This is a genomic window from Halomonas smyrnensis AAD6 (assembly GCF_000265245.1).
GTDB classification, from domain to species: Bacteria; Pseudomonadota; Gammaproteobacteria; order Pseudomonadales; family Halomonadaceae; genus Halomonas; species Halomonas smyrnensis.
On the sequence record NZ_AJKS02000001.1, the window covers coordinates 170,617 to 226,756 of the forward strand.

48 protein-coding genes and 3 tRNA genes (2 of these 51 running past the window's edge) are annotated in these 56,140 nt (G+C 69.4%); 33 read left to right on the forward strand and 18 right to left on the reverse strand.

Going from position 1 to position 56,140, the window contains the following annotated elements; translation table 11 throughout:
• Both UYS_RS0200755 and UYS_RS0200760 read left to right on the forward strand, forming a co-directional pair.
• A protein-coding gene (locus UYS_RS0200755; RefSeq protein ID WP_016853579.1) for a zinc-dependent alcohol dehydrogenase family protein crosses the window boundary here: on the forward strand, window positions 1–84 show its end. 924 nt of this gene lie to the left of the window's left edge; 84 of the gene's 1,008 nt are visible here — the last part of the coding sequence; the start codon falls outside the window, past its left edge; the stop codon is at window positions 82–84.
• A gap of 105 nt (window positions 85–189) precedes the next feature.
• Complete coding sequence (locus UYS_RS0200760; RefSeq protein ID WP_016853580.1) at window positions 190–2,070, forward strand: ABC transporter ATP-binding protein; 1,881 nt, start codon at window positions 190–192, stop codon at window positions 2,068–2,070.
• Window positions 2,071–2,074: 4 nt separating this feature from the next.
• On the opposite strand, the gene UYS_RS0200765 is transcribed toward UYS_RS0200760, so the two are convergent.
• Complete coding sequence (locus tag UYS_RS0200765) at window positions 2,075–2,707, reverse strand: FMN-binding negative transcriptional regulator (RefSeq protein ID WP_237738410.1); 633 nt, start codon at window positions 2,705–2,707, stop codon at window positions 2,075–2,077.
• Between the two features lie 39 nt (window positions 2,708–2,746).
• On the reverse strand, window positions 2,747–3,193 hold the full coding sequence (locus UYS_RS0200770; protein ID WP_016853582.1) for a GNAT family N-acetyltransferase: 447 nt from the start codon (window positions 3,191–3,193) through the stop codon (window positions 2,747–2,749).
• 88 nt (window positions 3,194–3,281) lie between these two features.
• Here UYS_RS0200770 and pdxR point away from each other — a divergent pair, with 88 nt between their 5' ends.
• Window positions 3,282–4,793 carry a MocR-like pyridoxine biosynthesis transcription factor PdxR gene (gene pdxR, locus UYS_RS0200775; protein ID WP_016853583.1) on the forward strand — a complete coding sequence of 504 codons (1,512 nt, stop codon included), beginning with the start codon at window positions 3,282–3,284 and terminating at the stop codon, window positions 4,791–4,793.
• A 77-nt stretch (window positions 4,794–4,870) separates the two neighbouring features.
• Here the strand turns inward: pdxR and UYS_RS0200780 are convergent, their stop codons facing one another.
• A complete protein-coding gene (locus tag UYS_RS0200780; protein WP_016853584.1) occupies window positions 4,871–6,151 on the reverse strand; it encodes an MgtC/SapB family protein in 1,281 nt (426 codons plus the stop codon).
• A gap of 222 nt (window positions 6,152–6,373) precedes the next feature.
• On the opposite strand from UYS_RS0200780, the gene UYS_RS0200785 reads away from it, so the two are divergent.
• The gene (locus UYS_RS0200785; protein ID WP_016853585.1) at window positions 6,374–6,829 is read left to right on the forward strand and encodes an aminoacyl-tRNA deacylase; all 456 of its coding nucleotides are present in this window, start codon (window positions 6,374–6,376) and stop codon (window positions 6,827–6,829) included.
• A 60-nt stretch (window positions 6,830–6,889) separates the two neighbouring features.
• Here UYS_RS0200785 and betA read toward each other — a convergent pair whose 3' ends face one another.
• Entirely contained in the window at window positions 6,890–8,587 is a 1,698-nt protein-coding gene (gene betA, locus UYS_RS0200790) for a choline dehydrogenase (RefSeq protein WP_016853586.1), read from the reverse strand.
• 22 nt (window positions 8,588–8,609) lie between these two features.
• Window positions 8,610–10,676 (reverse strand): choline BCCT transporter BetT, encoded by a 2,067-nt coding sequence (gene betT / locus UYS_RS0200795; protein ID WP_016853587.1) that lies wholly within the window; start codon window positions 10,674–10,676, stop codon window positions 8,610–8,612.
• 235 nt (window positions 10,677–10,911) lie between these two features.
• Between betT and UYS_RS0200800 the strand changes: the two genes are divergently transcribed.
• From UYS_RS0200800 to UYS_RS0200825, 7 genes are all read left to right on the forward strand, one after another.
• Window positions 10,912–11,355: a LexA family protein gene (locus tag UYS_RS0200800; protein WP_026068260.1), complete on the forward strand. Its 444-nt coding sequence runs from the start codon at window positions 10,912–10,914 to the stop codon at window positions 11,353–11,355.
• A complete protein-coding gene (locus UYS_RS0200805; RefSeq protein ID WP_016853589.1) occupies window positions 11,352–12,626 on the forward strand; it encodes a Y-family DNA polymerase in 1,275 nt (424 codons plus the stop codon). The genes UYS_RS0200800 and UYS_RS0200805 overlap by 4 nt, the downstream gene beginning before the upstream one ends.
• Before the next feature lie 58 nt (window positions 12,627–12,684).
• Entirely contained in the window at window positions 12,685–12,834 is a 150-nt protein-coding gene (locus UYS_RS18310) for a hypothetical protein (RefSeq protein ID WP_016853590.1), read from the forward strand.
• Between the two features lie 77 nt (window positions 12,835–12,911).
• The gene (locus tag UYS_RS0200815; protein ID WP_272943080.1) at window positions 12,912–14,162 is read left to right on the forward strand and encodes a benzoate/H(+) symporter BenE family transporter; all 1,251 of its coding nucleotides are present in this window, start codon (window positions 12,912–12,914) and stop codon (window positions 14,160–14,162) included.
• A 119-nt stretch (window positions 14,163–14,281) separates the two neighbouring features.
• Window positions 14,282–14,410: a hypothetical protein gene (locus tag UYS_RS18955; RefSeq protein ID WP_016853592.1), complete on the forward strand. Its 129-nt coding sequence runs from the start codon at window positions 14,282–14,284 to the stop codon at window positions 14,408–14,410.
• Between the two features lie 234 nt (window positions 14,411–14,644).
• Window positions 14,645–14,800 (forward strand): hypothetical protein, encoded by a 156-nt coding sequence (locus UYS_RS18315; protein WP_156821515.1) that lies wholly within the window; start codon window positions 14,645–14,647, stop codon window positions 14,798–14,800.
• Between the two features lie 45 nt (window positions 14,801–14,845).
• Window positions 14,846–14,921, forward strand: a tRNA-Thr gene (locus UYS_RS0200825).
• 96 nt (window positions 14,922–15,017) lie between these two features.
• Here UYS_RS0200825 and UYS_RS0200830 read toward each other — a convergent pair.
• The 4 genes from UYS_RS0200830 to UYS_RS0200845 are packed head-to-tail and all read right to left on the reverse strand — an operon-like array spanning window position 15,018 to window position 20,451.
• Complete coding sequence (locus UYS_RS0200830; protein WP_016853593.1) at window positions 15,018–16,802, reverse strand: acetyl/propionyl/methylcrotonyl-CoA carboxylase subunit alpha; 1,785 nt, start codon at window positions 16,800–16,802, stop codon at window positions 15,018–15,020.
• A complete protein-coding gene (locus UYS_RS0200835) occupies window positions 16,799–18,409 on the reverse strand; it encodes a 5-oxoprolinase subunit B/C family protein (RefSeq protein ID WP_016853594.1) in 1,611 nt (536 codons plus the stop codon). The genes UYS_RS0200830 and UYS_RS0200835 overlap by 4 nt, the downstream gene beginning before the upstream one ends.
• A complete protein-coding gene (locus tag UYS_RS0200840) occupies window positions 18,406–19,197 on the reverse strand; it encodes a LamB/YcsF family protein (protein WP_016853595.1) in 792 nt (263 codons plus the stop codon). Before UYS_RS0200840 ends, UYS_RS0200835 begins: the two co-directional genes overlap by 4 nt.
• Before the next feature lie 15 nt (window positions 19,198–19,212).
• Window positions 19,213–20,451 carry an NRAMP family divalent metal transporter gene (locus tag UYS_RS0200845; RefSeq protein ID WP_016853596.1) on the reverse strand — a complete coding sequence of 413 codons (1,239 nt, stop codon included), beginning with the start codon at window positions 20,449–20,451 and terminating at the stop codon, window positions 19,213–19,215.
• 264 nt (window positions 20,452–20,715) lie between these two features.
• Between UYS_RS0200845 and UYS_RS0200850 the strand changes: the two genes are divergently transcribed.
• Window positions 20,716–21,387: a GntR family transcriptional regulator gene (locus UYS_RS0200850; RefSeq protein ID WP_016853597.1), complete on the forward strand. Its 672-nt coding sequence runs from the start codon at window positions 20,716–20,718 to the stop codon at window positions 21,385–21,387.
• A 15-nt stretch (window positions 21,388–21,402) separates the two neighbouring features.
• Here UYS_RS0200850 and UYS_RS0200855 read toward each other — a convergent pair whose 3' ends face one another.
• Entirely contained in the window at window positions 21,403–22,212 is an 810-nt protein-coding gene (locus UYS_RS0200855; protein WP_016853598.1) for an acyl-CoA thioesterase, read from the reverse strand.
• A gap of 90 nt (window positions 22,213–22,302) precedes the next feature.
• Between UYS_RS0200855 and tadA the strand changes: the two genes are divergently transcribed.
• On the forward strand, window positions 22,303–22,776 hold the full coding sequence (tadA, locus tag UYS_RS0200860) for a tRNA adenosine(34) deaminase TadA (RefSeq protein ID WP_016853599.1): 474 nt from the start codon (window positions 22,303–22,305) through the stop codon (window positions 22,774–22,776).
• Window positions 22,777–22,788: 12 nt separating this feature from the next.
• Here tadA and UYS_RS17680 read toward each other — a convergent pair whose 3' ends face one another.
• The gene (locus UYS_RS17680) at window positions 22,789–24,753 is read right to left on the reverse strand and encodes a GGDEF domain-containing protein (protein WP_016853600.1); all 1,965 of its coding nucleotides are present in this window, start codon (window positions 24,751–24,753) and stop codon (window positions 22,789–22,791) included.
• Window positions 24,754–24,762: 9 nt separating this feature from the next.
• Window positions 24,763–26,226 (reverse strand): membrane-bound lytic murein transglycosylase MltF, encoded by a 1,464-nt coding sequence (gene mltF / locus UYS_RS0200870; RefSeq protein ID WP_016853601.1) that lies wholly within the window; start codon window positions 26,224–26,226, stop codon window positions 24,763–24,765.
• A gap of 165 nt (window positions 26,227–26,391) precedes the next feature.
• Between mltF and purL the strand changes: the two genes are divergently transcribed.
• Entirely contained in the window at window positions 26,392–30,315 is a 3,924-nt protein-coding gene (gene purL / locus UYS_RS0200875; RefSeq protein WP_016853602.1) for a phosphoribosylformylglycinamidine synthase, read from the forward strand.
• Window positions 30,316–30,386: 71 nt separating this feature from the next.
• Here purL and UYS_RS0200880 read toward each other — a convergent pair whose 3' ends face one another.
• Window positions 30,387–30,599, reverse strand: a complete 213-nt coding sequence (locus UYS_RS0200880; RefSeq protein WP_016853603.1) for a hypothetical protein — start codon at window positions 30,597–30,599, stop codon at window positions 30,387–30,389.
• A gap of 155 nt (window positions 30,600–30,754) precedes the next feature.
• On the opposite strand from UYS_RS0200880, the gene radD reads away from it, so the two are divergent.
• The 7 genes from radD (at window position 30,755) to nadA (ending at window position 37,032) form a co-directional block, all read left to right on the forward strand.
• Entirely contained in the window at window positions 30,755–32,548 is a 1,794-nt protein-coding gene (gene radD / locus UYS_RS0200885; RefSeq protein ID WP_016853604.1) for a DNA repair helicase RadD, read from the forward strand.
• An 86-nt stretch (window positions 32,549–32,634) separates the two neighbouring features.
• Window positions 32,635–33,630 (forward strand): segregation and condensation protein A, encoded by a 996-nt coding sequence (locus UYS_RS0200890; RefSeq protein WP_016853605.1) that lies wholly within the window; start codon window positions 32,635–32,637, stop codon window positions 33,628–33,630.
• Entirely contained in the window at window positions 33,627–34,538 is a 912-nt protein-coding gene (scpB, locus tag UYS_RS0200895) for an SMC-Scp complex subunit ScpB (protein ID WP_016853606.1), read from the forward strand. The genes UYS_RS0200890 and scpB overlap by 4 nt, the downstream gene beginning before the upstream one ends.
• A complete protein-coding gene (gene rluB / locus UYS_RS0200900) occupies window positions 34,538–35,392 on the forward strand; it encodes a 23S rRNA pseudouridine(2605) synthase RluB (protein WP_016853607.1) in 855 nt (284 codons plus the stop codon). Before scpB ends, rluB begins: the two co-directional genes overlap by 1 nt.
• A gap of 138 nt (window positions 35,393–35,530) precedes the next feature.
• Window positions 35,531–35,606: transfer RNA gene (locus UYS_RS0200905), tRNA-Lys, on the forward strand.
• Between the two features lie 42 nt (window positions 35,607–35,648).
• Window positions 35,649–35,724 (forward strand) — tRNA-Lys (locus tag UYS_RS0200910).
• Window positions 35,725–36,003: 279 nt separating this feature from the next.
• Window positions 36,004–37,032, forward strand: coding sequence for a quinolinate synthase NadA (gene nadA, locus UYS_RS0200915; RefSeq protein WP_026068263.1), 1,029 nt, complete (start codon window positions 36,004–36,006; stop codon window positions 37,030–37,032).
• 72 nt (window positions 37,033–37,104) lie between these two features.
• Here the strand turns inward: nadA and UYS_RS0200920 are convergent, their stop codons facing one another.
• The gene (locus tag UYS_RS0200920) at window positions 37,105–38,016 is read right to left on the reverse strand and encodes a LysR substrate-binding domain-containing protein (protein WP_016853609.1); all 912 of its coding nucleotides are present in this window, start codon (window positions 38,014–38,016) and stop codon (window positions 37,105–37,107) included.
• Window positions 38,017–38,125: 109 nt separating this feature from the next.
• Here UYS_RS0200920 and UYS_RS0200925 point away from each other — a divergent pair, with 109 nt between their 5' ends.
• Window positions 38,126–39,385 (forward strand): M24 family metallopeptidase, encoded by a 1,260-nt coding sequence (locus UYS_RS0200925; protein WP_016853610.1) that lies wholly within the window; start codon window positions 38,126–38,128, stop codon window positions 39,383–39,385.
• A 76-nt stretch (window positions 39,386–39,461) separates the two neighbouring features.
• Complete coding sequence (locus UYS_RS0200930) at window positions 39,462–41,057, forward strand: BCCT family transporter (protein WP_040477778.1); 1,596 nt, start codon at window positions 39,462–39,464, stop codon at window positions 41,055–41,057.
• A gap of 89 nt (window positions 41,058–41,146) precedes the next feature.
• Here UYS_RS0200930 and UYS_RS0200935 read toward each other — a convergent pair whose 3' ends face one another.
• On the reverse strand, window positions 41,147–42,658 hold the full coding sequence (locus UYS_RS0200935) for a M48 family metalloprotease (RefSeq protein WP_016853612.1): 1,512 nt from the start codon (window positions 42,656–42,658) through the stop codon (window positions 41,147–41,149).
• Between the two features lie 144 nt (window positions 42,659–42,802).
• Here UYS_RS0200935 and UYS_RS0200940 point away from each other — a divergent pair, with 144 nt between their 5' ends.
• On the forward strand, window positions 42,803–43,051 hold the full coding sequence (locus UYS_RS0200940) for a sulfurtransferase TusA family protein (RefSeq protein WP_026068265.1): 249 nt from the start codon (window positions 42,803–42,805) through the stop codon (window positions 43,049–43,051).
• Window positions 43,048–44,160, forward strand: coding sequence for an AI-2E family transporter (locus tag UYS_RS0200945; RefSeq protein ID WP_016853614.1), 1,113 nt, complete (start codon window positions 43,048–43,050; stop codon window positions 44,158–44,160). Before UYS_RS0200940 ends, UYS_RS0200945 begins: the two co-directional genes overlap by 4 nt.
• Before the next feature lie 41 nt (window positions 44,161–44,201).
• Here UYS_RS0200945 and UYS_RS0200950 read toward each other — a convergent pair whose 3' ends face one another.
• Complete coding sequence (locus tag UYS_RS0200950; RefSeq protein WP_016853615.1) at window positions 44,202–44,693, reverse strand: peroxiredoxin; 492 nt, start codon at window positions 44,691–44,693, stop codon at window positions 44,202–44,204.
• 192 nt (window positions 44,694–44,885) lie between these two features.
• Here UYS_RS0200950 and dapA point away from each other — a divergent pair, with 192 nt between their 5' ends.
• The 4 genes from dapA (at window position 44,886) to purC (ending at window position 48,344) form a co-directional block, all read left to right on the forward strand.
• Entirely contained in the window at window positions 44,886–45,770 is an 885-nt protein-coding gene (gene dapA / locus UYS_RS0200955) for a 4-hydroxy-tetrahydrodipicolinate synthase (RefSeq protein ID WP_016853616.1), read from the forward strand.
• Between the two features lie 74 nt (window positions 45,771–45,844).
• Window positions 45,845–46,804 (forward strand): outer membrane protein assembly factor BamC, encoded by a 960-nt coding sequence (locus UYS_RS0200960; protein ID WP_026068266.1) that lies wholly within the window; start codon window positions 45,845–45,847, stop codon window positions 46,802–46,804.
• Window positions 46,804–47,589 (forward strand): MBL fold metallo-hydrolase, encoded by a 786-nt coding sequence (locus UYS_RS0200965; protein ID WP_016853618.1) that lies wholly within the window; start codon window positions 46,804–46,806, stop codon window positions 47,587–47,589. The genes UYS_RS0200960 and UYS_RS0200965 overlap by 1 nt, the downstream gene beginning before the upstream one ends.
• A gap of 41 nt (window positions 47,590–47,630) precedes the next feature.
• A complete protein-coding gene (purC, locus tag UYS_RS0200970) occupies window positions 47,631–48,344 on the forward strand; it encodes a phosphoribosylaminoimidazolesuccinocarboxamide synthase (RefSeq protein WP_016853619.1) in 714 nt (237 codons plus the stop codon).
• Window positions 48,345–48,541: 197 nt separating this feature from the next.
• Here purC and tsaA read toward each other — a convergent pair whose 3' ends face one another.
• Window positions 48,542–49,261, reverse strand: a complete 720-nt coding sequence (tsaA, locus tag UYS_RS0200975; RefSeq protein ID WP_016853620.1) for a tRNA (N6-threonylcarbamoyladenosine(37)-N6)-methyltransferase TrmO — start codon at window positions 49,259–49,261, stop codon at window positions 48,542–48,544.
• A 113-nt stretch (window positions 49,262–49,374) separates the two neighbouring features.
• Between tsaA and UYS_RS0200980 the strand changes: the two genes are divergently transcribed.
• Window positions 49,375–49,896: a GNAT family N-acetyltransferase gene (locus UYS_RS0200980; RefSeq protein ID WP_016853621.1), complete on the forward strand. Its 522-nt coding sequence runs from the start codon at window positions 49,375–49,377 to the stop codon at window positions 49,894–49,896.
• A gap of 3 nt (window positions 49,897–49,899) precedes the next feature.
• Here the strand turns inward: UYS_RS0200980 and nadC are convergent, their stop codons facing one another.
• Window positions 49,900–50,748, reverse strand: a complete 849-nt coding sequence (gene nadC, locus UYS_RS0200985; RefSeq protein WP_016853622.1) for a carboxylating nicotinate-nucleotide diphosphorylase — start codon at window positions 50,746–50,748, stop codon at window positions 49,900–49,902.
• A 77-nt stretch (window positions 50,749–50,825) separates the two neighbouring features.
• Between nadC and ampD the strand changes: the two genes are divergently transcribed.
• From ampD to aceF, 3 genes are all read left to right on the forward strand, one after another.
• On the forward strand, window positions 50,826–51,395 hold the full coding sequence (gene ampD / locus UYS_RS0200990; protein ID WP_016853623.1) for a 1,6-anhydro-N-acetylmuramyl-L-alanine amidase AmpD: 570 nt from the start codon (window positions 50,826–50,828) through the stop codon (window positions 51,393–51,395).
• 334 nt (window positions 51,396–51,729) lie between these two features.
• Entirely contained in the window at window positions 51,730–54,405 is a 2,676-nt protein-coding gene (gene aceE / locus UYS_RS0200995; RefSeq protein ID WP_026068268.1) for a pyruvate dehydrogenase (acetyl-transferring), homodimeric type, read from the forward strand.
• 73 nt (window positions 54,406–54,478) lie between these two features.
• A protein-coding gene (gene aceF / locus UYS_RS0201000; RefSeq protein WP_016853625.1) for a pyruvate dehydrogenase complex dihydrolipoyllysine-residue acetyltransferase crosses the window boundary here: on the forward strand, window positions 54,479–56,140 show its 5' portion. Its footprint extends 306 nt past the window's final position; the window shows 1,662 of its 1,968 coding nt (coding positions 1–1,662); its start codon is at window positions 54,479–54,481; its stop codon lies beyond the right edge, outside the window.

The window sequence follows — 56,140 nt, forward strand, 5'->3', positions numbered from 1 at the left end:
GAGTTCCCGCTCGGCGAGATCGCCGACGCCTTCCGCCACCAGGAAACCGGCCGCCACTTCGGTAAGATCTGCCTGACCTGGTGATCCCCCCGCCTGAACCCCGCGGGTAGCCCCATCGCGCCGCCGCGCCCTTGCCGGGTGTCGGCGGCGCGCGCATTCTGGAGGCATGCCCGCTGCCCGGAGGCGCCGATGTTCCGCTTCTTCGAGACCCTGGTCGATCCCTATCCCGAGCGCGAGATGGGCGTGCCGCCGCGCGGGCTGTTCGCCTTCATCCGCTTCTATTCGCGCCCGGTGGCGGGGCTGCTGGTGGCCATGTCGGTGGTCGCGGGGCTGGTCTCGGCGGTGGAGCTGGTGTTCTTCCACAGCATGGGCCAGCTGGTCGACTGGCTCTCCAATGCCGAGCGCGAGGGCTTCTTCGCCGCCCACGGCTGGCGCCTGGCGGGGCTGGCGGCGCTGGTGCTGGTGGGCCTGCCGCTGCTGGTGCTGCTGCGCTCGCTGCTCACCCACCAGGGCATCTTCGGCAACTACCCGATGCTCGGCCGCTGGCTCTCGCACCGCCAGATGCTGGCCCAGAGCATGGCCTTCTTCCAGGACGAGTTCGCCGGCCGTGTCTCGCAGAAGGTGATGCAGACGGCGCTGGCGATCCGCGAGACGGTCATGAAGCTGATGGACCTGCTGGTCTACGTGGCCGTCTACTTCGTCGGCGCCATGTGGCTGCTGGGCAGCGCCGAGCCCTGGCTGGTGGCGCCGCTGGTGCTGTGGCTGGCCGGCTATATCGGCCTGATGCGGATCTTCGTGCCGCGGCTGCGCGCGGTGTCCATGGCCCAGGCCGACGCCCGGGCGCGCATGACCGGGCGCATCGTCGACAGCTACAGCAACATCCAGACCATCAAGCTGTTCGCCGACCGTCGCCGCGAGGAGGCCTACGCCCGCGACGCCATGGAGGGCTTCATGACCACGGTGCACGGCCAGATGCGCCTGGCCACCTGGCTGTCGGTGTCGCTGACCGCGCTCAACTCGCTGCTGCTGGCCTCGGTGGCGACGCTGGCCATCGGCGCCTGGTACCTGGAGATGGTGTCGCTGGGGGTGATCGCGGTGGCCATCGCCCTGGTGATGCGCATCCGCTTCATGTCCGACTGGATCCTGTGGGAGGTGGCGAGCCTGTTCGAGAACATCGGCACCGTGCAGGACGGCATCAACACCATCGCCCGCACGCCGGCGGTGCAGGACGCGCCGGACGCGCGTGAGCTTTCCGTGAGCCGCGGCGAGATCCGCTTCGAGGCGCTGCGCTTCGGCTACGAGCGCCCCGGGGCGGCGCTGGAGCGGCCGGTGTTCGACGGCTTCGACCTGACCATCGCCCCGGGCGAGAAGGTCGGGCTGATCGGCCGCTCCGGCGCCGGCAAGTCGACCCTCGCCCACCTGCTGCTGCGCTTCTACGACCTGCAGGGCGGGCGCATCCTGATCGACGATCAGGACATCGCCGGCGTCACCCAGGAATCGCTGCGCCGGCACATCGGCATGGTCACCCAGGACACCTCGCTGCTGCACCGCTCGGTGCGCGACAACATCCGCTACGGCTGCCCGGAGGCCGACGACGAGGCGATCATGCGCGCGGTGCGCCAGGCCCACGCCGACAGCTTCCTCGACGAGCTGGTCGATCCCAGGGGGCGGCGAGGCCTGGACGCCCACGTCGGCGAACGCGGCGTGAAGCTCTCCGGCGGCCAGCGTCAGCGCATCGCCATCGCCCGGGTGCTGCTCAAGAACGCGCCGCTGCTGGTGCTCGACGAGGCCACCTCGGCGCTGGATTCCGAGGTCGAGGCCGCGATCCAGGAGCAGCTCTACGCGCTGATGGCGGGCAAGACGGTGATCGCCATCGCCCACCGGCTGTCGACCATCGCCATGCTCGACCGGCTGGTGGTGGTCGACGAGGGGCGCATCGTCGAGGTCGGCAGCCACCGCGAACTGCTGGCCCGCGATGGCCTCTATGCGGCGCTGTGGCGGCGCCAGTCCGGCGGCTTCCTGGGGCTCGAATGCGAGGAGGCCCGCGCCGAATCCGCCGCGGAGCGCTGAGCCTTCAGCGAGGCGGGGCCTCGTCGTCCATCCCGACCACCTGCGCCAGATAGTCTCGGGCGTAGCGCCCCAGCTGCCGGGCCAGCGGATCGTCGCTGGCGCCCAGACCGGCCAGCACGCCGGCCCGATCTTCCCGCGAGCGGTGCTGGCCCAGCTTGGCGGTTCCCTCGAGCGTGTCCAGCCGAATCCTGACACCGACCACGCCGGCGAGCAGTCGCTCCCGATAGGCCTCGCTCATCAGCGTGGCGTCGTCCAGCAGTTCGGGCTCGTATCGGGCCACCAGCGCATCCAGGGAGGCCAGGGTGGCGGCCTCGTCGAGGCATTCGACGCGGCCGCGGGCGTGCACAGCCGCGTAGTGCCAGGTCGGCACCGCCGGCCCGGCGGCGTACCAGCGTGGCGACACGTAGCCGTGGGGCCCGTGGAAGACCGCCAGCACCCGCCGGCCGTCCAGCTCATTACCGTTTGGATTGGCGCGGGCGAGGTGGCCGTAGAGGCTGCCCAGCTCGCCCTCGTCGCGCTCGAGCACCAGTGGCAGATGGCTGACCCGAAGGCGGTCGTCGGTGAGTGTGGCGAAGCCGTGGGCGTCGATCAGCGCCTGGGCCTGCGCCAGGGGCATGTGCGTATCGCTAAGGGGCATGGACAGGGCTCCGTGAGGGCTCTCTAGTCGGGTCGGGGGCTAGCCGAGGGTCAGGGCGTAGTGATGGAAGGCCTCGTCGCGCCGCCAACCCTCGGATTCGTAGAGGGCCTGGGCGGTCCGGTTGTCGATGCCGGTGGCAAGCGTCAGATGATGGACGCCCTCGGCCCGGGCCAGCTCGGCGGCGGCCCGCATCAGGGCGCGGCCGACGCCCCGGCCACGGGCATCGGGCGCCACGAACAGGTCGTTGAGTCGCCACTGGCGGGCCAGGCGCACGGTGCTGAACAGCGGGTAGCACTGCACGAAGCCGGCCAGGTTGGCGTCGTCTTCCTCGTGCACCAGCAGGTGGGAATCGCCCTGTTCCAGGCGCCGGCCGATGAAGTGCCGGGCGGCGTCCGGGTCGCTGGCCTGGCCGTAGAAGACGCGATAGCCATCGAGCAGCGAGGCCAGGGGCTCGAGGTCGTGGCAGCGGGCGTGACGGATGGACATGGAAGACTCCTCGGATCGGTGGGCGATGACAGCCTCGGAGTCTGTGGGCATAGTGGTTCCCTGATAAGAACCACTATTGGAGAAAACGATGGAACCGGTTGTCGCCGCGCGGGCCGACTGGCTCGGCGAGGCGCTGGGCATGGTGTTGGGCGAGACGTCCTCGCTGCCGCTGACGCGCCGCCTGTATCGGGCGCTGCGCGACTGGGTGCAGTCGGGGCGCCTGGCCAGCGGTGCCCGGCTGCCGTCTTCCCGCCGCCTGGCGCGGGAGCTGGGCGTGGGGCGCAACACCGTGCTGGACGCCCTCGACCAGCTGGTCGCCGAGGGCTTCCTGGAGGCCCGGCCCGGCGCCGGCACCTATGTGGCCGATCTGCCGTTTTCTCACGTCGAGGCGCCGTCGTCGGAAGCGTCGGCCGACCCATCGCCGACGGCGGCGCTGTCGGCCCGGGGCGAGCGGCTGCTGCGTCTCAGCGGCGCCTCGGCCGGGCACCACGAGGCCTTCCCGCCGGGGGTGCCGGCCCTCGACCGCTTCCCCGACGAGCTCTGGCAGCGCCTGCTCCGGCGCCACCGGCGTCGCGCCCCCGAGGCCTGGCGGGATTATCGCGCCGAGGGCGGCGTGCCGGCGCTGCGCGAGGCGCTGTGCGACTACCTGCGACTGTCGCGCTCGGTGCGCTGCCGCCCGGAGCAAGTGCTGGTGGTGCAGGGGGCCCAGCAGGGCTTCGAGCTGATCGCGCGGATGCTGGCCGATCCCGGCGAGGCGGTGTGGATGGAGGAGCCCGGCTACGGCGGCGCCCGGGCCTGCTTCGAGGCCTCCGGCCTTTCGCTGGTGCCGGCTCCGGTGGACGACGAGGGCCTGAATCCGGCGCGCGTGCCGGCGGGCCACGGCGACCCGCGGCTGATCTACCTCACGCCCTCCCACCAGTATCCCTGTGGCGTGACCATGAGCCTTGCGCGGCGACTGGCGCTGCTCGAGGCGGCCGAGCGGCACGGCGCCTGGATCGTGGAGGATGACTACGACAGCGAGTTCCGCTACGGCCAGCGGCCCGTCGCCGCCCTCCAGGGGCTCACCGAGGCGGCGCGGGTGATCTACGTCGGCACCCTCAGCAAGGTGCTCTATCCGGGGCTTCGGCTCGGCTACCTGGTGTTGCCGGCGCCGCTGGTGGAGCCCTTCCGGCGCGCCAACGCGAGGCTGCATCGCGAGGCGCAGTATCCGGTGCAGGCGGCGCTGGGCGAGTTCATCGCCGCCGGGCACTTCTCGCGGCACGTGCGCCGCATGCGCGAGTGCTACCGCCAGCGCCAGGCGCTGCTGCGTCACGCGCTGGCGCCGGCCGTGGCGCGGGGCCTGGTGCTGTCGGAGGGGCAGGCCGGCATGCATCTGGTGGCCTGGCTCGACGATCCCGCCCTCGAGGCGGCCCTGGTCGAGCGCGGCGAGGCGGCCGGCATCACCCTGTCGCCGCTGTCTGGTTTCTATCAGCAGGCGCCGGGGCGTCCTGGACTGGTGCTGGGCTACGCCGGCACCCGCGACGAGGAGATCCTGCGCGCCGGATGCTGGCTGGCCGAGGCCTGGCTGGCGCTGGTCGAGGGCGCCGATCGACGGAACTGATCGACGGGCACGGCCGAGCCCCCGGCGCCGGGCTCCATTCTTCTCCGACGGGAGGTGGCCGGCTCCGAGGGACGCCGTCACTGCCACCAGGCCACGCCTAACCCGACCAGCAGCGACAGCAGCATCGGCGGTGCGACCCGCTTGCCCAGCGCCGCGCTGCCGAGCCCGGCGGCCATGCCGGCCTTGATCAGGTTGTTGATCGAGGCGGCCAGGATGATGCCGAGCACCGCGGTCGATGGCGGGATGGCGTCCCGCGAGAGGCGGGTCAGCGACAGGGTGATGGCGTCCACGTCGGCCACGCCGGAGGCCGCCGCCAGCAGGTAGATGCCGGCATCGCCGAGCCAGGCCTGGAGCCACTGGCCGAGCAGCATGATCGCCGCCAGCAGCACGCCGAACAGCAGCGCCATGCGCAGTTCCAGCGGGTTCTGGTGGCGCTCGGGGCGCTCGATGCGTGCCTCCTGGCGATGGCGGCGCCACAGCACCAGGGCCGGCAGATAGAGCAGCAGGGTCATCAGCGCCACCGGCAGGATCAGGCGCGGCAGCAGCGCCGGATGGATCACCAGGCAGTAGAGCAGGATGCGCGGGAACATGGTGCCGCAGGCGATCAGCACGCCGGCCGCCAGCAGCGGCGCGAGGGTCGCCTGCTGGCGCGACAGGCGGCTGAAGTGCAGGGTCAGGGCGGTAGAAGAGCTGAGCCCAGCGAACAGGCTGGTGAACAGGATGCCCTTGGCGGCGCCGCCGAGGCGCATGGCGAAGTAGCCGATGAAGGAGATGCCGGCGATCATCACCACCATCCACCACAGTTCGCGCGGATTGAGCGCCTCGCCGGGGCCCAGGCCGCGGGCGGGGAGCAGCGGCAGCATCACCACCGTGATCAGCAACAGCTTCAGGCCCGCGTCCAGCTCGTGGGCCTGCAGGCGATTCAGCAGGCCGTGGATCTCGCGCTTGTTGTCGAGGATCAGGGCGGTCACCACCGCGCAGGCCGCGGCCAGCGCCAGGTCCACGGCCACCGCCACGGCGCCGAAGCAGAAGGTCAGCAGCAGGCCGACCAGGCCGGTGATGCTGTAGTCCCGACTCTGCGGCAGCCGCGCGCGATAGGCGCTGCCGGCCAGCGCGGCGACGACGACCAGCAGCAGTGGAAAGGCCCATTCGGTGACGGCCTCGGCGAGCAGGGCGGCGAGGCCGCCGAGCAGGCCGACCAGGGCATGGGTGCGCACCCCGGCGATGCGTTCGCCGGCCTTTTGTTCGCGCGCCACCCAGCCGCGCTCGATGCCGATCAGGGCGCCGAGCAGCAGGGCCACGGCCAGCCGGATGGCGGCGTCGTGCCCGGCGAGAAACTGCTGGGTGACCTCTTCCATGCGGCACTCCTGCATGCGATCGAGCCTGTTTCCAGCATAGGCGGTGGCGCCGGTCCGCTCGCGTTGGCCCGGTGCCTTGGCCGTCGATGCTCAGGCCTTGACGGGCACCGGGTGACGAGCTCGCCGAGCGCAAGAGGATGGGCTATACCGCAAATGAGGTGACCCTCGAGCCGTCCGGTGGCGGCGCAGCGGCTCTTTCATGCCATAGCGGAGGGAATTGTCATGCCCATGGAGCGCGTCAAACGCTTTCTCGACGAGAACGGCGTCAAATATGTCATCCAGCAGCACTCGCCGGCCTACACCGCCCAGGAAGTCGCCGAGGTGGCCCACGTGCCCGGCCGCCACTTCGCCAAGAGCGTGATGGTCGAGATCGACGGCCGATTGGCGCTGGCGGTGCTGCCGGCCACCGACCGGGTCGACCTGCAGCGCTTCGCTGGGGCCGTCGGCGTCCGCCGCGTCGAGCTGGCCAGGGAAGCGGACTTCCAGGACCGCTTTCCCGACTGCGAGCCGGGGGCGATGCCGCCCTTCGGCAACCTGTTCGAGATGGAGGTGTTCGTCTCGCCGCACCTGGCCGAGGCCGATCTGATCGCCTTCAGCGCCGGCAGCCACCACGAGGTGATGCAGCTGGCCTTCGGCGTGTTCGAGGACCTGGTGAAGCCGGCCGAAGTGGCGATGTAGGCGGATCGCGGTATCGCGATACGGGGCGTGGCGGCTGCGATGACCGGCGTGCCCGGCGGCTCAGTCCGCCGGGCGCTGCGGTGGGGCCTCGCGCTGCTTGACCTGCCAGGCCTCCAGCGAGAAGGCCGGCGCCGTTGATGGCGGCAGCGGCTCGCGGCCGAGGACGTGGTCGGCGCCCTTCTCGCCGATCATGATGGTCGGTGCATTGATGTTGCCGTTGGTGACGCTGGGCATGATCGAGGAGTCGATCACCCTGAGGGCCTCGATGCCATGGACGCGGCACTCGGGGTCGACCACCGCCATGGCGTCGGTGCCCATGCGACAGGAGCCGCAGGGGTGATAGGCGGTCTCGGCGGTCTCGGCGACCCAGGTGTCGATCTCGGCATCGCTCTGCACCCCGGGGCCGGGGGAGAGTTCCTCGCCGCGATAGGGGTCGAAGGCGGGCTGGGCGAAGATCTCGCGAGTCAGCCGCAGGGCGCGGCGGTAGTCGGCCCGGTCTTCCTCGTCGTTCAGGTAGTTGAAGAACATCGAGGGCGGGGCCTCGGGGTCGGCACAGGCCAGCCGTACGCGCCCGCGGCTGCGAGGCTTGTTGGCGCCCAGGTGGACCTGGAAACCGTGGCCCTCGGCGGCGCTGGAGCCGTCGTAGGCGATGGCGCCGGCCAGGAAGTGGTACTGGATGTCCGGGTAGCGCAGCCCCTCGCGGCTGCGGATGTAGCCGTTGGACTCGAACTGGTTGCTGGCGCCGAGCCCGGTCTTGAAGAAGAACCAGCGGGCGCCGATCAAGGCCCGGGCCAGCGGGTTGAGCCAGCCGTTGAGGGTGATCTTCCGGGTACAGCTCTGCTGCACCCAGACCTCGAGGTGGTCGTGGAGGTTCTCGCCCACCCCGGGCAGATTGTGGACCACCTCGATGCCGTGCTCGCGGAGGTGATCGGCGGGGCCGATGCCGGACAGCATCAGCAGCTTGGGCGAATTGAGGGCGCTGGCCGAGAGGATCACCTCGCGCCGCGCCCGCACGCGAAGCGTCTTGCCGCGCTGGCGGTATTCGACGCCCACGGCGCGCTTGCCGTCCATCAGTACCCGGGTGGTCAGGGCGTGCATCTCGAGCGACAGGTTATCGCGTGACAGCGCCGGCTTGAGGTAGGCGTTGGCGGTGGAGCAGCGCACGCCGTCACGCACCGTCATGTCCATGCGGCAGAAGCCTTCCTGGCGATAGCCGTTGTAGTCTTCCGTCTCGCCATAGCCGGCCTGGCGGCCGGCCTCGATGAAGGCGCGGTAGAGCGGGTTGGCCATGTTGTTGCCGTTGCAGACGCCGAGCGGGCCGCCGCTGGCGCGATAGGGATCGGCGCCGTAGAGGCAGTCCTCGGCGCGCTTGAAGTAGGGCAGCACCTCGGCATAGCTCCAGCCCACGGCGCCGCGCTCCACCCACTCGTCGAAGTCGCCGGCGCAGCCGCGCACGTAGGCCATGCCGTTGATCGAGGACGAGCCGCCGATCACCTTGCCTCGCGCCTGGTGAATGCGCCGCCCGCCGAGGCCGGGTTCCGGCTCGGTGTGGAACTCCCAGTCGAAGCGGGGCTTGTTGAGCGGGATCGAGAAGGCGATGGGCATCTGGATGTAGATGGAGTCGTCCTTGCCGCCGAATTCCAGTACCAGCACCTGGTGCTGGCCATCGGCGCTCAGCCGGTCGGCCAGCACCGAACCGGCCGAGCCCGAGCCGACGATCACGTAGTCCACGATCCGGTCGAAGGTCTCATCGTTCATGGCGTCGTTCCTCGTCGCGTCATCAGTCGCCGCTGGCGGAGGGGGCGTCGGGCATGGGGGCCTCCCCGCCGGGAAGCTCCCGCTGGGTGTGCAGGAAGAACAGGTGGCGTTCGTACTGGTCGAGGATGTCGGCGATCACCTGCTCCTTGGTGTAGCCGTAGATGTCGTAGCCCTGGCCGCCCTCGCCGATGTGCACCTGCATCCGGTAGTAGTGGGTCCCGGCATGGGTGGCGCGGATCGAGAAGGCGGGCATGGCGCAGCGATGCGGCCAGACCTGGTAGGTGAAGCTCGGCTCATCGCCGAGGTCGACGTTGAACTCGAGGTGTTCCTCCGCTCCCTCGCCTGCGACCAGGGCCGCGCTGACGCCCTGATCGCCGAGCACCTCGCGAATCTCCTCCATGGCCGGCCGGACCGCCTCGCCGAGGAAGCGCCGGGCCTGCTCGTGATTGGGGAAGTTCATGGCCCGCGAGAGGCGCCGGCGCCAGGAGTGTCCCGCGGCTTCGCCGGGCAGGCGGCTCGACAGGTGGCCGGCCATGCTGCCGCGCAGGCTGTCCTCCTTGAGGCCCTCGACCTTCAGCGCCTTGAACAGGCCGATCATCATCAGGAACAGCACGAAGGCGAAGGGCAGGCCGGTGATCACCACGGCGCTCTGCAGGGCGCCCAGGCCGCCGGCCATCAGCAGCGCCAGGGTCAGGATGCCGATGATCGCCGCCCACAGGATGCGCATCCAGGAGGGCGCGTCGTGGTTGGGGTCGGTGAGCACCGAGGTCAGGTTGGAGAGCACCAGCGAGCCGGAATCCCCGGAGGTGACGAAGAACACGATGGCCAGCACCGTGGTGACGCCGGTGGTCAGCCAGATCCAGGGGTAGTTCTGCAGGAACAGATAGATCGACGAGCCGGGATTGTTCATGGCCTGCTCGCCGAAGTCGGCGATGCTGGCGCTGCCGGCCATCACCAGATCGATGGCGCTGTTACCCATGATCGACATCCACGCCATCATGAAGGTCAGCGGCAGGATCAGGGTGCCGGTGACGAACTGGCGGATGGTGCGGCCCCGGGAGATGCGGGCCAGGAACAGCCCGACGAAGGGGCCCCAGGCGATCCACCAGGCCCAGAAGAACACCGTCCAGGCATTGAGCCAGTCGGCGGGCGGGTCGAAGGCGTAAGTGTCGAACGACAGCCGGACGAAGTGGGCCAGGTAGTCGCCGACGTTCATCACCAGGGCATTGAGCAGGAACAGCGTCTTGCCGGTGAACAGCACGAACAGCAGCAGCGCCACGGCCAGCGCCATGTTGAACTCGGACAGCCGGCGGATGCCCTTCTCGACCCCGGTCACCGCCGAGATCGCCGAGAAGACCACGATCAGCACCGCCAGCGCCGCCTGGGTGACGGTGTTCTCCGGCAGGCCGAACATGTAGTGCAGGCCAAAGTTGAGCTGGATGATGCCGATGCCGAGGCTGGTGGCGATGCCGAACACGGTGCCCAGCACCGCGGCGATGTCCACGGTGTGGCCGATGGGGCCGTGAATGCGGCGCCCGAAGAGCGGGTAGAGCGCCGAGCGGATGGTCAGCGGCAGGCCGTGGCGATAGCTGAAGAAGGCCAGCGACATGCCGACCAGGGTGTAGATGCCCCAGCCCGATAGCCCCCAGTGCAGGAAGGTCAGCTCCATGGCGTGGCGGGCGGCCTGTTGGGTGCCGCCCTCGCCGACCGGCGGGGCGAGGAACTGGGTCACCGGCTCGGCGATGCAGAAGAACAGCAGGTCGATGCCGATGCCGGCGGAGAACAGCATCGCGGCCCAGGTGATGACGTTGAAGTCCGGCGTCGAGTGCGCCGGGCCCAGGCGCAGCTTGCCGTAGCGAGAGAGTCCGATGCCGATCACGAAGACCAGGTAGGCCACCACCGCGAGGAAGTAGAACCAGCCGAAGCTGTCCGAGATCCAGGCCAGCACGGCATTGATGACGCCGCCGGCCGCCTCGGTGAAGAACATGGTCCACAGCGCGAAGGCAACGATGCCGATGGCCGAGCCGTAGAACACCACGGGGTTGATGCGATCGCGGGGCGATTCGCTGGGAGCGTCGGTATGGGCCATGCGTTGACTCCTTGTGGGCCTCGTCCTGGGCGGTGAGGCTTCGTCCGCAGCCGTGCCCGGGCGGGGCCGCCGGGGCGGAGGCCGAGGGGGCTCGACGGGACGCCTGGGGATATCTGGGTATAGGTAGGTAGCCGCACGGGCGTCAAGTGGCGTCTCGGGCACGGGGCATTCGACTTGCCACTTCGAGGGTGTCGCTTGATACTGTTTATAAATACAGTATTCGAAGGAGGCCGCCATGCCGCTATCAGGAGCGTCGATCGCCGTCGGGACAGGCCGTGCCGGATCGGCGCAGCCGTTACTGGGATGCCGGGTGCGAGCCGGTTTCCCGAGCCCCGCCGACGATCATCTGGACGTGGAGCTCGACCTGCACGCCCACGTGGTGCGTCGCCCGGCGTCGACCTTCTTCGTGCGCGCCGAGGGCGACTCGATGCTCGGCGACGGCATTCATGACCGCGACCTGCTGGTGGTGGACCGCAGCCTGGAGCCGCGGCCCGGGCGGGTGGTGATCATCGCCGTGGACGGCGAGCCCACGGTCAAGCGGCTGGTTCGGCGCGGCGACGCCCTGGTGCTGGAGGCCAGCAATCCGCGCTACGCGCCGATCCCGCTGGCCGGCCGCGAGTGCCACGTGTGGGGGGGGGTCACCCATGTGCTGCACGCCCTGCCGGGGGCGACACCGTGATCGCCCTGGTCGACAGCAACAACTTCTACGTCAGCTGCGAGCGGGTCTTCGACCCGCGCCTGGAGGGCCGGGCGGTGGGCGTGCTCTCCAACAACGATGGCTGCGTGGTGGCGCGCTCGGCGGAGCTCAAGGCGCTGGGCGTGGCGATGGGCATGCCGGCGCACCAGATTCCGCCCGCGCAGCGTCGCCGGATGACGCTGCTGTCCAGCAACTACGCCCTCTACGGCGACATGAGCCGGCGCGTGAACCGGGTGCTGGGCGAGTTTTCGCCGGCGATCGAGACCTATTCCATCGACGAGAGCTTCGTCGGCCTCGACGGCCATGAGCCCGACGACCTCGAGGCCTGGGGCCATCGGGTGCGCGGGCGGGTGCTGCGCGATACCGGCATCCCGACCTGCGTGGGGCTGGCGCCGACCCGGGTGCTGGCCAAGACCGCCAATCGCGTCGCCAAGACGCACCCCGCACTGGGCGGCGTCTGCCGCCTCGAGGCCGACGCGCCCGAGACCCGGCGCGTGCTCGAGGCGCTGCCGGTGCACGCGCTGTGGGGCATCGCCCGGCGCAGCGCCGAGCGGCTGGCGCTGCAGGACATCCACACCGCCTGGCAGCTGCGCCAGGCCGATCCCAAGCAGATCCGACGCACCTTCTCGGTGGTGATGGAGCGGCTGGTCTGGGAGCTGCGCGGCCGGCCGGCCATCGCCCTGGAGGACGTCACCGAGCCGCGCCAGCGGATCATGGTGTCGCGCTCCTTCGGCCGGTTGACCGGCGAGCAGGCCGAACTACGGGCGGCGATTCGCCAGCACGGCGCCCGGGCCGCCGAGAAGCTGCGCCGCCAGGGCAGCCGCGCCTGCGCGGTGCTGGTGTTCGTGCGCAGCGACCCGCACCGGCTCGGCGAGCGCCAGTACCGCAACGGCCAGGTGGTGGCACTGCCCGGCCCCAGCGACGACACCCGGGAGCTGATCGCCGCCGCCCAGCGCGGCCTGGCGGCGATCTTCCTCGACGGCGTGCGCTATCAGAAGTGCGGGGTGATGCTGCTCGACCTGGTCGACGCCGAGCGTCATCAGCTGTCGCTGCTGCCGGCCGGCGACGGCCCCGAGCGGCGGCGCGGCGAGGCGCTGATGGCCACCCTCGATCGCCTCAACGGCCGCATGGGCCGCGACACCGTGCGCTTCGGCGTGCCCGGCGAGCACGCCGCCTGGCCGCTGCGCTGCGAGCATCGTACCGCGCGCTACACCACCCGCTGGAACGAGTTGATGAGGGTCAAGGTGCGCTGAAGCCTCTCACGGATAGCGGCCGCTGCGGCGGTTTTCCACCAGTACCTCGAGGATGGCGTTGGCCTCGCGCATCACCGGTGAGGGGCTGCAGAGCCTCGACATCGGCGCCTCCTTCTGGGCCCTGGTGCTGGGCGTGTTCATCTCGCTGGTGTTCGAGACCAAGGACTTCGAGTTCATTCGCCGGGCCGCCCACGAGCCCAGCGCCTGACACCGGGCCCGCTTCGCGATACCGTCTTCTCCGTTGGTCCGTGGCTGCCTGGCAGTGCGGGCCTTTTTCCTCTCGCGGTGGCGCCGGCTCGGCGTCTCCGCCCGGATCTCGCCAAGGAACTCGCCATGCGACGCTTCAAGGACTGGTCGATTCCCGCCGTCACCGCCGGCTTCGTGGCGGTGCTGATCTCCTATGCCGGCCCGCTGGCCATCTTCTTCCAGGCCGCCCAGAGCGCCGATGTCTCGCCGGCGATGATGACCTCCTGGGTGTGGGCGATCTCGATCGGCGCCGCCGTGTCCGGCATCGGCCTCAGCCTGTGGCTCAAGGTGCCGGTGGTGACCGCCTGGTCGGCGCCGGGCACGGCGCTGCTGGTCACGCTGTTTCCGGAGCTCTCGCTCAACGAGGCGGTGGGCGCCTATCTCACCGCGGCGGCGGTGATCTTCGTGATCGGCGTGAGCGGCTCCTTCGATCGCATCATCCAGCTCATTCCGCCCGGCATCGCCAGCGCCATGATGGCCGGCATCCTGTTCCAGTTCGGGGTCGGCGTGTTCGAGTCGCTGGCCACGGTGCCGGCGCTGATGATCGGCATGCTGCTGGCCTATCTGGTGTTCAAGCGCCTGACGCCGCGCTATTGCCTGGTGTGGCTGCTGATCGTCGGCGTCGGCCTGGCCGTGGCCCTGGAAGGCGCGAGCCTGGATGGCGTCAGCGTGCAGCTGGCCTCGCCGACCTTCATCGCGCCCGAGTGGACCTGGCAGGGCACCCTCGGCCTGGCGATCCCGCTGGTGCTGGTCAGCCTGACCGGGCAGTTCCTGCCGGGCATGGCCATCCTGCGCACCTCCGGTTACAACACCCCGGCCCGGCCGATCGTCACCGTGGCCGGCCTGACGTCGCTGGTCACCGCCTGCTTCGGCGGCATCACCACGGTGATCGCGGCGATCACCGCGGCGATCTGCACCGGTGAGGAGGCGCACCCGGACCGCGACAAGCGCTACGTGGCGGGGATCGCCAACGGCCTGTTCTATCTGATCGGCGGCACCTTCGCCGGCACCATCGTGCTGCTGTTCACCTCGCTGCCCGGGGAGTTCGTGGCGGTGCTGGCCGGGTTGGCGCTGATCGGCGCCATCGCCAGCAACCTCAGCGACTTCGCCGCGCGCAAGGAGCATCTTGAGGCCTCGGTGATCACCTTCCTGGCCACGGCCTCTGGCGTCAGCTTCCTGGGTCTCGGCTCGGCCTTCTGGGGCGTGGTGATCGGCGCCGTCGCCTATAACGTGCTGCATCGCGGCTTCGCGCGGCGCGAGGAAAGGAAGCAGGTCCCGAAGACGCGCTAGGCCAGGCGTCGCGGGGCGTTGTGGCACTCGGCGGGACCGTGACGGGCAAGGTTTTTAGACTAAAGTCGTTAGACTAAGGTATAGTGTTATCGTCATCCATCGACGCAAGGAGTCACACCATGACGACTGCCACTGCCCGTCCTTCCCTGGCCAAGCGCTTCGGCAAGCGTGCCTACCGCGTACTGGAAGTGATGACCGAGAACGCCTATCGCAACTTCCAGAACCGCATGGCCTACGCCTACATCTAAGGCGCAGGGTTCGACCGGCACCTGATCCTGGCGGTCCGCGACCTCGCGGACGCCGGGTGCCGGCCACCTTTCCCTCGTTCCCGCTCCTGTTCTGCCGTATCTCGCCGAACGTCCATCCCCGATGCAGGGACTCCCCCCGGACGCGGCGCCCCGCTCAAGCCTCTCCCCATCCTGGCCGATAACCTTCCGACGCGTCAGGGAGGACGACTCGTGCCGTGAGGGGATGCAAGCCAGATGATCGATCGTGAAACCCGGCGTGGCCGCCGACCCGGCGGGCGTCTGTTCGTCTGCCTGTCGAGCGCGCTGCCGGATCTTTCCATTCGAGACGATTGCGGGCGCACTTTGCCGCCGCCGGAGGGCACCCTGCTGGCGGCCAGCGTCGGGCGCTGAGGCCTCTTGGCAGCGCGGCGTGTCGGGTCGTATGATGCCCGGCACGCCGGCGTAGCTCAGCTGGTAGAGCAACGCACTCGTAATGCGTAGGTCGGTGGTTCGAGTCCACTCGCCGGCACCAGAAAGACCATGAAAAACGGCCACTTGCGATTGTTCGTAGTGGCCGTTTTTGCGTTGGTGCTGGCGCGAGTGCCAGCCAGGTGCCGGTGAGGTGCCGTCAGGCCGGGGTGATCCGTCCGAGCGCGTCGCCGGCGGCGAGCGTGCTGCCGGCCTGGGCCTCGATGACGAGCGTGCCGTCGCGGCCGGCGACGATCTGGGTCTCCATCTTCATCGCCTCCATGATGGCGACGACCTGGCCCTCCTTGACCGAGTGTCCATCCTCGACCTGCCAGGCCAGCAGCGTGCCGCTGATCGGCGCGCTGATACCGCCTTCGTCGGCGTCCGCGGTGTCCTGGCCGGCGACCGCTTCTCCGCCGAGCGAGAGCCCCTGAAGCAGGCCGGTGGGCAGGCCGATGCGATGGCGCTTGCCGTCGATGTCGATCATGGCGTGCAGCATGCCGGGCTCGCTGGCCGGCGGCTGGCGGGGCGCCCACTCCAGGGCGTCGTCGAAGTCGGTCTCGATCCAGCGCGTATGCACACGGAAGGCGTCCTTGCCGGTGAAGTCCGGGTGTGCCATGACGGCGCGGTGGAAGGGCAGTACCGAGGCGACGCCCTCGATCTCGAACTGCGCCAGCGCCCGGCGGGCGCGGGCGATGGCCTGCTCGCGGGTGGCGCCGGTGACGATCAGCTTGGCCATCAGCGAATCGAAGTGGCCGGAGACGCTGTCGCCGCCTTCGACGCCGGTGTCGAGCCGCACGCCGGCCCCGCCGGGGGCACGGAAGGTGGCGATGCGCCCCGGGGTGGGCAGGAAGCCCTTGGCCGCGTCCTCGGCGTTGATGCGGAACTCGAAGCTGTGGCCGCGCGGCGCGGGCGACTCGCTGAAGGATAGCGGCAGCCCCTCGGCGATGCGCAGCTGTTCGAGGACCAGGTCGACGCCGGCGGTCTCCTCGGTAACGGGATGCTCGACCTGCAGCCGGGTGTTGACCTCGAGGAACGACAGGGTGCCGTCGCTGCCGAGCAGGAACTCGACCGTGCCGGCGCCCACGTAGCCGGCCCGGGCGCAGATGTCGCGGGCGGCGCGATGGATCTCGTCGCGCTGCTCATCGCTCAGGTGCGGCGCCGGCGCCTCCTCGACCAGCTTCTGATTGCGCCGCTGCAGCGAGCAGTCGCGAGTGCCGACCACCACGACCGTGCCGTGACGATCGCCCAGCACCTGGGCCTCGATATGACGGGGGCGGTCGAGGAACTGCTCGACGAAGCACTCGCCGCGTCCGAAGGCGGCCTCGGCCTCGCGCACCGCCGAGTGATAGAGCTCGGCGACCTCGTCCATGCGCCAGGCGACCTTGAGCCCGCGCCCGCCGCCGCCGAAGGCGGCCTTGATGGCGATCGGAAGGCCATGCTGCTCGGCGAAGGCCACTACCTCCTCGGCGCTTTCCACCGGGTCCTGGGTGCCCTGCACCAGCGGGGCGCCGGCTTCCAGCGCCAGCCGGCGCGCCTCGACCTTGTCGCCGAGCGCCTCGATGGTCTCGGGGTTCGGGCCGATCCACACCAGCCCGGCGGCCTCGACGGCGCGCGCGAAGTCGGCCCGCTCCGAGAGGAAGCCGTAGCCGGGATGCACGGCATCGACGCCGGCGCGATGGGCCGCATCCAGCAGCTTGTCGATCGACAGATAGCTCTCGCCCGGGCGCTCGCCGCCCAGCGCGAAGGCCTCGTCGGCCAGGCGCACGTGCATGGCGTCGAGGTCGCCGTCGGCATAGACGGCCACCGAGGCGGCGCCGTAGTCGCGGCAGGCGTGAATGACGCGCACCGCGATTTCGCCACGGTTGGCGATCAGCACCCTGCGGATGGGCCGATGCGCGGTGTGGGTGTCGGAGATGGCGTGATGGTGGTGGGGAGTGTTCATGAGGAGGCCTCGCCGCCGAGCGGTGAAAAGTCGGTGATCGGGTTGAAGCGGATATGGGCATCGGCAGGAATCTGCCCCGCCAGGTCCAGGTGATGGTCAGCCACGCAGGCGATCACCGGGTAGCCGCCCGTCAGAGGATGGTCGGCCAGGAACAGCACCGGCTGCCCGCTGGCGGGCACCTGGATGGCGCCGGTGACCGTGCCTTCGCTGGGCAGCTCGGCGTCGTCGGCGCGCTCGAGCGCTTGCTCGCCCTCCAGGCGCAGGCCGACGCGGTCCGATTGCGGGGTGACCCGCCAGTGCTGGGCGCAGAGCATCTCCCGGCCCCGGGCCGTGAACCAGTCGCTGCGCGGGCCCATGACCACATCCAACGTCACCGTCTGGCCGGACCGCGGCAGCTCCCGGCTGGGGGAGGGCTCGAGGGACAGCGCCGTGACCGGCAGGTCGGCCGCCCGCAGCTGGTCGCCGCGGGCCAGTGGTGCGGGCCCCAGCTTGGCCAGGGTGTCGGTGGCGCGGCTGCCGAGCACTGGGGCGACCTCGAAGCCGCCACGCAGGGCGAGATAGCTGCGAAGGCCGGCGCTCGGCGTGCCCAGCGTCAGGACGTCGCCGGCGGCCAGCTCGATGGGCCGGTCGCCGGCGGGGAGTTGCGTCTCGCCGGTCGCGGTGCGGATCGATACCGCCAGCGGCGCGCCGGCCAGGCCGATCAGCACGGGGCGATGGCAGCGCAGCCTGAGCCCGCCGAGTGCGATCTCGAGGGCGGCGGCATCCGAGGGGTTGCCGACGCGTCGGTTGGCGGCGCGCAGGGCGCCCTGGTCCATGGCGCCGGCCGTGGAGACGCCCTGGTCGGTCTGCCCCGGGCGGCCGAGGTCCTGGAACAGGGTCTGGAGGCCGGGCTGGATGACCTCCAGCATCGGCACAGGGAGGGCGCCGCCGTCGGCGCGGGAGGTGTCGCGAGCGGGCGTGTCGATGTCGGGCGCGGGCACGCTGGTGCGCTCGGGCGGGGCGTCGGTGGCGATGAAGCGGACCCGCATGCCGGGCTGCAGCAGGGCCGCCGGCGTGCGCTCGACGTCCCACATCTCCAGCGGCGTGGTGCCGATCAGCTGCCAGCCGCCGGGGCTGGCCGTCGGGTAGATGCCGCTGAAGGTGCCGGCCAGTGCCACGGCGCCGGCGGGAATCCGGGTGCGGGGCGTGGGGCGGCGCGGCACGTCGAAGCCGGCACCGCCCGCGAGATAGGCGAAGCCCGGGGCGAAACCGCAGAAGGCGACGCGATAGTCGTGCTCGCCGTGGCGCCGGATCACCTCGTCGGTGGTGAGGTCCAGCAGCCGTGCGACGTCATCGAGGTCCTCGCCGGCGTAGTGCACGGGAATCTCGATCCGCTCGCCCTGGCGATGGTCGCCGCCGCTCGGCGGCTGGGCGAGCAGGCCCCGGGTCAGCTCGGCGGCCGTGATGCGCTCTGGCGCGAAGTGCACCAGCAGCGTGCGTGCGGCGGGCACCAGCGTGGTGACCCCGGCGATCGGCGCTTGCTGAAGGCGCTCGTGGAGCCCGAGCGTCTGCGCCAGGTCGTCGAGCTCGACCAGCAGGGCGCGCTGGTTGACGGGAAGAATTCTCATGCTGGCTCCCGGGACGTTGCGGAACCGGTTCCGACGAAGGCACGCAGGTTTACGCCGGCGGCGAGCAGGCGCTCACGCACGGCCTGGGCCATGGCGATCGCGCCGGGGCTGTCGCCATGCACGCAGATGGAGTCGGCGGCGATGGCGACCTCGTCGCCTTCCACGCTTTCGAGCGTGCCATGCCGGACCAGGCGCAGCATGCGTTCGGCGACGAGATCGACATCGTGCAGCACCGCGCCGGCCTCGCGGCGCGAGACCAGCCGGCCGTCGCGATGGTAGGCGCGGTCGGCGAAGGCCTCGGCGGCGGTGGCGAGGCCGGCGTCCCGGGCCCAGTCGTTCAGCGGCGAGCCGGCCAGCGTCATCAGTACCAGGGAGGCATCGGCGGCCTGGATGGCCTCGATCACCGCGTCGGCCTGGCGCCGGTCGTGAGCGATGGCGTGATAGAGCGCGCCGTGCGGCTTGACGTAGCGCACGGCGGTACCGGCCGCGCCGGCCATGCCCTGCAGGGCGCCGATCTGGTAGATCACATCGGCGCGCAGCTCGTCGCTGGCGATCTCTATCGGGCGGCGGCCGAAGCCGACCAGGTCCGGGTAGCTGACGTGGGCGCCGACGGTCACGCCGTGCTCGGCGGCGGCGGCCAGGGTGCGGGCCATGCCGGCGGGGTCGCCGGCATGGAAGCCGCAGGCGATGTTGGCGCTGGTGACCAGGCCCAGCATGGCGTCGTCGTCACCCATGCGCCACTGGCCGAAGCTCTCGCCGAGATCGCTGTTCAGGTCGATGCGGGACATATGCGGACTCCTCGATCAGGTCGCCGGCGACAGGAAGGCGAAGATGGGGCCGATGGACTGATAGCCCATGTACCAGGTCAGGGCGCAGACCGCGGTACCGGAGACCAGCAGCCAGCGCGGGTAGCGGTGGCCGTGCATGAGGTCGCTGCGACGCCAGGCCACGTACAGGAAGAGCGTCAGGCCGATCGGCAGGACCAGGCCGTTGAAGCCGCCGGCGAAGATCAGCAGGGCGGCTGGCGGCGTGCCCAGCGACAGGAAGACGAGCAGCGAGGCGCCGATGAACACCAGGGTGGCGCGATTGCGCGCCGGCTCGCCGATGCTCGGGCGGAAGGCGCTCAGGAAGGTCATGCAGGTATAGGAGGCGCCGATGACGCTGGTGATGCCGGCGGCCCACAGGATCAGGCCGAAGGCGCGCAGGCCGAGCTCGCCCGCCGCCGCTTGAAAGGCCTGGGCCGCCGGGTTGGCGTTCTGCCCGGAGACGTCGATGATCACGCCGCTGGCGACCACGCCGAGGATGGCCAGGAACAGGATGTAGCGCATCACGCCGGTGACCAGGATGCCGCGCAGGGCCGCCCGGGAGACGGTCTCGACGTTCTCCGCGCCGCCCAGGCCGCGGTCCAGGATGCGGTGCGCCCCGGCATAGGTGATGTAACCGCCGACGGTGCCGCCCACGATGGTGGTGATGGTGGCGAAGTTGATGGTGTCCGGCAGTATGGTCTGGCGCAGGGCCTCGCCGATCGGCGGCTGGGAGGCCAGCGCCACGAACACCGTCATGGCCAGCATCACTACCCCCAGCACGATGATGATGCGGTCGATGGCGATGCCGGCACGGCGCGACGAGAAGATGCCCACCGCGACCAGCGCGCTGATCAGGCCGCCCCACTGGGTATCGAGCCCCATCAGGGCGTTGAGCCCGAGCCCGGCGCCGGCGATGTTGCCGACGTTGAAGGTCAGGCCGCTCACGATGATCAGCACCGCGAGCAGGTAGCCGCTGCCGGGCAGCGCGGCATGGGCGACTTCCGGTGCGCGCAGGCCGGTGACGGTGACCACCCGCCAGATGTTCAGCTGCACGACCAGGTCGATCACGATCGAGGCCAGGATGCCGAAGGCGAAGGCGGCCCCCATCAGCGAGGTGAAGGTGGCGGTCTGGGTGATGAAGCCGGGGCCGACGGCGGAGGTGGCCATCAGGAAGATGGCGCCGATCAGCGAGGCCCGCCGGGAGCGGACGAACCCGGCATCGGTTGCACTAGCCATGTAGAGGAACTCCAGGATGGGGATTGTTATGGCTCGTCGAGGCAAGTTGCATGCCATGTTCCGACGATTTCTTTGTTTTGTAGCCTATGGTTGGTGTGATTGTTCAACAATAGAGATGTTGTTCATGACGGGATATGCGACTTGTGTCTCATGTTGGGGCGACATCCGGGGGCAATGCGCCAAGAGGGTGCGTCGTGCGAGCTTGTCGTGTGGGGGCGTAACCGCGAACATGAGCGGCAAAGGCGACGATCGGGACGGGCAGGCATGAACAGGCAGGGAGTAGAGGGCAGGGGCCGGGCGCTGGGAGAAACCGTCGGCGACGAGATACGTCGCCTGCTGGTGGAGGGCGAGCTGGTGCCGGGGCAGCGGCTGTCCGAGAGCGCCCTGGGGGAGCGGCTGGGCGTGTCACGCAATACGCTGCGCGAGGCGTTTCGCGGTCTGGCGCACGAGGGGCTGGTGACGCATCGCCCCAACCGTGGCGTCTTCGTGACCACGCCGAGCCTGGCCTCGCTGGTCGATATCTATCGGCTACGGCGCTTTATCGAGTGTCAGGCGCTGAGGGAGGCCGTGCCGGGCCATCCGGCGGGGCAGCGGATGCGCACGGCCATCGAGCAGGCCCGTGACGGCCGCGAGCGGCAGGACTGGCAGGCGGTGGGATCGTCCAACATGGCCTTTCATGCCGCGATCGTGTCGCTGGCCGACAGCCCGCGGCTGGATGCCTTCTTCCGCCAGGTTTCGGCGGAGCTGCGCTTGGCCTTCGGCATGCTGAGCGACCAGGAGTGGCTTCACGGTCCCTACGTCGAGCGGAACCTGCACGTCCTGGAGGCCTTCGAGGGCGGCGATCCGGCGCAGGCGGCGACGCTGCTCGAGCAGTATCTGTCACAGTCGGAGCGCACGCTGCTGGCGGCCTACGCTCGTGACAATCCTGCCGACTGAGGGCGCCGCGCGCGTTCACTCATCCAGCCGGGTCAGGCCTTCCTGAGTGCTGGAGGCGACCAGGCGGCCCTGGCGGTCGTAGATGCTGCCGCGAGTGAAGGCGCGGGCGCCGCCGGCCCAGGGGCTGTCCATGTCGTAGAGCAGCCAGTCGTTGACCCTGACGTCGCGGTGGAACCACAGCGAGTGGTCGAGGCTGGCGATGCGCAGGTCGGGGTCGCCGAAGCGCTTGCCGTGGGGCACCAGCGCGGTGGTCAGCAGGTGGAAATCCGAGCTGTAGGCGAGCAGGTAGCGGTGCAGCGCCGGATCGTCCGGCAGCTCGCCGGCGAGGCGGAACCACAGCCGCTTGCGCGCCGGACGCCCGGGAACGGCGTCCTCCTCGACGTGGCAGAACTCGATGGGATGGCCGGGAAAGCGCTCGTGCAGGTTGGCCCGGTCGAGCGCTTCCGGGGAGGGCACCTCGGGCATCGTCGGCTGGTGGTCGAGGCCGTGGTCCTGGCCGTGGAAGGAGGCGCTGCAGAAGAAGATCGGCCGGCCCTTCTGGATGGCGGTGATGCGGCGGGTGGTGAAGCTGCGGCCGTCGCGCACCGCGTCGACCTGATAGACCACCGGGCGGCTGGCGTCGCCGGGGCGCAGGAAATAGCCGTGCAGCGAGTGCACCCGCCGGCTGTCATCCACCGTGTGGGTGGCGGCGGAGAGCGCCTGGCCGAGGACCTGGCCGCCGAACAGCTGGGGCAGGCCCAGGTCCTGGCTGCGGCCGCGGAACAGGTTTTCTTCCAGGGGCTCGAGGCGCAGCAGGTCGACCAGATCGTTCAGGGCGTCGCTCATTCCGGGTATCCTCCATGGGCCACGGCATCCGCACATGCCGGGCGGTCATACGAATGTTTCATTGTCAGTAGTCTACGGGAGTCGGCGGCCATGCGCAGTGACGAGTTCTACATGCATCGCGCCCTCGAGCAGGCGCGGCTGGCCGGGGAGGCCGGCGAGGTGCCGGTGGGCGCGGTGGTGGTGGACGCCGAAGGCGAGATCGTGGGCCGTGGCTACAACGCGCCGGTGGCCGGCCACGATCCCAGTGCCCACGCCGAGATCCGGGCCCTGCGCGATGCCGGGGCGCGCCTCGGCAACTACCGTCTCGACGGTTGCACCCTGTTCGTGACCCTGGAACCCTGCCTGATGTGTACCGGGGCGATCATCCACGCGCGGCTGGCGCGGGTGGTCTACGGCGCCGCCGAACCGCGCACCGGCATGGTCGAATCGAAGGCCAACCTGTTCGCCCAGCCCTGGTACAACCACCGGGTGGCGGTGGAGGGCGGCGTGCTGGCCGCCCGGGTCTCGAAGCTGCTGAAGGCCTTCTTCGCCGAGCGTCGCTCGGCCGCCTCCGACGATCGCTGAGCCCGCGGGGCGTCAGCTCGACGGGTCGTGTGGCCCGGCGGCGAGCTCGATCCGGTCGCGCCCCAGCGACTTGGCCCGGTAGAGCGCGTCGTCGGCGGCCTGCAGCAGCTCGTCGGGCTCCAGCGCCCCCTCTTCCAGGGTGGCGATGCCGATGCTCAGCGTCAGCGGCGCGCCGTCCTGGTGGGGCAGCCGAGCCTCGGCGAGGGCTTCCTGCAGGCGTCTCGCCGCCGCTTCCGCGTCTTCCACGCTCGAGCCGGGCAGGCAGGCCACGAACTCCTCGCCGCCGAACCGGGCGAAGGTGCCGCCCACGGCGTCGAACGCCTCCTGCCCCAGGCGGCCCAGCTCGGCCAGGTAGCGATCGCCCACCAGGTGGCCGAGGCGGTCGTTGATCAGCTTGAAGTGATCGATATCGCACAGCAGCACGCTCAGCGGGCGGATGCCGGCATGCTCCTCCAGCACCTGCATGAAACGGCGACGGTTGGGCAGCCGGGTGAGCTCGTCGTGGGTGGCGAGCCACTCGACTTCCCGCTGCAGCCGGGCGCGGTTGCGGACCTCGCGGCGCAGCTCGCGATTGGAGCGGCGAGTCTCGTGGTGCTGCCTCTGGAGATGACGGCGGGCGAACAGGGCGAGGTAGAGCAGATAGGCCAGCGTCAGCCCGACCGCCAGCGTGACCACGGGCAGGCGTGAGCGCCGGGCCAGCAGGGTATCGAGGCCGGGGCGGGTGACCAGCGTCAGCGATAGCTCGTCGAGCATCAGCGGCGCCGCATGATGCCAGGGGCCGGTCCGCCGGGCGGGCCCCTGGTAGGCGAGCAGCCGCTCGCCGTCGAGCAGCGTCAGGGCGGCGGTGTCGGGCGTGACCTGGCGGAACAGGGTGTCCGCCAGGTCACGCAGGCCGATCACCACGCCCACCGCTCCCCGGATACGGCCGTCGCGGGCCCGGGTCACCGGCAGGTAGTGGATCATGCCGGGCTGGCCCTGCAGCAGCTCGATGACGCGCGTCTGGCCGGTGACACCCTCGTGCAGCGCCGTCCCCAACGCCTCGCGTCCCTCCGGCTGGGCCTCGAACAGCCGGGTGCCGAGCAGCGCCGTGTTGTCGGGGGGCGGGTGGACGCGCAGGATGCGGCTCTGCGGGTCGATGAAGGCGATGTTGAGCAGATACGGGAAGTCGCGGTGATACAGCTCGGCCTGGTAGGCCCACTGGTCGGCCGATGGCGGGCCGTTCATCCAGTGCCATGAGGCGGCGAAGCGGCGCATGGCGGCCAGATGGTCGTCGATCTCGGCCGACAGCCGATGCGCCAGCCGCTGTCCCAGATCGGCGATCTCCTGCTGCTGCCGACGATCGGTGGCCTGATGCTGTTGATACCACAGCGTCAGCGTCAGCGCCGCCAGCAGCAGCGAGGGCCACAGGGCGCGCAGGATGCTGAGGCGCGAGGTGCGCCAGCCGCCGAGGCTATCGACCAGCTGGGCGAGCAGCAGGCAGGCCTGGGCGGCCAGCATGGCACCGCCGGCGCTCAGGGCCAGCGGCCCCGGTGACGGATGCGGCACGAGCAGCTGGGCGAGCAGCGCCAGGCCGGCGGTGCCCATCAGCAGCGGGGCGCCGAGGTTGGCCCGGGTGCGGGTCAGCAGGCTGAGATTGAGCAGGCTCAGGCACATCAGCGTCAGCAGCGGAGGGCGCCAGTCGTCCACGTGACTGCCCGCGACCAGATGTTCCGCCCAGCGGTTCCAGCCGGCCTGGGGGACCCAGTCCTCCGGCAGCAGGTAGCTGCACAGGCCGAGGGCGAGCCAGGCCAGCGCCGGCCACGCCGCCAGCCGCACCAGGCGCAGGCGCCGCAGATGCCAGGCCAGCTGGCCGGCGGCGGTCAGGCCGATGAGAATCAGGTTCGCGCCGGTGCCGGGAGGAGCGGCCGGCAGCAGGCCGGCCAGCGCCACCAGCGGGGCGACGGCGGACAGCGGCAGGGCGCCGAGCCGGTGTTTCATGAACGGCCCTCAGCCGCTCGGCGGCACGCGATTGAAGCGGGTGTCGTCCGCGGGCAGGGGCTGGCGGGCGCTGAGGCGATGAAACTGCTGACGGCTACGGTCCACATAGGTGAGGATCTCGTGGTAGCGGCGAATGTTGCGAACGTAGATGACCGGCTCGCCGCCCCTGGCATAGCCGTAGCGGGTCTTGCTGAACCATTCGCGTTCCTGCAGCAGGGGCAGGGCATCGCGCACGTCTTCCCAGGCATCGGGATCGCCGCCGCGCGTCTCGGCGATGCGGCGGGCGTCGTAGAGGTGGCCCAGGCCCACGTTGTAGGCGGCCAGGGCCATGAACAAGCGGTCCTCCCCGGTTATCGACTCGGGCAGCCGATCCTTTAGCGAGCGCAGGTAGCGCGCGCCGCCGTTGATGCTCTGAGCCGGGTCGAGCCGGTTCGACACGTTCATCTCGGCGGCGGTGGCGTTGGTCAGCATCATCAGGCCGCGCACCCCGGTGGGGGAGGTGGCCTGAGGGCGCCAGTGGGATTCCTGGTAGCCCACCGCGGCCAGCAGCTTCCAGTCGAAGCCGCTTTGCCGGGCGGCCTCGCGGAACAGCGTGTCGTACTCGGGCAGCCGTTCGTGGACATGGCCGATGAAGGTCCGTGCGCCGACGTACTCCAGATAGTCGTCGCGGCCCAGGTAGCGGGTCTCGAGGCGGGCCAGCAGGCCGCTGTCCTGCAGCGTCGCGAGGAAACGGTTGGCCTCGCGCAGCAGGCCGAGCCCGCGCTCGCTGGGGAAGGCCCAGGCCAGCGACAGCGGGCGCCCCAGCCGGAACCCGTCCTCCACCTCGGGGAAGAACAGCCGGTTGAGGCGGAACTGGCGCTCGAAGACCACGGCGGCGTCCAGGGTGCCGTCGCTCACCCGGCCGAGCAGCGCCGAGACCTCGATATCATCGGCCTCCTGCCAGCTCAGCCAGGGGTGCTCGGCCTGCAGTTCACGCATCACCCGATCGGTGCCGGTATTGCTCAGGGTGCCGATCGAAAGCCCCTCGAGGTCGGCGATCTCGGCGGGCGGCGGCAGGCCGCGCCGATACACCAGCAGCGGCTGCAGCGGCATGATCGGCCGGCTGTACATCAGCCCGTCGCGGGTCGGGTCCAGCGGCAGGGCGGCGGCGCCGAGATCGCCCTCGCGGCGCACCGCCTCGAGCGCCTCGGCGATGTTGTGATCGGCATCCAGGTTGAGGCTGACGCCCAGATAGTCGGCGAAGCGGCGCATCAGCTCGTATTCGAAGCCGGTCGGCCCCTGACGGCCCTCGTAGTAGGTCGTGGGGGTGTTGCGGGTCTGGATGTTGAGGAAGTCACGCGCCCGCACGTCCTCGAGCTGAGCCTCGGAGGCGCGGTGGGGGCGATCGGTGATCAGGCCGAGCCCCAGCAGCGCGCACAGGGTCGCGTAGTGGCGCCGCCGCCGGCGCAGATGGTCGAGCAAGGATGCCAGCATAGTGATGTCGGGATGCGATGGGTGATGTCACCTTACCCAGCGCCTCGGAAGCTGTCATCCACGCCGATTTCTCGCCGCCCGCGCTTTCCAGTATCATGTGCGCTCATTGCCGCCGGCCGCGGCCCCGTCTTTACTGCATTCTGCTTGTTTCAGAGGCCCCAGGATATGCTCGAACTGCGTGGCGCGCCCGCCCTCTCCGCCTTCCGTCATGCCAAGCTGCTCGAAGCGCTGCACGCCGTGGCTCCACAGGTCGAGGCGCTCGGCGCCGACTACGTGCACTTCGTCGACCACGACGGCGAGCTGGAGGACGACGACCGCCGCCTGCTCGAGCGCCTGCTCGACTACGGCCCGGCCCACGATACCGGCGACCTTGGCGAGGGGCGTCTGTTCCTGGTGGTACCCCGCATCGGCACCCAGTCGCCCTGGTCCTCGAAGGCCACCGACATCGCCCGCAACTGCGGCCTGAGCCAGATCCGTCGCCTCGAGCGCGGCATCGCCTACCGGGTGCGCTTCGCCGGCGAGCTCTCCGAGGAGGCCTATGAGGCGGTGCTCGCGGCGCTCCACGACCGCATGACCGAGACGGTGCTGTTCGACGCCTCCGATGCCGCCAGGCTGTTCGCCCACCACGAGCCGGCGCCGCTCGGTCAGGTGGACATCCTCGGCGGCGGCCGCCCGGCGCTGGAGGAGGCCAACGTCGAACTGGGCCTGGCGCTGGCCGAGGACGAGATCGACTACCTGTGCGAGGCCTTCGAGGGCCTGGGCCGCAACCCGGCCGACGTCGAGCTGATGATGTTCGCCCAGGCCAACTCCGAGCACTGCCGCCACAAGATCTTCAACGCCGACTGGGTGGTGGACGGCGAGGCGCAGCCGCGCTCGCTGTTCAAGATGATCAAGAACACCTTTGAAGCCTCGCCGGACGACATCCTCTCGGCCTACAGCGACAACGCCGCGGTGATCCGCGGCAGCCGGGCCGGCCGCTTCTTCGCCGCGCCGCTGACCGGCGACGCCGCCGAACGCGCCGTCTACGCCGCCCATCAGGAGCCGGTCAACATCCTGATGAAGGTGGAGACCCACAACCACCCGACGGCCATCGCGCCGCACCCGGGCGCGGCCACCGGCGCCGGCGGCGAGATCCGCGACGAGGGCGCCACCGGCATCGGCGGCAAGCCCAAGGCGGGCCTGACCGGCTTCACCGTCTCCAACCTGCGCATCCCCGAGTTCGTGCAGCCCTGGGAGGCCTTCGATTACGGCAAGCCCGAGCGCATCGTCAACGCCCTCGAGATCATGCTCGAGGGGCCGATCGGCGGCGCCGCCTTCAACAACGAGTTCGGCCGCCCCAACCTGACCGGCTACTTCCGCAGCTACGAGCAGGACGCCATGGGCGCCAACGGCGTCGAGCGTCGCGGCTTCCACAAGCCGATCATGATCGCCGGCGGCTACGGCAACATCCGCGAGGACCACGTCCAGAAGGGCGAGATCCCGGTCGGCGGCAAGCTGATCGTGATGGGCGGGCCGTCGATGCTGATCGGCCTGGGCGGCGGCGCGGCCTCCTCCATGGCCTCCGGTGCCTCCAGCGCCGACCTGGACTTCGCCTCCGTGCAGCGCGACAACCCCGAGATCGAGCGTCGCGTGCAGGAAGTGATCGACCGCTGCTGGTCGCTGGGCGACGACAACCCGATCTGCTTCATCCACGACGTGGGCGCCGGCGGCCTGTCCAACGCCCTGCCGGAGCTGGTCAAGGACGGCGACCGCGGCGGCCGCTTCGAGCTGCGCGAGGTGCCCAACGCCGAGCCGGGCATGAGCCCGCTGGAGATCTGGTGCAACGAGGCCCAGGAGCGCTACGTGCTCGCCGTGGCCCCGGAGAACCTCGCCGCCTTCGACGCCCTGTGCCAGCGCGAGCGCTGCCCCTACGCCGTGGTCGGCGAGGCCACCGAGGCGCATCATCTGGAGGTCCGCGACGGCCACTTCGACACCAGGCCGGTCGACCTGCCGATGAGCGTGCTGTTCGGCAAGCCGCCCAAGATGACCCGCGAGTTCCGCCGCGAGAGCCGCGAGATGCCGGGCATCATGCTCGACAACCTCGACCTGCGCGAGGCCATGGACCGGGTGCTGCGCCTGCCCACCGTGGCCTCCAAGAACTTCCTGATCACCATCGGCGACCGCTCGATCACCGGCCAGGTGGCCCGCGACCAGATGGTCGGCCCGTGGCAGGTGCCGGTCGCCGACGTGGCGGTGACCACCGCCACCTTCGATACCCATGCCGGCGAAGCCATGGCCATGGGCGAGCGTCCGCCGGTGGCGCTGATCGATCCGGCGGCCAGTGCCCGCCTGGCGGTGGCCGAGACCATCACCAACCTGGCCGCCGCGCCGATCGCCAAGCTCGGCGACATCAAGCTCTCCGCCAACTGGATGAGTGCGGCCAGCCACCCGGGCGAGAACCAGGCGCTGTATGACGCCGTTCACGCCGTGGGCATGGAGCTGTGCCCGGCGCTGGGCATCGCCGTGCCGGTGGGCAAGGACTCCATGTCCATGCGCACCGCCTGGCAGGACGAGGAGGGCGAGGAGAAGAGCATCACCTCGCCGCTGACCCTGGTGAGCACCGGCTTCGCCCCGGTCACCGACGCCATGAAGACGCTGACCCCGCAGATCGACCTGACCCAGGACGAGTCCGACCTGATCCTGATCGATCTCGGCGGCGGCCAGAACCGCCTCGGCGGCTCGGCGCTGGCCCAGGTCTACGGCCAGGTCGGCGACGAGTGCCCGGACCTGGATGACCCCGAGGACCTCAAGGCGTTCTTCACCGTGATCCAGGGCCTCAACGCCGACGGCAAGCTCTTGGCCTACCACGACCGCAGCGATGGCGGCCTGCTGGTGACCCTGCTGGAGATGGCCTTCGCCGCCCACGCCGGCCTCGAGATCAAGCTCGACTGGCTGATCGACGAGCCCGCCGATGCCTTCAACGCGCTGTTCGCCGAGGAGCTCGGCGCGGTGATCCAGGTGCCGCGCGAGCACACCGAGGAAGTGCTGGCGCAGTTCGCCGGCGCCGGCCTCGAGAGCTGCGGCGTGATCGCCCGGCCGCGCTACGACGACCAGGTCCGCGTGACCCTGTTCGAGGAGCCGCTGCTCGAGACCACCCGGCTGCTGGCCCAGCGCACCTGGAGCGAGACCAGCTATCGCATGCAGTCGCTGCGCGACAACGCCGAGTGCGCCAAGAGCGAGTTCGATGGCCTGCTCGACGGCCGCGACCCGGGCCTCTCCGCCCAGCCGAGCTTCGATGTCGACGAGGACATCGCCGCGCCGTTCGTGAACACCGCCAGGCCGGCGGTGGCGGTGCTGCGCGAGCAGGGCGTCAACGGCCACCTGGAGATGGCCTGGTCGTTCGACAACGCCGGCTTCGAGGCCGTCGACGTGCACATGAGCGATATCCTCGAGGGGCGCGTCGGCCTGGAGGAGTTCAAGGGCCTGGTGGCCTGCGGCGGCTTCTCCTACGGCGACGTGCTGGGCGCCGGCGGCGGCTGGGCCAAGTCGGTGCTGTTCAACGAGCGCGCCCGCGAGCAGTTCGCCGGCTTCTTCGGCCGCGACGACAGCTTCGCCCTGGGCGTGTGCAACGGCTGCCAGATGCTGTCCCAGCTCAAGGAGCTGATCCCCGGCGCCGAGGCCTGGCCGCGCTTCGTGCGCAACGAGTCCGAACAGTTCGAGGCCCGCGTGGCCATGGTGCGCGTCGAGGAGAGCCCGTCGATCCTGCTCTCCGGCATGGAAGGCTCGCTGCTGCCGATCGCCGTGGCCCACGGCGAGGGCCGCGCCGAGTTCCGCGACAGCGCGCACCTGCGCGGCATGCAGGGCTCCAGCCAGGTGGCGCTGCGCTACGTGGACAACTACGGCCAGGTGACCACCCGCTATCCGGCCAACCCCAACGGCTCGCCCTCCGGCATCACCGGCCTGACCACGCCCGACGGCCGCGTCACCGCCATGATGCCGCACCCGGAGCGCGTGGTGCGCGCGGTGACCAACTCCTGGCGCCCGGCCGAGTGGACCCAGGACGGCGCCTGGATGCGCCTGTTCCGCAACGCCCGTCGCTGGCTGGGCTGATGTCCCGCCGCTAGACGAAAGACGCCCGGGCCACTGGCCCGGGCGTCTTCATTGCCAGGCGAGATATCGCGTCAGGACGCCTTGTCGTCCGACTCCTCGTTCTCCTTCAGGTGCGCCTCCACGTCGTCGAGCAGGTGGCGGAACTGGGCCTGCAGGTAGTCATAGCGGCCGAAGTCGTGACCGCAGTCGTCGCAGTAGACGTGATACTGGTCCTGACGCCCCGGCGGCAGGCGCTTGACGCGGCTGCCGCACTTCGGGCACTCGGGACTGGTCTTCACTTGCATGGGCGACTCTCCTGTGTCGAATCGGGGCGATGATGTGTCTCATAGATAGCATGGCAGAGGCTGGCGTGGTCAAGTCTCACGCTGCAACGACGCTTTGTGTCGATGTGGCGAGGTGCGCTCGTTAAGATGGCGCCTTCATCGTCGAGAGGCCCGTCATGACCGAAACCGCCCCGCCCAGCCTGCGCCCCTACCAGCGGCAGGCGGTCAGCCGCGTGGTCGAGCACTTCCGCGCCGGCGACGATCCCGCCGTGGTGGTGCTGCCCACCGGCAGCGGCAAGTCGCTGGTGATCGCCGAGCTGGCCCGCCTGGCCCGCGGCCGGGTGCTGGTGCTGGCCCACGTGCGCGAGCTGGTCGAGCAGAATCACGCCAAGTACCAGGCCTATGGGCTCGAGGCCGATATCTTCAGCGCCGGCCTGGGGCGCAAGGAAACCGCGCGCCAGGTGGTGTTCGGCTCGGTGCAGTCGGTGGTGAGGAACCTGGACAGCTTCGACGACGATGCCTTCACGCTGCTGGTGATCGACGAGTGCCATCGGGTATCGCTGGACGAGGATTCCAGCTATCGGCGGGTCATCGCCCACCTGCGCGAGCGCAATCCGCGGCTCAAGGTGCTGGGCCTGACCGCCACGCCGTACCGGCTGGGCCAGGGCTTCCTCTATCACCGCCACTATCACGGCATGGTGCGCGGCGGCGAAGACTGCTTCTTCCGCGACTGCGTGTTCGAGCAGCCGCTGCGGCTGATGGTCAAGCAGGGCTATCTGGCCGAGCCGCGGCTGGTCGATGCCGCCGTCGAGCGCTACGACTTCTCGGCCCTCGAGCCCGGCAGCGGCGGCCTGTTCCAGGAGGCGGAGCTGAACCGGGTGGCGGCCGGCAATCGGGCGACGCCGGCGATCCTCGAGGAGGTGATCGGCCACGCCGCCGAGCGCGCCGGGGTGATGCTGTTCGCCGCCACCGTGGCCCACGCCGAGGAGGTCCTCGGCTATCTGCCCGCCGACGAGGCGGCGCTGATCACCGGCGCCACGCCGGCCGCCGAACGCGAGGCGATCATCCAGGCCTTCAAGGCCCGCGAGCTCAAGTACCTGGTCAACGTGGCGGTGCTGACCACCGGCTTCGATGCGCCCCACGTGGACCTGATCGCGATCCTGCGGCCCACAGAGTCGGTGGGACTCTACCAGCAGATCGTCGGGCGCGGCCTGCGCCTGGCGCCGGGCAAGCGCGACTGCCTGATCCTCGACTACGCCGGCAATCCCTGGGATCTCTATGCCCCCGAGGTCGGCAGCCCCAAGCCCGCCGGCGACACCGAGCCGGTGCAGGTCGAGTGCCCGCAGTGCGGCCACGCCAACCTGTTCTGGGGCCGGCTCGACGGCGAGATCGTCATCGAGCACTTCGGCCGCCGCTGCCAGGGCCTGGTGGAGGAAGAGCGTGGAGATGGCGCGGCGTCGGGCGCCGGCAAGAGGCAGCAGTGCAGCTTCCGCTTCCGCTTCAAGGTCTGCGATCAGTGCGGCGCCGAGAACGACACCGCGGCGCGGCGCTGCCACGGCTGCGAGGCGCTGCTGGTGGACGCCGACGACAAGCTGCGCGAGGCGCTGAAGCTGCGCGATGCCCGGGTGCTGCGGGTCTCGGGCATGCAGCTCGAGGCCACCGTCAACGGCCGTGGCCTGCCGCGACTCAAGGTCGTCTATCACGACGAGGACGGCGCCACCCTGGCCGAATGGTTCGCCCTGGAGACGCCGGCCCAGCGCGGCGCCTTCGCCGCGGCCTTCCTGCGCGAGCACCTGCGTGCTCCCGGCACGCGCTGGTCGCCGACCACGCCGGAGGAGGTGGTCGCCGAGCAGCACCGGCTGCGCGCCCCGGACTTCGTGATCGGCCGCAAGGCCGGCCGCCACTGGCAGGTGCGGCGCAAGCTGTTCGACTACACCGGCCGCTATCGCCTCGCCGCCGAGGCGGGATGAGTCACGGCTTACCCTGATCCTCGCCGCTTGGTAGACTGTGCGGTCGATCATTCGCCGCCCCACCAGCTACCGGAGGCCTGCCCCGCGTGAGCGAGACGCCCCCGTCCACCGAGACACCCGACGACGCCCCGGGGTCCCCCGCCGACCCGACCGTCGCCGAGGGCGCCGGGGCGGGCGACGCCGAGCAGCAGGCGATCAGCCAGAGCGCGGCGGTGCTGGGCCGGCTGTTCGACGAGCCGATCACCGAGCTGCCGGAGGATCTGTATATCCCGCCGGAGGCGCTCAAGGTCTTCCTCGAGGCCTTCGAGGGGCCGCTCGACCTGCTGCTGTACCTGATCCGGCGCCAGAACCTGGACATCCTGGCCATCGACGTGGCCGCCATCACCCACCAGTACATCGAGTACGTGGAGCTGATGAAGGCCATGGAGATCGAGCTGGCCGGCGAGTACCTGCTGATGGCGGCGATGCTGGCCGAGATCAAGTCGCGCACCCTGCTGCCCAAGCCGCCGAAGGAAGGGGGCGACGAGGACGAGGAAGACCCGCGCGCCGAGCTGATCCGCCGCCTGCAGGAGTACGAGCGGCTCAAGAATGCCGCCGAGGCGCTGGCCGAGCTGCCGCGGCTGGGCCGCGACTGGTTCCCGGCCCGGGCGGCGCTGCCGCCGCTGGAGAGCCGGGTGGTGCATCCCGACGTCGAGCTCGACGAACTGCTCGGCGCCCTGGCCGGCATCCTGCGCCGCGCCGAGCTCAACCAGGCGCACCAGGTCAGCCGCGAGACGCTCTCCACCCGGGAGCGCATGCTGGCAATCATGGAACTGCTCGACTTCGAGCGCTACACCGCCTTCGAGGCGCTGTTCACCCTCGAGGAAGGCCGCGCCGGCGTGGTGGTGACCTTCATGGCGATCCTCGAGCTGGCCAAGGAGTCGATGATCGAGATCGTGCAGAACGCCCCGCTGTCGCCGATCCACGTGCGCGCCCGGGGCGGCCCGCAGGACGACGAGGCGCAGGACGCCTACGCTGACGACGAGCCAGAAGGGGAGAGCCCCTTCGCGGATGACGACGACCAAGGGAGCGAGTCGCCATGACCGCCATGGAAATCCCCGATGCCCTGGACGAGATCCTCGAGGCCGCGCTGCTCGCCGCCGGCGAGCCGCTCTCGCTGGAGCGGCTGGAGAACCTGTTCGATGACCACGAGCTGCCGCCCCGGCGCGCCCTGCGCGAGGCCCTGGGGCGCCTCGAGACGCGCCACCAGCGCGGCGCCATGGAGCTGCTGGAAACCGCCTCGGGCTACCAGCTGCGCATCCGCCCGCGGCTCTCGAGCTGGGTCTCGCGGCTGTGGGACGAGCGCCCGCAGCGCTACTCCCGGGCGCTGCTGGAGACCCTGGCGCTGATCGCCTATCGCCAGCCGGTGACCCGCGGCGACATCGAGGAGGTGCGCGGCGTCACCGTCAGCGGCCAGATCATGCGCACCCTGGTCGAGCGCGGCTGGGTGCGGGTGGTGGGGCATCGTGACGTGCCGGGGCGCCCGGCGGTCTATGCCACCACCCGCAGCTTCCTCGACGACTTCGGCCTCAAGACCCTCGACGAGCTGCCGCCGATGCACGAGCTCAAGGGCTTCGAGGAGGCGGAGCAGACCCTCGAGGACACGCCGCCGCCGCCCCAGCACGACCTGCTGGCCCAGGCGGACGAGCCCGTCGACGAGGGCGACGAACGGGAAAAACCCCACGAGGAGGTGGCGGAAACGGACGATCGGACCGACACTGCCACCCGCGACGACACCCGTGAAGAGACGACCGCCGCCGAGGCCACCGCGCCTGCGGCCGGCGAGACGACGGCCGGGACGGCCGACGATGACCACGCCGGGACGGCGTCCGAGCGGACAGGCCTGAGCTTCGCCGATCTCGAGGCCCGCCTGTCCGAACGTGCCCGGGGCCGCGTCGACGATGACGCTGCCCCGGGGGCGGAATCCACTACCAGCGAGACAGACGACTGATGAGCACCACCACCGAGAAACTGCAGAAGGTCCTGGCCCGGGCCGGCATGGGCTCGCGCCGCGAGATGGAAGCGGCCATCGCCGACGGCCGGGTCAAGGTCAACGGCCAGGTGGCGACCCTGGGCGATCGCATCGAGCCCCGCGACAAGGTCGCCCTCGATGATCGCCCGGTCACCCTGCGCGCCGCCGAGGAGGTGCCGCGGCGCGTGATCATGTACAACAAGCCGGAAGGCGAGCTGTGCACCCGCAAGGATCCGGAAGGGCGGCGCACCGTGTTCGACCGCCTGCCGCGCCTCAAGGGCGAGCGCTGGATCGCCATCGGCCGCCTCGACATCAACACCAGCGGCCTGCTGCTGTTCACCACCGACGGCGAGCTGGCCAACCGGCTGATGCATCCCTCGACCCAGATCGAGCGCGAGTACGCCGTGCGCGTGATGGGCGACGTGCAGCAGTCCCACGTCACGGCGATGGTCGAGGGCGTGATGCTCGACGACGGACCGGCACGCTTCACCGACGTGCAGGAGTTCGGCGGCGAGGGCATCAACACCTGGTTCCACGTGGTGATCATGGAGGGCCGCAACCGCGAGGTGCGCCGCCTGTGGGAATCCCAGGGGCTGACCGTCAGCCGCCTCAAGCGCGTGCGCTACGGCAACATCTTCCTCGACAAGCGGGCCAAGGCCAGCGAGTGGGTCGAGCTCTCCCAGGAGGAGATCGACGACCTCGCCGGCATGGCCGGCCTGCCGGCGCGCAAGGTGCCGGAGCTGACGCCGGACGAGAAGAATCGCTGGAGCCGCGACAAGCACAAGCGTCGTCCGGTGCAGGCGATGCGCAAGCCCAAGTCGCGTCGTCAGTAAGGCGCGCATAACGAGGAAGGCTCGCCGGCGAACGGCGCCGCGGGCCTTCCCGCGCCGGCAGGCGAGAAAATTCGCCTGAAGGTGAAAAAGCGCTTGCCATGCCGGGGGCATATCCGTATTATCTGCACCCGTTCGGAAGGGTCGTTAGCTCAGTTGGTAGAGCAGTTGGCTTTTAACCAATTGGTCGTAGGTTCGAATCCTACACGACCCACCAACCGAACCTGGATTCATGGCGACTGAGCCGCCATGCATCAACGGGTCGTTAGCTCAGTTGGTAGAGCAGTTGGCTTTTAACCAATTGGTCGTAGGTTCGAATCCTACACGACCCACCAGATTCGACGCCCCTGCCTCCCCGAGGCAGGGGCGTTTTTCGTGCGCGCCCGGAAATCGGTGCCGCTTGCAAGCGGGACGGGACGACGTCATGCTCCACGCTTGTTCTTTCGTCTTGCAGGACGCGTGTTCGGCGCGGTTTCCGGCTAGAATGAAAGCGGGTTGGCCAGGGCGGAAGACGCCGCGGCTGGCCCACGGTGTGTCGCGGCGTGCGGAGCGCACGCGTGTCGGCACCTGGTGCAATGCAGGGGGAGCCCCTGCCGGTCACAGTGGTAGACACGATGACGATCATGACTTCCCGTGCCGAGCTGCGTGAGCAGCTGGCGCGTACCTATTGCCCCACGCGCATTCCCGCCGAGGACGAGGCCCGCATCGAGGAGATCAAGCGTCTGCTCGAGGCCAACAACGCCGTCCTGGTGGCTCACTACTACACCGATGACGCCATCCAGCAGCTGGCCGAGGAAACCGGCGGCTGCGTGGCGGATTCCCTCGAGATGGCCCGCTTCGGCGCCCGCCATCCGGCCGACACCCTGGTGGTGGCCGGCGTGCGCTTCATGGGCGAGACGGCCAAGATCCTGTCGCCGGAGAAGCGCGTGCTGATGCCGACGCTCGAGGCGACCTGCTCGCTGGACGTGGGTTGCCCGGCCGACGAGTTCAGCGCCTTCTGCGACCAGCATCCCGATCGCACCGTGGTGGTCTACGCCAACACCTCGGCGGCGGTGAAGGCCCGTGCCGACTGGGTGGTGACCTCGTCGATCGCGGTCGAGGTGATCGAGCATCTCCAGGCCCGCGGCGAGAAGATCCTGTGGGCGCCGGACAAGCACCTCGGCGGCTACATCCAGAAGCAGACCGGCGCCGACATGCTGCTGTGGGACGGTGCCTGCATCGTCCACGAGGAGTTCAAGGCCAAGGGCGTCGAGGACCTCAAGGGCCTGTACCCGGACGCCGCGGTGCTGGTGCACCCCGAGTCGCCGTCCACGGTGGTCGAGCTGGCCGACGTGGCGGGCTCCACCTCCCAGCTGATCAAGGCCGCCAAGGAGCTGCCCAACGAGGAGCTGATCGTGGCCACCGACCGCGGCATCTTCTTCAAGATGCAGCAGGCGGTGCCCGAGAAGACCCTGTTCGAGGCGCCCACCGCCGGCAACGGCGCCACCTGTCGCAGCTGCGCCCACTGCCCGTGGATGGCGATGAACGCCCTGGACAACCTCGCCGGCGCGCTGCGCGAGGGCACGGGCGAGATCCAGGTCGGCGACGAGCTGCGCCGGGCCGCGCTCAAGCCGCTGACGCGGATGCTCGAGTTCAACGCCTGACCGGGCCCGATCTGTCTGGCACCCAAGAGCCCGCGACCGTGTCGCGGGCTCTTCGCGTTTGAGGGGGAGGCGTCACTCGCGGGTGTCCAGCAGCCAGTCGTGCAGCCTGGCCACCGGCTGGGTCGGCGCGTGGTTCAGGTTGAGCCCCAGCCAGTAGTGGCGTCCCGTGCGCAGGCCGATCTCACCGAGGCGCTCGAGGCGCCCCTCCCCGAGCCGGGCATCGATCTGATGACGGGTGCCCAGCGCGACGCCCTGTCCCTGTTCGGCGGCCTCGATCAGTGCGGCGTAGTGGCTGTAATGCGCACTAGGCGTCAACCAGTCGGTGTCGGCCCCCAGCCCCTCCAGCCAGCGTCGCCAGTCCACCCAGTTCGGTTCGATGCGATCGAAGTCCAGCAAGGCATGATCGCGCAGCGCCGACACGCTATCGAGCCTGCGGCCGTGGAGGTCCAGATAGCCCGGGGAGGCCACCGGGAAGAGCTCCTCGGCGAACAGCGGCGTCAGCTGCCAACCGTCGTGCTCCCGCACGTCATACAGCACGGCCAGGTCGACCTCGTCGCCGAGCAGCTCCGAGGTGATGTCCGAGGTGAGCAGCCGGATGTTGCCGCCCGGGTCGTCGTGTGCCCGGTCGAAGCGGCGCATCGCGGGCCCCAGCCACAGCTGAGACATGGCCGTGTTGGCCGACAGCACGATGCCCCGAGGCGGCGTGGCGGCGCCGACCGCCTCGACGGCCTCGCAGAGGAACTGCAGGGAGGCCCCGACCTTGGTCTGCAGGTAGTGGCCGTCACCGGTGAGGGCGACCCGACGGCCGTTGCGCACGAACAGCGACACGCCGAGGTGGTGCTCCAGCTCCTTGATCTGCTTGCTGACGGCGGCCTGGGTGACGTGCAGTTCCTGGGCCGCCAGGGTGAAGTTCAGATGCCGGGCGGCGGCTTCGAAGATCAGGAGGCCGTTCAGCGGAGGGAGGCGGTGTCGAAAGCTCTTCATAACCTCAGGTTGTCAAAAAGGGTGAAAAAGGACGGCATATACAGGATCAGGGGAGGTTCCTAGACTCTTTCTCGTTCGAATTCCCCCTTCCTCGACGAGAGATATTCCCATGGCAGACATCGATTGGCATGCCGAACGGCAGGGCCTCGAGCCTCTGGAACTGCTGGACGCCGCCCCGGAAAGTCAGGGCATCAAGCTGAAGGAAGTGCGCCTGTATCGCCTCCAGCGTGTGCGTGAGCAGATGGCTCGGCATCGGGTCGATGCCTTGATCGTGTCCGATCCCGTCAATATCCGCTACGCCACCGGTGCACGCAACATGCAGGTGTTTTCGGCGCGCAATACGCCGGCTCGGTACCTGCTGTTGACCCAGGATCGTTCCATCCTCTTCGAATTCACCGGCTGCGAGCATCTGGCCGCCGGCCTGGAGACCATCGATGAGGTGCGCCCGGCGATGACCGCGAGCTTCGTCGCCGCGGGTGACGACATCGCGTCTCGTGAGGTGCGGTGGGCGACGATGATGGCCGGTGAGATCCGCCGCCTGGTGGGAGCCTCGCCGCGGGTGGGCATGGAGCGCATGAATGCCGGAACGGCCATCGCCATGTCGCGGCAGGGCGTCGAGGTGGTCGATGCCCAGCAACCCCTGGAGCTGGCCCGCGCCATCAAGTCGTCGGAAGAGCTCAAGTGTGTGGTCGCCTCGCTTCGCGCCACCGAGCGGGCGGTGCACAAGCTGCGTGATGCCATCCGTCCGGGGATCACCGAAAACGCCCTGTGGTCGGTGCTGCATCAGTCGGTGATCGAGGAAAACGGTGACTATTGCGAGACACGGCTGCTGAATTCCGGGGCGCGCACAAACCCCTGGTTCCAGGAGACGGCGACCAAGCGGCTGGCAGCCAACGAGCTGGTCGCTCTGGATACCGACGTGGTGGGCTGTCACGGCTACTATTCCGATTTCTCCCGCACCTTCCACGTCGGCCCGGACCGTCCCAGTGCGACGCAGCGCGAGCTGTATCGGCTGGCCCATGAGCAGGTACATCACAATCTCGGCATCCTCGAGCCCGGCATGACGTTCCGGGAATACTCCGAGAAGGCCTGGAACATTCCCGCCAAGTATCACGCCAACCGCTATTACCTGTCGGCCCACGGCTGCGGCATGACGGGGGAGTTCCCGTATCTGTACCACCATCACGACTATCAGGATGCCGGCTATGACGGCGTCATCGAGCCCGGAATGGTCCTCTGTGTCGAGAGTTACATCGGTGCCGAAGGCGGTCACGAAGGCGTCAAGCTCGAAGAGCAGGTCGTGGTGACGAATACCGGCATCGAGCTTTTGACCCAGTTTCCCTTCGAGACCGACTTGCTCGGTGAGTAAGGCAGCTTGTTTGGCCCTAGAGGAGATGACGTATTTTTTGCCTTAACCCCATCCCTGACACCAAGAGGTTCCCTGCATGAAGCCAACAATAACAATCGACAGATGCCCCGAGGGCATCTACCGAGGACTGAATCTCCCCGTCACCCTGATCAGCAAGCTCGTGGTGGCCGCCCTGGTCGTTTTCGCCGTGGCATTTCCCGACCAGGCCGTCGGCGTTCTTGGCTCACTCAATGCGGCGATGCTGTCGTCTTTCAATGCCTACTATATCTATGCCGTCGGGCTGATGCTCTTGTTCTGCCTGATCGTAGGCTTCGGGCCTTGGGGAAGCATTCGCCTGGGGGCCCCGGAAGATCGCCCTGAATTTTCCCGCTTTGCCTGGTTTTCGATGATGTTCGGGGCCGGCATGGGCATCGGGCTCTTGTTCTACTCCATCGGCGAGCCGCTGTCGCATTTCCAGCAGAACCCGGCGCTGATCGAGGAGGGCATTGCCCCGCAGAGTGCCGAAGCCGTATTGAGCTCCATTCGCTATACCTTCCTCCATTGGGGGCTGCATGGGTGGGCGATCTACACCACGGCCGGGCTCGCCATGGCCTTCTTCGCCTACCGCATGGGGCTGCCGTTGACGATTCGCTCGACGCTGTCGCCGCTGTTCGGCGATCGCCTCAATGGTGTGCTGGGGCACCTGATCGACATCATCGCTGTCGTGGCCACCACGCTGGGCATCGCCACGACCATGGGGGCCGGCGTGAGCCAGCTGGTGTCCGGGGTCGAATTCGTGACCGGCATCGACAGCCTGGTCGGCCCTGACGGGGCCCCGGGAGCCCTCCCCTTGATGATCACCCTGCTGGTGGTAATGAGCCTGTCGACGCTGTCGGCGGTCACCGGCGTCAAGCGCGGTGTCAACTGGCTCAGCCAGTTCAACATGGCGCTCTCCATGGTCTTGCTGGCGGTGTTCGTGGCGTTCGGTGCCACCGGCTTCGCCTTCCACCTGATGGGGGAGAGCCTGTTCGACTATCTGGCAGCGCTCCCCGAGATGAGCGTCGAGATATGGCCGGTGTCATCCGATCTCGGCCAATGGCAGGTGGACTGGACCATCCTCCAGCGAGCCTGGTTCATCGCCTTCGCGCCGTTCGTCGGCCTGTTCCTGGCGCGCATTTCGCGAGGCAGGACCCTGCGTGAATTCGTGCTGGGCTGCGTCGTGGTGCCGAGCCTGATGTGCTTCGTCTGGATCCTCTTCCTGGGCGGGACCAGCCTGCAGCTCGAGGTCTCCGGGGTGGCCGGCGGGCAAGTGATCGAAGCCGTCAACAACAATATCGCCTCGGTGCTGTTCGTCACCATCGACTTCCTGAACCTTTGGGGGCTCGAAACCGCGATCGTGATCATGTCCGTGCTGCTGATCATCACCTACCTGGTGACGTCTGCCGATTCCGGTGTGCTGGTGCTCAACACCATCATGGCGGGAGGGGACAGCGAGCCGGCACCGCGCCATCGGGTGATCTGGGGCGTGCTGATGACGCTGGTGGTCGGCTCCTTGCTCCTGGCGGGAGGCCTGTCGGCGATCCAGAAGGCCATGCTGATCGCGTCGTTGCCCTTCTCGGCACTGATGCTGCTGATGTGCGTCTCCATGCTCAAGGCCCTGCTCGGCGGCCAGGCTCGGCACGCTCGGGCCTGACGGGGCATGAATCCTTGGCCGCCGGTTCGACGGTGGGCTTCCCCGTAAGACCTTCCGCCTCATCGATGGAGGCATCGCCAGGCCCCGGCCTAGCGAAACGTCTCCATCGTCTCCCGGTAGCGGACGAAGGCCTCGCGGCGCTGCTCGATGCGCGCCAGGGTATTCGGGTCGCCCTCGTTCTTGGCGATGTCGCTCGCGACCTCCAGCTGTTCGATGCCGCGGTCGATGCGGCCGGTCAGCTGCAGCTGCTCGGCCCGGGCGAGATGCCCCCAGGCGCGGTGGCCGCTGCGTCCGGCGGCCTCGGCCAGCAGGGTGAAGACCTGGGGATTCTCCGGCTGGCGGGCGGCCAGTTCGCGCAGCACGCGATAGGCCTCGCCGGGGTCGCGCTGCAGCAGCGCCTCGCCCAGCAGCAGGCTTGCCGGCGCGTAGCCGGGCATCAGCCGCAGCTGGTGGCGGCTGCGGCGGATGGCATCGTCGATCCGACCCGCGTCGAGGGCGACCTGGGCGGCCGTGGCCGGCAGCAGTGCCAGGTCCGGCAGCTGCGCGGCCAGGGCCTCGAGGGTCGAGAGTGCCGCGTCGGTCCTGCCTTCCTGGGCGTCGATCAGCGCCGTGACGTAGCGCCGGGCCGCGCGTGGCGCGTCGTCACGCTGCAGCCGCGTCAGCGCCTGTCGAGGCGCCTGGTCGTGGATGGCGAGCAGGGCCCGGGCGCGGACCATCTGGTATTCGGTGTCATCGCGGCGGTTGCCCCCGGCCGGCAGCTGGGCGACCCGCGCCTGGGCGTCGCTGATGCGCGACTCGGAGACCGGGTGCGTGAGCAGGAATTCCGGCGGATGGCCGCCCTGCAGGGCGGACATTTGCTGCATGGCGCGGAACATCTCGACCATGGCCTGCGGATCGTAACCCGCGTTGGCCAGCGTCTGCAGGCCCAGGCGGTCGGCCTCGCGTTCGAAGCGTCGCGAGTAGGCGAGCTGGTCCTGGAACAGCGCGGCCTGGGAGCCCATGGCGGCGGCGATGCCGGCGTCACCGCCGCCGCCGGCGGCGAGCAGCATGCCGGCGAGCATGGCGGCCATGGCCGGCAGGCGGGTCTGCTCGGCGCGCCGCTGGCCGCGGGCGTAGTGGTTCTGCGAGAGATGGCCGAGCTCGTGGGCCAGCACCGAGGCCAGCGGTCCCTCGCCCTGGGCGAAGGCGAACAGCCCGGCATTGACGCCGATCACCCCGCCGGGCACGGCGAAGGCGTTGAGCCGCTCGCTGGCCACCAGGGTGATGACCGGATCGACGCCGCCGACCCGGCTGTAGGGCAGCAGGCGTGCCACCAGCGAGGCCAGGTAGTGCTCGGCGAGCGGGTCCTGCCACAGCGGGGCGTGGGCGCGGAACTGGCGCAGCCAGGCGCGGCCGAGCCGCGTTTCCTCGCCGCTGACCGCCTGAGTGTCGCGTTGGGTCAGGCTCGGCAGCTCGAAGGTCGGCGATTCGTCGAGGGTCGAGGGGGTGGTGGCCCGGTCCGGCAGCTCGAGCGACAGCGTCTGGCCGGCGGCCGGGGCGCTCAGTGCCAGGCTCAGGGCGATCGCGGTCAGGCGGGGCAGGGGGCGACGCAGCATGGCCATCCTCGGTCGTCGGGCGCACGCTCGGGCGCGCGGGGCTGTTCCCTCCGACATTGATTCAGCGGGGAAAGTGCCTTTAAATCGCAGGCATTCATGCCGTTCGCGACGATGAGCGCGACGGCTTCAGGCATTCTCGCGGGAGACGACATGGCTGTGCAACCCGACGACGTCCTCGATGCCAGAGGGCTTTCCTGTCCGTTGCCTCTGCTCAAGGCCAAGCAGGCGCTGTCGCGCCTGGCCCCCGACCAGGTACTGGAAGTGATGGCCACCGATGCCGGTTCCTGGCGCGACTTCGAGTCCTTCATCGCCCAGAGTGCCCACGAGATGCCGGCCCGCGAGGAGCGGGGCGAGGTCTATCACTACTGGATCCGCAAGGGTGGGGAGGCCGGCTCATGACGCTGCGTTCGCTGCTGCGCGGCTGGGTCGATCACTATCTCTCCGACGAAGAGGCGGTGATCCTGCTGGTGGTCCTGGTGCTGGGCTTCGCGGTGGTGATCTGGCTGGGCCAGATGCTGGCCCCCTTCCTCACCGCGCTGGTCATCGCCTTTCTGCTGCAGGGCGGGGTGAATGCCCTGACCCGGCGACGGGTGCCGCACTTCCTGGCGGTGATGCTGGTCTACCTGGCCTTCGTCGGCGTGGTGCTGGCCATGGCGCTGGTGCTGCTGCCGCTGATCTGGACCCAGCTGGTCAATCTGCTGCAGGAGGCGCCGCGCATGTTCGCCAGCGGCCAGCAGCTGCTGGCCGATCTCCAGGCGCGCTATCCCGATCTGGTGACGCCGGCCCAGATCCAGGACTGGGTGGGCATGGCCGGTCGCGAGGTGACGCAGCTCGGCCAGCGGGCGCTGTCGCTGTCGCTGGCCTCGCTGGGCAACGTGGTGGGGCTGATCGTCTACCTGGTGCTGGTGCCGATCCTGGTGTTCTTCATGCTCAAGGATCGTGACCTGCTGGTGGGCTTCACGGTCTCGCTGCTGCCGCGCCGCCGCGGGCTGATGACCCGGGTGTGGCAGGAAATGGACGCCCAGATCGCCAACTACGTGCGCGGCAAGGTCACCGAGATCGTGATCGTCGGCACCGTGTCCTTCTTCACCTTCGCCTTCTTCGGGCTGCCCTATTCGGCGCTGCTCGGCGTGCTGGTGGGGCTCTCGGTGCTGGTGCCCTACATCGGCGCCGCCGTGGCGACGGTGCCGGTGGCGGCGGTGGCCGGCTTTCACTTCGGCGTCGGCGACCAGTTCCTCTACGTGCTGGTCGCCTACGGGGTGATCCAGGCGCTGGACGGCAACGTGCTGGTGCCGGTGCTGTTCTCCGAGGCGGTCAACCTGCATCCGGTGTCGATCATCCTGGCGGTGCTGTTCTTCGGTGGGATCTGGGGCTTCTGGGGCATCTTCTTCGCCATCCCGCTGGCGACCCTGCTCAAGGCGCTGGTCTATGCCTGGCCGCGGGGCATCCAGCAGCATCGCCAGGAAGAGGCCGCCCACCGCGCCCCGGACGGCGCCGACGAGGCCTGACGACACCATCGCGCCGGCCCGGCCGGCGCGCTCGCCGCGGTTTACGCGCCGGGCATCGGTTCGCCGGCGTGAAGGGCCTGGGCGGCCTGTAGCACCTCGTCCACGTGGCCCTTGACCTTCACCTTGCGCCACTCCCGGGCCAGCGTGCCCTCGGCGTCGATCAGGAAGGTGCTGCGCTCGATCCCGAGATGCTCCTTGCCGTAGAGCTTCTTGAGCTTGATCACGTCGAACAGCCGGCACACCGCCTCGTCCTTGTCGGACAGCAGCGTGAAGTTGAAGTCCTGCTTGGCCTTGAAGTTCTCCTGGGCGCGGATGCCGTCGCGGGAGACGCCGACGATCACGGTGTTGGCGGCGTCGAAGGCGTCCTTGTGGTCGCGGAAGTCGCCGCCCTCGGTGGTGCAGCCCGGGGTGCTGGCCTTGGGGTAGAAGTAGATCACCACCTGGCGGCCGCGCAGCTCCGAGAGGCTCAGGGTGGTATCGCCGGTGGCGGTGGCGGTGAAGTCGGGCACCGGCTGGCCGAGGCTGACGCTCATGACGGGTCTCCAATCGGGGAATGAACGTCATGATTACACGCAACCCGCCGGCGACTGTAAAGTCGCCGCTGTACAGGCTCTCGAGCCCTGAGTACCATTTGGCCCCTGGCATCGCGCCCACGGGCGAGGGCGGGTTTTTCATGGCGACCGAGCCCTGCGGTCGCCGGCAGGCTGCGAGAGGACAAGACGAGGATGATCACGGGTAGCATCGTCGCGCTGGCGACACCGATGAAGGTCAACGGCGATATCGACTGGGAAGCCCTGCGGGCCCTGGTCCACTTCCATCTGGACAATGGCACCGACGCCATCGTCGCGGCGGGCACCACCGGCGAGCCGACCACCATGTCGTTCGCCGAGCACTTCGACGTGATCCGCACGGTGGTGGAAGAAGTCGGCGGCCGGGTGCCGGTCATCGCCGGCACCGGCGCCAACGCCACCTCCGAGGCGGTCGAGCTGGCGCGCTATGCCAGCGAGGTGGGGGCGGACTACTGCCTGTCCGTGTGCCCCTACTACAACAAGCCGACCCAGGAAGGCCTCTACCAGCACTTCAAGGCCGTCGCCGAAGGCAGCAACCTGCCGGTGATCCTCTATAACGTGCCGGGTCGCACCTGCTCCGATCTCTACAACGAGACCGTGCTGCGCCTGGCCGAAGTGGACAACATCGTCGGCCTCAAGGATGCCACCGGCAACCTGGAGCGCGCCGAGGACCTGATCGCGCGCCTCAAGGGCAGCGACTTCATGCTCTACTCCGGCGACGACGGCACCGCCTGTGACTTCATGCTGATGGGCGGCCACGGTGACATATCGGTGACCGCCAACGTTGCCCCGCGCGCCATGCACGACCTGTGCGCCGCGGCGGTGGCCGGCGACTCCGAGAAGGCGCACCAGATCAACACCCGCCTGATGCCGCTGCACACCAATCTCGGCATCGAGGCCAATCCGATTCCCGTCAAGTGGGCACTGAATCGCATGGGCCTGGCGGAAGCGGGCATCCGCCTGCCGCTGACCTGGCTCTCCGAGAAGTACCACTCCACCGTCAGCGAGGCCCTGCAGCTGGCCGGCGTGATCGACGACTGAGGTCGACGAACCGAGAGTGACGACTGACGCGGCGCGATACGCCGCGACCTGGATAACTTGAGCAAGGTGGACGCATGAGCTCTGCGCTGAAATGGATGCCGCTGGTGGCGGCGCTGGCCCTGGCCGGCTGTGCCCGCGACGGCTACTACGATGACCGTGCCGCCGACTACGTCGAGGCCGAGCCGAGCGCGCCGCTGGTGCTGCCCGACGGCCGCGATATCCGTCGCTACGGCGATGCGATGCCGGTTCCCGAGGCGCAGGGCACCTTCGTCTCCCAGGGCGAGGACTTTCGCGTGCCGCCACCCCGCGCCCTGGGCGCCGGCGGTGGCGTGCAGGCCGGCGGCGTGGCGCTGCGCGAGGCCGCCGGTCAGCGCTGGCTGGTGATCGGTGCGGCGCCCAGCGTCGTGTGGTCGGAGCTCGAGGACTTCGTCGCCGAGCGTGGCCTGACGGTGGTCCAGCGCGATGCCAATCGCGGCCTGCTGGTCACCGATCAGGCGAGGCTCAGCGTTCGCCCCGGCCTGCAGCAGGGGGCCAGCGAGCTGCGCTGCGAGCAGGGCGAGGCGACCCAGCAGCGCTGCCTGCGCGCCCTGCAGCGGCACTTCGAGGCGCGCGGTGCCACCGCCAGCGCGTCCTCGCTGGCGGTCCAGCGTCCCGAGGATCACGCCAGCCCGCTGCTGACCCAGTCCGGCGGCGAGTGGCACCTCGAGGTGCCCTACGCGGCGGACCGCACCTGGGCCGAACTGAGCTATCAGCTTGAGGCGGACTTCGCGGTGGATGAGCGTCGCGAGCTGCTCGAGCAGGACGCCGAGGCCGGCACCTTCCTGGTCGATTACCTGACGCTCAGCGCCCGCAGCGCGGGCATCTGGGACACCCTGACCAGCTTCGGCGGGGCGGACCCCCAGCGCATTCGCCTGTCGCTCGAGGCCTCGGGCCCCGAGAGCACCGTGCTCAAGGCCGATTCCGCCGATGACCGCGAGCTCTCCGACGAGGATCGTCGCGAGCTGCTCGAGCGGCTGGCCGGCCTGCTGGGCTGATGACGGAGGTCGCGACGCGGCGGCTGCACTTCGCTTCGCTCGGCAGCGGCAGCAAGGGCAATGCCACCCTGGTCAGCGACGGCGAGACGCGGCTGCTGATCGACTGCGGCTTCGGTCTCAAGGAGACCGAACGCCGTCTGGCGCGCTTCGACCTCCATCCTCGCCAGCTCGACGCCGTGCTGGTCACCCACGAGCACGGCGACCACATCCGCGGGGTCGGCCCGCTGGCGCGACGACACAAGGTGCCGGTCTACCTCACGCCCGGGACCTGGCTGTCGGGCAAGCTCGGCGAGGTGCCGCACCGGCACTGGATCACGCCCCAGGCGCGCTTCGCCGTGAAGGGGATCGAGATCGACCCGGTCACGGTGCCTCACGATGCCCGCGAGCCGGTGCAGTTCCGCCTGAGCGCCGCCGGCCGACGGCTCGGCCTGCTCACCGACCTGGGCCATCCCAGCGAGCACGTGGTCGAGGCCTTCCGCGGCTGCGACGCCCTGGTGCTGGAGTGCAACCACGACGTCCACCTGCTGGAGGTTGGCCCCTATCCGCCGAGCCTCAAGCGCCGGGTCGGCGGCCAGTGGGGGCACCTGGCCAACGCCCAGTCCGCCTGGCTGCTGCAGCGGCTGGGGCTGGACGGCCTGCAGCGCATCGTCTGCTCGCACCTTTCCGAACACAACAATCGCCCCGAGCTGGCCCTGGAGGCCCTGGTGCCACTGCTCGACGGCGACGAATCGCGCCTGACGGTGGCGGCCCAGGATCAGGGGCTGGACTGGCAGGCGATCACCTGAGATTCCAGAATTCCATCTGACTGTTGCCTGTGGAGGCTCCCATGGAAAAGCGTCAAGAACTCTATGCCGGCAAGGCCAAGTCCGTCTTCGCCACCGATGACTCGGATCGCCTGATCCTGCACTTCCGCGACGACACCAGCGCCTTCGACGGCGAGCGCATGGAGTCGCTGGAGCGCAAGGGCAAGGTCAACAACCGCTTCAATGCCTTCATCATGGGCAAGCTCGAGGAGGCGGGCATCCCGACGCATTTCGAGGGCCTGCTCGGCGACAACGAGTGCGTGGTCAAGAACATGGACATGCTTCCGGTCGAGTGCGTGGTGCGCAACATCGCCGCCGGCGGCCTGGTCAAGCGCCTCGGCGTGGAAGAGGGCAGCGAGCTCAATCCGCCGACCTTCGAGCTGTTCCTCAAGAACGACGCCCTGCATGACCCGATGATCAACGAGTCGCTGGCCGAGACCTTCGGCTGGGCGACCCCGGAGCAGCTGGCCGAGATGAAGGCGCTGACCTTCCGCGTCAACGAGGTGCTCAAGCAGCTGTTCGCCGCCGGCGACCTGCTGCTGGTGGACTACAAGCTCGAGTTCGGCCTGTTCCAGGGTCAGATCGTGCTGGGCGACGAGTTCTCCCCGGACGGCTGCCGCCTGTGGGACGCCGAGACCCGCGAGAAGCTGGACAAGGACCGCTTCCGTCAGGGGCTGGGCGGCGTGATCGAGGCCTACGAAGAGGTGGGCAAGCGTATCGGCGTCGACTTCAGCTAAGACGACTGCCATGCCGAACGAAGGGCCCTGCGGGGCCCTTTGTCGTTTCTGACATCCGGCACTCGGCATAGGCGAGATGCGCGCCGGGGCAAGGTGGCGCGAGGGTTTTTTGCCATGGATGGCAAAAGTTAGCGCCCAGGGATGGGTTCATAGCGCCCTCGCGACGCCTTGACGCCGGAAAAGCGCATCAGCTGGCCTTACGCCGCCACGATCTCGACGACCTCCAGCGCTGTCTCGCCGGTCTCACCGGCCAGCGCCCGGAAGCGCACGTCCACGTCGCGCAGCCGCACGCCGTAGAGGCGCTCCTCCGCCCCCTGGCGATAGGCGGGGCGCGGGTCCTGGGCCAAGACCTGATGGATCAGTGCGCGCAGCGAGGCGCCGTCGGGACGCGCAGCCAGCGCCGCCTCGGCCATCGGCGTCAGGCGCACGGGCAGGGCGGTCGGCGCCTCGGGGGCGAAGCCGGCCCGGGCCTCGGGGCGTGATTCCGCCCAGGGCAGGTAGGGCTTGATGTCGAGCACCGGGGTGCCGTCGACCAGGTCGGCGCCGCGCAGCCGCAGGCGCACGCCGTTCTCGACGTCGATGCCCTCGAGCTCGACCAGCGACAGCCCCAGGCGGTTGGGGCGGTGGGTGCTGCGGCTGGCGAACACGCCGACCTTCGCGTTGCCGCCCAGGCGTGGCGGGCGCACCAGCGGCGTCCAGCGCTCGGGGCTCAGGTGGAAGACGAAGGTCACCCACAGGTGGCTGAAGGCCTCCAGGCCGCGCACCGCCAGCGGGTCGTCGTGGGGCGGCGTCAGCACCAGGCTGGCCCAGGCGGCGTCGGCCAGCCCCGGCTGGCGGGGGATGCCGAACTTGTCGGGGTAGTCGCTCTCGATGCGCCCGATGGGCGTCAGGGCGAAGGTCTCGGGAGTGTCGTTCATGGGCGCTTCCGCTGGTTGCCGCCGCGATACGCCGCCGTCCTGGTCGGGGGCATTGGCGTGGCGGCATCGCTTCGGTAGTCTCGTGGCGTCTTCATCGTCGCAGGATGCCCTTCATGGGTCAGTTCGATACCCCGCGCGCTACGGCGCCGCGTCTCGTCTATCGTGAGGCCCGCGCCCAGGACGGCGCCGATCAGGCCGAGGTCTTCCATCACGCCGTCATGCAGGGCGCCATGAGCCACTACACGCTGGCCGCCCGGGAGGCCTGGGCGGCGGTGCTGCCCCGCGAGGCCAGCGCCTGGGTCGCCCGTCACGCCCTCTACACCACCCTGGTGGCGGCCTGTGACGGTCGCTGTGTGGCCTTCCTGGAGTTGGACCCGGCCGCGGGACACGTGGAGTCGCTCTACGTCTGGCCGTCGCTGGCTCGTCGCGGCATCGGCAGCGCCCTGCTGGGCCATGCCGAGCGCCTGGTGCGCGAGCGGGGCGCAGAGCGGCTGAGCATCGATGCCAGCCTGGTGATGGCCGATGGGCTGGAGCGCAGCGGCTGGCGTCGGGTGCGCGAGGAGTGGGTCGAGCGCGGCGGCGAGCGGCTGCCGCGCCGGCACCTGGAGAAGCCGCTGGCGCCGCAGCCCGCCTGAGCCTCAGGCCTGCTCGAGGAAGCGCATCGACAGGTCGATCGCCTTGACGTCCTTGGTCAGGGCGCCGCTGGAGATGCGGTCGACGCCGGTCTCGGCGATCGCCTTGAGGGTCGTCTCGTCGACGTTGCCCGAGGCCTCGAGGATGGCGCGCCCGTCGTTGCGGCGCACCGCCTCGCGCATGTCATCGAGCGAGAAGTTGTCGAGCATGATGATGTCGGCCCGGGCGGCCAGCGCCTGGTCGAGCTCCTCGAAGGTCTCCACCTCTACCTCCACCGGCAGGTCGCGGGCGATGCGCCGCGCGGCCTCGACCGCCGCCGCGATGCCGCCGCAGGCCGAGATGTGGTTCTCCTTGATCAGGAAGGCGTCATGGAGGCCGATGCGGTGGTTGATGCCGCCGCCGCAGGTCACGGCATACTTCTGCGCCAGGCGCATGCCGGGCAGGGTCTTGCGGGTGTCAAGGATGCCCACGCCGGTGCCGTCCAGCAGGTCGACGTAGTGGCGGGTGCGGGTAGCGGTGGCGGACAGCGTCTGCAGCAGGTTCAGCGCCGCGCGCTCGCCGGTGAGCAGGCTGCGCGCCGGCCCCTCCAGCTCGAGCAGCGGCGCGCCGGCCTCGAGGCGGTCGCCGTCGGCGGCCTGCCAGCGCAGCGCCACCCGTGCGTCGAGGCGGCGGAACAGCTCGTCGACCCAGGCCACGCCGCACAGCACCGTCGGTTCGCGGGTGATCACCCGGGCCCGGGCCCATTCCTTCTCGGGGATCAGCTCGGCGGTGATGTCACCGGGACCGACGTCCTCGGCCAGCAGCCGGGCGGCGCTGTTGCGGATCTCTTCGGCGAGGGCATCCTGATAGTGCATGGTGGCGTGATCTCTGTCCTGGGAAGCTCGGGCCGTCCATTATAGGGGAAAGGTCAGGACCGACGTCAGGGGGAAAGATGCCGATTCACGAGGGCTGGCTGAGCGGGGCCCGCCGGGTGCCGTCACCCAATCACAACGCGCGACCGGAGGGCGAGGTCTCGCTGCTGGTGCTACATTCCATCAGCCTGCCGCCGGGCGAGTTCGGCGGCGATGACATCGAGCGGCTGTTCACCAATCGCCTGGACCCGGACCGGCATCCGTTCTTTGCCGGGATCGCCGGGCTTCGGGTCTCGGCGCATCTGCTGATCCGCCGCGACGGCGAGTGCGTGCAGTTCGTGCCCTTCCACGAGCGGGCCTGGCACGCCGGCCGCTCGCGCTGGCGGGACGGCGAGGTCGAGCGCGAGGGGCTGAACGACTTCTCGGTGGGCATCGAGCTCGAGGGCGACGAGGTCTCGCCCTACACGGCCGCCCAGTACGCGGCGCTGGCCAGGGCGACCCGGGCGCTACTGGCGGGCTATCCGGCGATGACGGCATCGCGCATCACCAGTCATGCCCGTGTCGCGCCGCTACGCAAGACCGACCCCGGGCCGGCCTTCGACTGGGCCTTCTTCCGCCAGCGCCTGGCCGCGACGGACATTTTCTCGTAATAAAACATTGTTACCGAGCCTGTGGTGAACCGGAGGAACGTGTCGGTGAAGCGGCGTGGAAGGAGTAGATCACCGCCGATCTGGCTCGATTCAGCAGGAAATGGCGAATGGAGACGGGTTTCAATATTTTGAAAAGACTTTCCATATCTGCTTCAATTGGCAGCCGCCAGCGTTTGCGGTATCGTCGGCGCACCCGCCGACTTTAGTCGTGCTGACTTGTAAAACGACTACAACAGAAACTTCCGGCATGGAGGTGATCCTTCCATGACCGTCATCATGCGCCACACCCCCTTGCTGGGGGCTGTTGCCCCCAACGTCATTCGGAGAGACGTCTATGAGTCTTGAGACAAGAGAAGATCTCGATCCGGTCGAAACCGCGGAATGGTTGGATTCCCTGGAATCGGTACTGGATCGCGAGGGCGAGGAACGTGCCCGGTATCTGATGACCCGCCTGGCGGATCGCTATCGCCATGACGGCATGCAGGTGCCTTTCTCGGTCACGACGCCGCACCGCAACACCATTCCGGTGCACCGCGAGGCGCCGATGCCCGGCGATCTCTTCATGGAACGTCGAATCCGCTCGCTGATCCGCTGGAACATGGCGGCGATGGTGACCCGGGCCAACAAGGCCAACAAGGGCATCGGCGGCCACCTGGCCAGCTTCATGTCCTCGGCGACCCTCTATGACGTGGGCTTCAACCACTTCTTCCGCGCGGCCAACGGCGACTTCAAGGGCGACCTGGTGTTCATCCAGGGCCACAGTGCGCCGGGCATCTACGCGCGCTCCTTCCTGGAAGGGCGCCTCACCGAGGCGCAGATGGACAAGTTCCGCCAGGAAGTCGACGGCGACGGCCTGTCCTCCTATCCGCACCCCTGGCTGATGCCGGACTACTGGCAGCTGCCCACCGTGTCCATGGGCCTCGGCCCGATCATGGCCATCTACCAGGCCCACGTCATGAAGTACCTGGACCAGCGTGGCCTGCAGCCGATGCAGGACCGCAAGGTCTGGGCCTTCCTGGGCGACGGCGAATGCGACGAGCCGGAGACCCTGGGCGCGATCCACCTGGCCAGCCGCGAGAAGCTCGACAACCTCAACTTCGTCATCAACTGCAACCTGCAGCGTCTCGACGGTCCGGTGCGTGGCAACTCCCGCATCATGGACGAGCTCGAGGGCGTGTTCCGCGGTGCCGGCTGGAACGTCATTAAGGTCGTCTGGGGTCGCCACTGGGACACCCTGTTCGAGAAGGACAAGAAGGGCGTCCTGCAGAAGCTGATGGACGAGACCGTCGACGGCGAGTACCAGAACTGCAAGGCCAATGGTGGTGCCTATACCCGGGAGCACTTCTTCGGCAAGTACCCGGAAACCGCCGAGATGGTCAAGGACATGTCCGACGAGGACATCTGGAAGCTCAACCGCGGCGGCCACGACCCGTTCAAGGTCTACGCGGCCTACCACGAGGCCTTCCACAACGACAGCGGCCGTCCCACCGTGATCCTGGCGCACACCGTCAAGGGCTACGGCCTGGGTGCCGCCGGCGGCGAAGCCGACATGGAAGCGCACCAGATCAAGTCCATCGACGATCAGGACGTGCTCAAGAGCTTCCGCGACCGCTTCGGCATCCCGGTGTCCGACGAGGCCATCGAGAACGAGATGCCGTACTACAAGCCGGGCGACGACAGCCCGGAGATGAAGTACATGCATCTCCAGCGCGAACGCCTGGGCGGCTACCTGCCGGCGCGTAACCCGGACTTCGAGGCGCTCGACATCCCGGGGCTCGACGACAAGATCTTCTCGTCGCAGACCGGCGGCTCCAAGGGCCGTGAGGTCTCCACCACCATGGCCTTCGTGCGCATCCTGAACGGCCTGGTCAAGCACAAGGGCTTCGGCAAGCAGGTCGTGCCGATCGTGCCCGACGAGGCGCGTACCTTCGGCATGGAAGGCATGTTCCGTCAGCTCGGCATCTACACCTCCGAGGGCCAGAAGTACGAGCCCATGGACAAGGGCCAGCTGATGTTCTACCGCGAGGACAAGGCCGGCCAGGTGCTCGAAGAGGGCATCACCGAGGCCGGCGCCATGTCCTCCTGGATCGCCGCCGCGACCTCCTACAGCAACCACGGGCTGCCGCTGCTGCCGTTCTACATCTACTACTCGATGTTCGGCTTCCAGCGCATCGGTGACCTGGCCTGGGCCGCCGGCGACATGCAGGCGCGCGGCTTCCTGGTCGGCGGCACCGCCGGTCGTACCACCCTCAATGGCGAGGGCCTGCAGCACCAGGACGGTCACAGCCTGATCCAGGCCTCGACCATCCCCAACTGCCGCAGCTACGACCCGACCTACGCCCACGAGGTCGCGGTCATCGTGCAGGACGGCCTGAAGCGCATGTTCGCCGACAAGGAGAACTGCTTCTACTACCTGACGGTGATGAACGAGAACTACGAGCATCCGGCCCTCGAGGAGGTCCCTGCCGACGACATCATCAAGGGCATGTACCTGCTGCGCGAGACCCAGGGCGACAAGCGCGTCCAGCTGATGGGCTCCGGCACCATCCTGCGCGAGGTCGAGGCCGCCGCCGAGATGCTCGCCGAGGAGTGGGGCGTGGGCGCCGACATCTGGAGCGTCACCAGCTTCAACGAGCTGCGTCGCGAGGCCCTGGAAGTCGACCGTCAGGCATTCCTGCATCCGGCCGACGAGCCGGGCAAGCCGCACGTCACGCGCTGCCTGGAAGGCCGTGAGGGGCCGGCCATCGTCTCCACCGACTACATGAAGCTGTACGCCGACCAGGTCCGCGCCTGGGTGCCGACCGACTATCATGTGCTCGGTACCGACGGTTTCGGTCGCTCCGATACCCGCGAGAAGCTGCGTCACTTCTTCGAGGTCAACCGCTACTTCGTCACCGTGGCCGCGCTCAAGGCGCTGGCCGACCGCGGCGAGATCGATCGCAAGGTCGTCGGCGAGGCCATCGAGAAGTACGGTATCGACCCCAGCAAGCCGAGCCCGCTCTCTGTCTGAGGCGTCGACCGACCGGTGGCATGGCGGGCCTGTCGAAAGGCCCGCCCCGTGAAGAGTTTGAAGGAGCGCGACCTTGAGTAGCGAAATCATCAAAGTGCCCGACATCGGTGGCGACACCGATGTGGAAATCATCGAGATCGCGGTGGCGGTCGGCGACGTCATCGCCGCCGAGGACTCCCTGATCACCCTGGAATCCGACAAGGCTTCCATGGACGTGCCGTCGCCCCAGGGCGGCAAGGTCGTCAAGGTGCTGGTCAAGGAAGGCGACACCGTCTCCGAGGGGGACGACATCGTCGAGCTGGAGGTCGAGGGCGGCGGCGACGCCGAGCCCGAGCAGCCCGCCGAGGCTGCCTCGCAAGCGCCGGCCGAGCCGGCCGCGGAGTCCAAGCCGGCACCGGCCGCCAAGCCCGCGTCCGGCGGCAGCCAGACCGTGGACATCACCGTGCCCGACCTGGGCGGCGCCAGCGACGTCGAGATCATCGAGGTCGCGGTGTCCGAGGGCGACGAGGTGGCCGCCGAGGACACCCTGATCACCCTGGAGTCCGACAAGGCCTCCATGGATGTGCCGAGCCCGCACGCCGGCAAGATCGCCAGCTTCACCGTCAAGGAAGGCGACACCGTCTCCGAGGGCGACGTGATCGGCACCATCCAGATCGCCGGCGGCGGTGACGAGGCGCCGGCCGAGGAAGCCGAGGCCGAGTCCGCCCCCGCCGAGCAGCCGGCCCCGGCCGCCGAGTCCGATCCGGCCGAGCAGGCCAGCGGCGAGCCCGAGCGTCGCGAGGTTCGCGTGCCGGACCTGTCCGGTGCCAGCGACGTGCCGGTGATCGAGATCGCCGCCAGCGTCGGCGACGAGGTGGCCGAGGAAGACCCGCTGATCACGCTGGAGTCCGACAAGGCCTCCATGGACGTGCCGAGCCCGTTCAAGGGCAAGCTGGTCGAGCTGAGCGTCAAGGAAGGCGACACCGTCTCCGAAGGCGACCTGATCGGCTACATCGAGACCGCCGGCGCCGCGCCGAAGGCCGCTCCGCAGCAGCAGAGCGCGCCCAAGGCCGAGGCCCCGGCCAAGGCCGCCGCGCCCGCGAGTGCCCCGGCCAGCGCCGAGAAGCCGCGTGACGGCAAGCGCGTTCACGCCGGTCCGGCGGTGCGCATGCTGGCCCGCGAGTTCGGCGTCGATCTTGCCCTGGTCAAGCCCAGCGGTCCCAAGGAGCGGGTGCTCAAGGAAGACGTCCAGGCCTACGTCAAGCAGGTGATGTCGGGCCAGGCCAAGGCGCCGGCCGCCGCGCCGGCCGCGGCCGAGGGCGGTTCCGGCATTCCGCCGATCCCGGACCAGGACTTCAGCCAGTTCGGCGAGGTGGAAGAGAAGAAGATGGGTCGCCTGATGAAGATGGGCGCCACCAATCTTCATCGCAGCTGGGTCAACATCCCGCATGTCACCCAGTTCGACGAGGCCGACATCACCGAGCTCGAGGCCTTCCGCAAGTCGATGAAGGCCGAGGCCGAGGCGCAGGGCGCCAAGCTCACGCCGCTGCCGTTCCTGATCAAGGCCTGTGCCGTGGCGCTGCAGAAGTTCCCGCAGTTCAACGTCAGCCTGAAGAGCGACGGCGAGACCGTGGTGCAGAAGAAGTACATGCACATCGGCATCGCCGTGGACACCCCGGACGGCCTGATGGTCCCGGTGATCCGCGACGCCGACCAGAAGTCGCTGGTCGACCTGGCCAAGGAGTCCGTGGAGCTG

Bases quoted from the DNA above. Each gene is read 5' to 3' on its own strand.
- UYS_RS0200760 (WP_016853580.1), top strand. From the start codon at position 190: ATGTTCCGCTTCTTCGAGACCCTGGTCGATCCCTATCCCGAGCGCGAG.
- UYS_RS0200765 (WP_237738410.1), bottom strand. From the start codon at position 2,707: ATGCCCCTTAGCGATACGCACATGCCCCTGGCGCAGGCCCAGGCGCTG.
- UYS_RS0200770 (WP_016853582.1), bottom strand. From the start codon at position 3,193: ATGTCCATCCGTCACGCCCGCTGCCACGACCTCGAGCCCCTGGCCTCG.
- pdxR (WP_016853583.1), top strand. From the start codon at position 3,282: ATGGAACCGGTTGTCGCCGCGCGGGCCGACTGGCTCGGCGAGGCGCTG.
- UYS_RS0200780 (WP_016853584.1), bottom strand. From the start codon at position 6,151: ATGGAAGAGGTCACCCAGCAGTTTCTCGCCGGGCACGACGCCGCCATC.
- UYS_RS0200785 (WP_016853585.1), top strand. From the start codon at position 6,374: ATGCCCATGGAGCGCGTCAAACGCTTTCTCGACGAGAACGGCGTCAAA.
- betA (WP_016853586.1), bottom strand. From the start codon at position 8,587: ATGAACGATGAGACCTTCGACCGGATCGTGGACTACGTGATCGTCGGC.
- betT (WP_016853587.1), bottom strand. From the start codon at position 10,676: ATGGCCCATACCGACGCTCCCAGCGAATCGCCCCGCGATCGCATCAAC.
- UYS_RS0200800 (WP_026068260.1), top strand. From the start codon at position 10,912: ATGCCGCTATCAGGAGCGTCGATCGCCGTCGGGACAGGCCGTGCCGGA.
- UYS_RS18955 (WP_016853592.1), top strand. From the start codon at position 14,282: ATGACGACTGCCACTGCCCGTCCTTCCCTGGCCAAGCGCTTCGGCAAG.
- UYS_RS18315 (WP_156821515.1), top strand. From the start codon at position 14,645: ATGATCGATCGTGAAACCCGGCGTGGCCGCCGACCCGGCGGGCGTCTG.
- UYS_RS0200830 (WP_016853593.1), bottom strand. From the start codon at position 16,802: ATGAACACTCCCCACCACCATCACGCCATCTCCGACACCCACACCGCG.
- UYS_RS0200835 (WP_016853594.1), bottom strand. From the start codon at position 18,409: ATGAGAATTCTTCCCGTCAACCAGCGCGCCCTGCTGGTCGAGCTCGAC.
- UYS_RS0200840 (WP_016853595.1), bottom strand. From the start codon at position 19,197: ATGTCCCGCATCGACCTGAACAGCGATCTCGGCGAGAGCTTCGGCCAG.
- UYS_RS0200845 (WP_016853596.1), bottom strand. From the start codon at position 20,451: ATGGCTAGTGCAACCGATGCCGGGTTCGTCCGCTCCCGGCGGGCCTCG.
- UYS_RS0200850 (WP_016853597.1), top strand. From the start codon at position 20,716: ATGAACAGGCAGGGAGTAGAGGGCAGGGGCCGGGCGCTGGGAGAAACC.
- UYS_RS0200855 (WP_016853598.1), bottom strand. From the start codon at position 22,212: ATGAGCGACGCCCTGAACGATCTGGTCGACCTGCTGCGCCTCGAGCCC.
- tadA (WP_016853599.1), top strand. From the start codon at position 22,303: ATGCGCAGTGACGAGTTCTACATGCATCGCGCCCTCGAGCAGGCGCGG.
- UYS_RS17680 (WP_016853600.1), bottom strand. From the start codon at position 24,753: ATGAAACACCGGCTCGGCGCCCTGCCGCTGTCCGCCGTCGCCCCGCTG.
- mltF (WP_016853601.1), bottom strand. From the start codon at position 26,226: ATGCTGGCATCCTTGCTCGACCATCTGCGCCGGCGGCGGCGCCACTAC.
- purL (WP_016853602.1), top strand. From the start codon at position 26,392: ATGCTCGAACTGCGTGGCGCGCCCGCCCTCTCCGCCTTCCGTCATGCC.
- UYS_RS0200880 (WP_016853603.1), bottom strand. From the start codon at position 30,599: ATGCAAGTGAAGACCAGTCCCGAGTGCCCGAAGTGCGGCAGCCGCGTC.
- radD (WP_016853604.1), top strand. From the start codon at position 30,755: ATGACCGAAACCGCCCCGCCCAGCCTGCGCCCCTACCAGCGGCAGGCG.
- scpB (WP_016853606.1), top strand. From the start codon at position 33,627: ATGACCGCCATGGAAATCCCCGATGCCCTGGACGAGATCCTCGAGGCC.
- rluB (WP_016853607.1), top strand. From the start codon at position 34,538: ATGAGCACCACCACCGAGAAACTGCAGAAGGTCCTGGCCCGGGCCGGC.
- nadA (WP_026068263.1), top strand. From the start codon at position 36,004: ATGACGATCATGACTTCCCGTGCCGAGCTGCGTGAGCAGCTGGCGCGT.
- UYS_RS0200920 (WP_016853609.1), bottom strand. From the start codon at position 38,016: ATGAAGAGCTTTCGACACCGCCTCCCTCCGCTGAACGGCCTCCTGATC.
- UYS_RS0200925 (WP_016853610.1), top strand. From the start codon at position 38,126: ATGGCAGACATCGATTGGCATGCCGAACGGCAGGGCCTCGAGCCTCTG.
- UYS_RS0200930 (WP_040477778.1), top strand. From the start codon at position 39,462: ATGAAGCCAACAATAACAATCGACAGATGCCCCGAGGGCATCTACCGA.
- UYS_RS0200935 (WP_016853612.1), bottom strand. From the start codon at position 42,658: ATGGCCATGCTGCGTCGCCCCCTGCCCCGCCTGACCGCGATCGCCCTG.
- UYS_RS0200940 (WP_026068265.1), top strand. From the start codon at position 42,803: ATGGCTGTGCAACCCGACGACGTCCTCGATGCCAGAGGGCTTTCCTGT.
- UYS_RS0200945 (WP_016853614.1), top strand. From the start codon at position 43,048: ATGACGCTGCGTTCGCTGCTGCGCGGCTGGGTCGATCACTATCTCTCC.
- UYS_RS0200950 (WP_016853615.1), bottom strand. From the start codon at position 44,693: ATGAGCGTCAGCCTCGGCCAGCCGGTGCCCGACTTCACCGCCACCGCC.
- dapA (WP_016853616.1), top strand. From the start codon at position 44,886: ATGATCACGGGTAGCATCGTCGCGCTGGCGACACCGATGAAGGTCAAC.
- UYS_RS0200960 (WP_026068266.1), top strand. From the start codon at position 45,845: ATGAGCTCTGCGCTGAAATGGATGCCGCTGGTGGCGGCGCTGGCCCTG.
- UYS_RS0200965 (WP_016853618.1), top strand. From the start codon at position 46,804: ATGACGGAGGTCGCGACGCGGCGGCTGCACTTCGCTTCGCTCGGCAGC.
- purC (WP_016853619.1), top strand. From the start codon at position 47,631: ATGGAAAAGCGTCAAGAACTCTATGCCGGCAAGGCCAAGTCCGTCTTC.
- tsaA (WP_016853620.1), bottom strand. From the start codon at position 49,261: ATGAACGACACTCCCGAGACCTTCGCCCTGACGCCCATCGGGCGCATC.
- UYS_RS0200980 (WP_016853621.1), top strand. From the start codon at position 49,375: ATGGGTCAGTTCGATACCCCGCGCGCTACGGCGCCGCGTCTCGTCTAT.
- nadC (WP_016853622.1), bottom strand. From the start codon at position 50,748: ATGCACTATCAGGATGCCCTCGCCGAAGAGATCCGCAACAGCGCCGCC.
- ampD (WP_016853623.1), top strand. From the start codon at position 50,826: ATGCCGATTCACGAGGGCTGGCTGAGCGGGGCCCGCCGGGTGCCGTCA.
- aceE (WP_026068268.1), top strand. From the start codon at position 51,730: ATGAGTCTTGAGACAAGAGAAGATCTCGATCCGGTCGAAACCGCGGAA.